Genomic DNA, 57,671 nt, shown 5'->3' with positions numbered 1-57,671 from the left:
ACGCACCTCGGCGCGGAACGCGTTTTCCTCAGGGGTGAAACGAAGATCCATGCTCAGCTCCCGATTTCGAAAAGACCGGCCGCTCCCATGCCGCCGGCGATACACATTGTGACGACCGCGAGCTTTGCCCCCCGGCGCTTGCCCTCGATCAGCGCGTGACCCGCAAGACGTGCGCCCGACATGCCGAAAGGATGGCCTATGGCGATGGCACCGCCGTTGACGTTCACCTTCTCCGGGTCCAGCCCCAGCGTGCGGATGCAGTAGAGCGATTGCGAGGCGAAAGCCTCGTTCAACTCCCACAGGTCGATGTCGTTCACGGTCAGACCGTGGCGTTCCAGCAGGCGGGGCACGGCAAAGACCGGGCCGATGCCCATTTCGTCCGGCTCACAGCCCGCCGTGGCATAACCCCGGAAGGTACCGAGCGGTTGCAGACCGCGAGCCTGCGCCTCCGTATCCGACATCAGGATCAGCGCCGAGGCGCCGTCGGAAAGCTGGCTCGCATTGCCGGCGGTGACGAATTCGTCCTCACCCCGAACGGGTTTCAGCTTTGCCAGCCCCTCATAGCTGGTATCGGGCCGATTGCCCTCATCCTTGGCGATCCGCCCCTTGCGGGTGGTGGTTTCGCCGGTGGCCTTGTCCGTCACCCGTAAAGTCACGTCCATGGGGACGATCTCGTCGTCGAACCGGCCTGCTTCCTGTGCGGCGGCGGTGCGGCGTTGGCTTTCCAGTGAAAAGCGGTCCTGCTCCTCCCGGCTGATCTGGTAGCGGCGGGCGACGTTGTCCGCCGTCTCGATCATGGAGATGTAGATGTCGGGCTTGTGCTCCATCAGCCAAGGGTTCTGCACCAGATCGCGCCGCGTCACCGGCTGCACGAGGCTGATGGATTCCACACCTCCCGCCACGGCGACCGGCGTGCCGTCCCGCGTGATCCGCGCGGCGGCCGCGGCCACCGCCTCCAGACCCGAGGCGCAGAACCGACTCACCGTCACACCGGAGGACTGGACGGGGATACCGGCCATGATCGCGGCATGGCGCGCGACGTTCCCGCCCGTCGCCGCTTCGGGATAGCCCGTGCCGAGCACGACTTCCTCGACCGCCTCCGGCTCCACCGCGGCTTTGCCAAGCGCGGCGCGGATGGCGTGGGAGGCCATGTCTGCCCCGTGCGTCAGGTTGAAACTCCCGCGATGCGCCTTGCCGACGGGTGTGCGCGCGGTGGAAACGATTACCGCTTCAGTCATGTATCTCTCCCCGAAAGGCGCTCAGGCGCCTTCCTTAAGCGATTGGAAACCCTTGCCCTCTTCAGCAAGGCGGCGGAGCAGCGGCGCGGGTTCCAGTTCCGGCGCGTCGAACCGCTTCGCCTGCGCCTCGAGCGAGGCCACGATCTTGTCGAGCCCGACGCCATCGGCCCAGAACATCGGGCCGCCCGTCCAGGAGGGCCAGCCGTAGCCGTTGATCCAGACAAGGTCGATGTCGGAGGGGCGGTAGGAAATCCCCTCCTCCAGAATGCGGGCGCCCTCGTTCACCATCGGGTAGAAGAGGCGCTCCACGATCTCCGCGCCGCTCAGCGACTCGGGAGAGACACCGCGCGCCTTCGCCTCGTCAGCGATGATCTGGGTCACTTCCGGATCAGGCACACCCTTCCGCGCACCTTCCGGATAAAGGTAGAAGCCGCGGCCCGTTTTCTGCCCGAACCGCCCCATCTCCGCCAGCCGGTCGCCGATCGGGGCAAAGCCGCCGAATGCCTTGCGCGTGCGCCAGCCGATGTCGATGCCCGCAAGGTCCAGCATGGCGAACTGTCCCATGCGGAAACCGAAGCCGGTGATCGCGTCATCGACCTCCGACGGGCTGACGCCGGACAGGAGCAGACGCTCCGCCGCGCGGGTCCGCTGGGCCAGCATCCGGTTGCCGATGAAGCCGAAGCAGACACCGGAGACCACGGGCAGCTTGCCGATCTTGCGCCCGATGGTCAGGCCGGTTTCCAGCACGTCCGGCGCGGTCCTGTCGCCGCGCACGACTTCCAGCAGCCGCATCACATTGGCGGGGGAGAAGAAGTGCAGCCCGATCACGTCCGCCTCGCGTCCCGGCGCGGCGGCAGCGATTTCGTTCACGTCGAGATAGGATGTATTGGTCGCGATCACCGCGCCCGGCTTGGCCACGCGGGCCAATTCCCCGAAGATCTCGCGCTTGACGCCCATATCCTCGAAAGCGGCCTCGATGATCATGTCGGCCTCACCGGCGGCGGAAAGGCCCACCTGCCCCTCGATCAGCGCCATGCGCTTCTGCAGGTCCGCCTCCGACAGCGAGCCGCGCTTGACGGAAGCCGCGTAGGTACCGCGGATCCGCTCCAGTCCCTTGGCGAGCAGCTCCTCCGATGTCTCGATCACGCGGACCGCAATACCCGCATTGGCAAAAGCCATAGAGATGCCGCCGCCCATCGTGCCCGCACCGATCACGGCGACCTTCTCCACCTTGCGGGGCTTCACGTCCTTGCCAATGCCCGGCACGCGAGCGGCGGCGCGCTCGGCGAAGAAGACGTGGCGCAACGCTTTCGACTGATCGGAAGCGACGAGGGTCTTGAACTCTTCCCGCTCCACGGCGAGGCCCTCGGCAAGCGGCTTGTCGAATGCGGCCTCCACCGAGCGGATCAGCGCGCCGGTATTCAGCAGGTCGCCGGACTTCTTTCGCGCCTCGGCCGCAGCCGCGTCGAAGGCCGCCCGAGCCTCCGGACTGCTCTCAACCCGGCGCTTGCCGGTGACAGGCCAATCGCCCTTTTCGGCGAAGGCCAGCGCGAGACGGCGCGCGGCGGGAAGCAGATCATCCGCCTCAACCACCTCGTCCAGCAGGCCGAGCGCCTTCGCCTTCGGCGCCTTCACCGGGTCGCCCTTCAGCATCATGGCGAAGGCATCGGCGGGCGCGAGGATGCGGGGCAGCCGTTGCGTGCCGCCCGCACCCGGAATGATGCCGAGCTTGATCTCCGGCAGACCGATCGCCGCAGCGGCGGAGCCCACGCGGCCGTGACAGGCCAACGTGAGCTCACATCCACCCCCGAGCGCCGCCCCATTGACAGCGGCGACGACGGGCTTGACGCTTTCCTCCACCCCGGAGAGCAAATCGGGCAGAGTGGGCGCGACCGGCGGTTTGCCGAATTCCGTGATATCCGCCCCGGCGCAGAAGATCCGGCCCGCGCCCGTGATCACCACGGCACGCACGTCCGGGTCGGCCTCCGCGCGGGCGAGACCGTCGAGGATACCCTGCCGCATCTTCGCCGAAAGCGCGTTCACCGGTGGAGACGTCATCGTGATCAGCGCGACACCCCCTTCGGTTGAATAGCTGGTGGCTTCGGCTGCGGGCATCGTCGAATCGTTCACGGCATTTCCTCCACGTTCCGCTGTGCAGAACAAAAATCTGCTTGTCGGAATTTCTGCCCTCAAAATCGGCCCATGTCAAACCCGAACTCGCCAGTTTATTGGGCGTACATTGTTCCACCTGACGGAATTGCGTTGACTCAACGTAGCGCTGCGGACAAATGGGAACTTCATCGCAAGGAGCAGCCAGTGGCAAGCCGATCCCAGAATTTTTCCACCGAGGAAGACGACAGGAGCTTCATCACTGCGCTGGCGCGCGGGCTGGATGTTCTGTCCAGCTTCAAGCGGGGAGAAGAGTTTCTGGGCAATACGGAGATTGCCGAACGCTGCGGGCTGCCCAAGTCCACTGTCTCGCGGTTGACGCATACGCTGACCCGCCGAGGCTATCTCACCTATTCGGAAGCGCATGGAAAATACCGGCACGGTCCCGCGCTTATGGGGCTTGCCTCCGTGGTGCTGGGCGGGCTGAACATCCGGGCACTGGCGCGGGAGCGCTTGCAGGATCTGGCCTATTTCGCCAACGCCTCGGCGGGATTGGGGGTGCGGGACAGGCTCTCCATGCGCTATGTCGAATGCTGCCACGGCAGGGCAACCATCCTTCTGAACGTGGAAATCGGCACCCGGATGTCACTCAGCCGCAGTGCCATGGGGCGGGCCTATCTCGCCGTCTGCGACAGCCGCGAACGGGATGACTTGATGGACGAGATTCGCGCCATCGACGAAAGCGCCTGGCCACGTTTGCGTGCGGGGATCGAGAAAGGCCTGCGGGATTACGAGCAATATGGCTGCGCCACCGCCTTTGGCGACTGGCAGGAAAAGGTGAGCGGCATCGCGGTAGGCTTTCATCCCGGTGGCGGGCTTCCGCCGATGGTGCTGAACTGCGGCGCGCCGACCGTGATGACCCCGCCGGACTTCCTGCTCTCCGAAGTGCGCCCGCGCCTGATCGATATCGCACGGAGCCTGACCGGCCGCGTCGGGGGCTGACAAACCACCTTCACACAGATTTCGCTGAGCGCAGCTTAGTTCTGCGATGCAGAATTAAGTCGTCCGACAAAACCGTTTCGCTCTGCGAAACTATGTTCCATTTTTCTTTGACATCGCCTCCGGCGCCATGCCATGCCCTCGCCTGAGGAGAAGGAGGACGGGATGATGCCGCGGGGGGCGGGACTCGAGCCTGAAGTGCGGCCCGGTGATCGGGACCGCATGTTCGTCACCGCGCTGGCCCGCGGTCTGGACGTTCTGCGCGCCTTTGGCGGCGCTGACCGGACGCTGGGCAATCAGGACATCGCGCGGAAGACGGGCCTGCCCAAGGCCACCGTTTGCCGCATGACCCATACCCTTACCGAGCTGGGCTACCTCCGCGCCGATGAGGCGACCGGCAAGTACCGGCTGGACATCGGCGTGCTGTCTCTGGGCTACAGCGCGCTTTCCTCGCTGGATTTCCGGGAGGTGGCGCGGCCCTTCATGCAGACGCTGGCGCTGGAGACGGACGCATCCGTTTCCATGGGCCGCAGGCACCGGGCCGCCATGGTCTATGTGGAAACCGCGCGTGGGCGCGGGCCGCTCAAGCTGAACCTGGAGGTCGGCTCGCGCATACCGCTCGGCACCACCTCCATGGGCAAGGCGTGGTTTGCCGTCGCACCGGAGGCGGACCGCACGGAGGCCATGGACCTGCTGAAGGCGCGCCACGGCGCGGACTGGCCCGCCGTGCGCAAGGAGATAGAGAACGGAATGCGCGACCACGCGACACTGGGCTTCACCCAGACGACCGGCGCCTGGCAAAGCACGATCCATTCCGTCGGACGCGCCATCCTGCTGTCTGGCGGGCGGGGCGTGCTGTCATTCAACTGCGGGGCGCCCGCGCTCGTCATGCCGGCGGACCGGCTGGCGGCGGATTTCGGCCCCCGCCTTGTCGAAACCGTCGGACGGATCGAGGCGAGCCTCGCCCGACGCTGATACCGGGCCAGCCGCCCGCTGGCCGACGTGATACCGGGCCAGTTCCGCTGGCCGGCGCTGATACTGGAGAGACGCGATGACATCGCATGGAGACATTGCCGAACCAAAGACCCCGGATGCGGCGGCGGAAGCCACCCGGGCCCGCGCCTTTGCCGCACTGAAGACGTTGCCGTCCCGGCTCGCCGACGTGGTCTTCGACTGGGCGGAACGCACCCCCGACGCCCCCGCCCTGGTCGAGGGGGACCGCCGTCTGACCTATGGCGAAACCGCCGCGGCGATCCGGGATACCGCCCGCTGGCTCACCGATCAGGGATTGCGGCCGGGGGACCGGCTCATGGTCGTGAACGAGAATGGCATCGCGCTCGCCCTGCTGCTGCTGGCGGCGGGCACGATCGACGTGTGGCTGGCGACGATCAACGCGCGGCTCTCGGAGGGGGAACTGGAGACGATCCGCGCGCACTCCGGCGCGCGTCGCGTGATCTACACCGTCGAAGTGTCCCCCGATGCGACGCAGCATGCCGCCCATGCCGGGATCGCGGAGATCGACGTGCCTCACCTGGGCCGCATCGCCATCGGACCGCTGAACGAGACGACACAGCCCGAGCCGGTGGACCCGACGGGCGAGCAGGTGGCGGCGCTCATCTACACATCAGGCACCACGGGCAAGCCGAAGGGTGTTATGCTGACGCACCGGAACCTGCTGTCCGTCGGAAGCCTCTCCGCCGCCACCCGCCAGATGCGCCCGCAGGACGTGGTCTATGCGGTGCTGCCGATGTCGCATGTCTATGGGCTTTCCTCGGTGTTCCTGTGCTCGCTGACCTCGGGCGCGAGCCTTGAGTTCATGCCGCGTTTCTCCGCCCGCAAGGTGCTGGAAGATCTGCAATCGGGGCGGATCACCTGCTTCCTCGGCGTGCCCGCGATGTATGCGCGCTTCATCGAGCTGCTGGGGACAGAGGCGCGCCTTTCCATCCCGGCGCTCCGCGTCCTGTCTTCGGGCGGCTCGCCGCTCGATCCGGTGGTGAAGGCGCGGACGGAGGCGCTCTTCGGGCTTCCTGTCCTGAACGGCTACGGGCTGACAGAAGCGTCTCCCACGCTGACCGGCATGGTGTGGGGCACACGGCGCGCGGATGTGTCCGTGGGGCCAGCACTTCCCGGGGTGGAGCTCCGCCTCGTGGGGCCGGACGGAAAGGACGCGCCGGAAGGCGGGATCGGTGAGCTCTGGGCGCGGGGCCCCGGCATCATGAAGGGCTATTATCACGCCCCTGACCTGACGGCGCAGGTGCTCTCTCCTGATGGCTGGCTGAACACGGGCGATTTCGCCCGGATCGAGCCTGATGGAGCGGTGTTCATCGTGGGCCGGTCGAAGGAACTCATCATCCGTTCCGGCTTCAACGTCTATCCGGTGGAGGTTGAGGCCGTTCTGAACGCCTTCCCCGGCATCACGCAATCTGCCGTCGTCGGGCGCCCGGCGGAGGCCGGGAACGAGGAGGTCGTGGCCTTTCTCGAACCCGCGCCGGAGGTGACGCTCGATCTCGACGCGCTGAAGGCCCATGTGGCGGCCAATCTCGCGCCCTACAAGCATCCCAGCGACTACGTGGTGATGCAGGCGCTGCCCGCAGGGGCGACGGGCAAGATCCTGAAGAACCGCCTCGCCGCGATGGCGCGGGGCGACACCTGAAATGACCCTTGGGGGAGGAGAAAGAATGCTGAGACTTCTGGCGGCCTCGGCGCTCGCGCTGACGGTCGGACTTGGCGGCGCGACAGGAGCGCGTGCGGCGGAATTCATCATCGGATCGGAACTGCCGCTCACCGGCCCGCTCGCCCGCGTGGGCCAAGGCATGAACGAGGGGATCCAGGTCGCCGCCGAGATCTTCAACCGCACCAACGGCCGCCACACGGTCAAGGTCATCACCGTGGACGACGAAACCCAGCCGGCCAAGGCCATCGCGGCAATCGAGAAGCTGAACTCCGAAGGGGCGATCGCCTTTACCGGCGGCTATGGCTCCAACATCATCGGACCGGCCTCCGACACGGCGGAGCGGTTGGGCAAGGTCTACATCACCTCGGGCGGGGTGGCCACGGAACTGAGCCACCGGGGTCTCAAGACCTTCTTCCGCATCAACAACGCGGCGGGCTATGCCAAGGCGCTGGCCGGATTCTACCGCGATCAGGGCATCCGTTCCGTCTCCGTGCTCTACTCCACGCGAGAGGCCACGCAGGAAGTGGCCCGCATGCTGGAGAAGGACTGGCAGGCAAGCGGCATCGCGGTGACCATGCACCCGTTCGACGCCTCCGTGACGGACTTCAAGCCGATCATGCACAAGATCAAGGTCATCGACCGGCCGGAGGCCATCGCGATGATCGGCTATGAAAACGACTATGTCGGGATCATCCGCGCTGCCCGCGTGTTCACTCCGGACGTCAAGGCCATCGGCGGGGTCTGGTCGCTCACCACCACCAAGATGTGGAAGGATTTCCCCGAGCTGATGAACAACGTCTACGGCACCTCCACCGTCTCCTATCCGCCGAAGTTCCTGACGGAACAGGAGCGTGTCTTTGCGGAGGTCTATGAGCAGATGTTCGGCAAGGATGTCGATTACCTCGGCATCTACGGCTATGTGCAGTCCACCCTGCTGTTCAACGCGGTGGCGGAGGCCCATGACGCGGGGGATCCTTCCACCGAGGGCATCATTCGCGCCCTCCACAGCAAGGAACATGAGACGCTGATCGGCACCGTCCGCTTCGACGAGGGCGGCGACAACGTGAATTTCTCCCACCGGATCGGCCAGCATCAGGCCGGCCAGATCCCCATCGTCTGGCCGCCCGAGGCCCAGACCGGCCCCGCCACCTTCCCCGGCGTCGCCTGGTAACGGCGCGTTCCACGGAAAGACCATGACAGAACTCATCATCCAGTCCCTGTATTCGGGGGTTCTGGTCGGCGCCTACTACGCGCTGATCGCCCTCGGCCTCGCGCTCGTCTTCGGGACGATGCGGATCATCAACCTCGCCCACGGGGAGCTTGTGCTCCTCGCGGGCTACATCGCCTATACGGCTGAGTCGCAATACGGACTCAACCCGATCTGGGCGCTGCCCTTCGCCGTGGTGATCGTGTCGATCACCAGCGTGCTCGTCTATCTGCTGCTCACCCGCATCAAGACCGACCGGGAGATAAACTCCCTGATCCTCACCTTCGGCATCGGCATCGCGCTGACCAATGCGATCCTGCTCATCTGGTCGGCGGACGTGCGCTCCACCAACGTCGCCTGGTATCACGAACCCTTCGTGATAGCCGATACCTTCTATGCCATGAAGTCAGAGGTGCTGGCGGCGCTGGCGGGCGCGGTCATGGTCGCCGCCGTCTGGTGGTGGCTGAACCGGAGCTGGTATGGCCGGGCGCTCCGCGCCGTGTCGTCCAACCGGGACGCGGCCAAGCTCATGGGCATCAACCCCCGCACAACGGAGGTTCTCTCCTTCGGCGTGGCCGGGCTGCTTGCCGCCATCGCGGGCGTGGCGCTCTATACCGGGCAGGTGATCCAGCCCTCCGTCGGCCATGCACTGACCATCAAGGCGTTCGTCATCACCGTTCTGGCGGGTCTCGGCTCGGTGCCGGGTGTGCTGGTGGGCGCTATCCTGATCGGCATCGCTGAAAGCCTGACGGCAACGCTCTGGTCCTCCGCGCTGCAGCCGATGGCTGGGATGGTCCTGTTCCTCGTCGTTCTTCTCGTCATGCCCTCCGGGCTCTTCGGCCGTGCGAGGAGGCGCGGATGAAACATATCGCACTCATCGTCTTTCTCGCCCTCGCCTATATCGCCGTCCCGCTGGTCTTTGCCGCGAATACCTATGTGATGGGCATCATCGTCGCGGCGCTCACCATCGCGGGCATCGCGGTTTCCTGGGCCATGCTCGGCAACCTGGGCGGCATGGTCAGCTTCGGTCAGGCCGCGTTCTTCGGCGTGGGCGCCTATGCCTCCGCCCTGCTGGTGATGAAGGCGGGCTGGCCGGTGTTCCTCGCCATGCCGGTGGCGGGGCTGATCGCCTCGGCCGCATCCATCGTGACCATGCCCGCGCTGCGGCTCCGGGGGCCGTATTTCGCCCTCGCCATGCTGGCCTTTGCCGAGATCTTCCGCATCCTCGCGACAGAAATGCGCTGGCTCACCAACGGCGCGGGCGGCATCCTGTCGATCCCCCGTCTGCCCAAGGTCGGAGGCATCGACTTCGGCACCCCGCTCGGCGGATATTTCGTGGTGCTGTCGCTCGTCCTGTTCAGCATGCTGGTCTATGCGCTGGTCCGTCGCAGCCCGGAGGGCCTCGCTCTCCGCGCCATGCACGACAGCGAGGATGCGACCCGCGTCGTCGGCGTCAACGCCACGATGCTGAAGGCGCTGATCCTTCTGCTCGCGGCATTTTTCGCGGGGATGATGGGCGCGTTCAACGCGCACTACATCAACTTCCTCGAACCGGAATATGCCTTCCACGGAAGCTGGACGACGCTCGCCATCGTCGCGGCGATCTTCGGCGGCTACCGGACGCTCTGGGGGCCCCTCGCCGGCGCGATGGCCGTCTATCTGGTCGATCAGTTCGTGTTCAAGCAGATCCTGCCTGCCGGCCATCAGCTCATCCTTGGTGCACTGCTTGCCGTGATCGTCATCTTTTCGCCGCAGGGCCTGCTGCCCTGGATCCGGGAACGTTTCACCAGGGGAGGCAGCCATGCTCGCGCTTGATGGAGTCACCGTCGCCTTTGGCGGGCTGGTCGCCGTTTCGGATGTCAGTTTCTCGCTGGCGGAGAAGGAGGTGATCGGCCTCGTCGGTCCGAACGGCGCGGGCAAGACCACGCTGTTCAACGCCGTCTCCGGCCTCGTGCGGCCGACGAAGGGCACGCTCTCCTTCGGGGGGCACAACCTGATCGGCATGCCGATCCACAAACGCGCGCGCATCGGCCTTGGCCGGGCGTTCCAGGTGCCGCAGCCAATGCACGAACTGACAGTGCGGGAGAACCTGATCGTCGCGCAGCGCTTCGGCACAGGTCGCGTCGATGCGGAGAAGATCGCCGAAATCCTCGACATCACCCGCCTCGGCCACAAGGCGAACATGGACGCCGCAACTTCTCTCGCCCTGACGGAGCAGAAGGCGCTGGAGGTGGGCAAGGCGCTCGCCACCAATCCGCGGCTGCTCATGCTGGACGAAGTGCTCGCCGGGTTGGAAACGGCGGGCAAGCGCGCCTTCATGCAGACGCTGGACGAGGCGCGCGCGCGGTTCGGGCTGGCCCTGCTGATGGTGGAACATGACATCGAGACCATCTCCAACACCTGTCCGCGCGTCATCGTGCTGAACTTCGGCCGCCTCATAGCCGACGGCACACCTGACGACGTGTTCCGCAACCCCGAAGTGATCAGGAGCTATACCGGTGGCGAAGCTGCTTGAAATCGACAAGGTCCGCGCCGGTTACGGGGCGATCAACGTGCTGTGGGACATCTCCCTCTCGGCGGAGGAGGGCAAGCTCACCTGCATTCTCGGCCCCAACGGCGGCGGCAAGACCACGCTCATGCGGGCGATCATGGGGCTGATCCCCGTCCGCTCGGGCGAGGTCCGCTTTGCCGGGCGGAATGTCGCCGGGACACCCACCTGGACGCTGGTCAAGGACGGTATCGCCATGATCCCGGAGGGCCGGATGATCTTCCGCGACATGACGGTGGAGGACAACCTGCTGATCGGCGGCTTCATCGAACGGTGCCGCCCGAACGTCCCGCGCAATCTGGAAATGGCCTATGACATGTTCCCCCGACTGAAGGAGCGCCGCCATCAGCTTGCCAGCTCCCTCTCCGGCGGAGAGGCGCAGATGCTCGCCATGGGGCGCGGGCTGATGGAGGAGCCGAAGGTGATCCTCGTGGATGAACCCTCACTCGGGCTTTCGCCCGTGATGACGGATGAGGTCATGGCGATCCTCGACCGGCTGAAGAAGGAGGGCCGGACCATCGTGCTGGTGGAGCAGAACACCAACAAGGCGCTGAAGATCGCGGACCATGTCTATCTGGTCCGCGGGGGCAAGGTGATCCTCTCCGAACCGGCGGAAGCGGTTGACCTTTCCCGTCTTCACGATCTCTACTTCGCGCGTGGTACCAGCGAAGAGCGAGTTCATGCCTGAAGACACCCCCGCCCCAGCCTTTCCCCTCACGCAAGAGAACACGCCGGAAGGTCTGCGCGGTGTGCTGGACTACCGGCTCGCCGAATGGTCGGAGGGCCGGGCGGTGGTGGAGATGCGGGTTGACGGCCGGCACCTCAACCGCTCGGGCGTGCTGCACGGCGGGGTGATCGCCACGCTGCTCGACGCCTCCTGCGGCTATGCCGCGACATGGAGCGGCGATCCGGCGAAACCGAAAGCCGCCGTCACCCTGTCCCTCACCGTGTCCTATACCGGGCAGGTGAAGGAAGGGGTCGTGCGTGCCACCGCGCTCATGAAGGCGGGGGGCGCAAGATCGTTTTCTGCACGGGCGAGGTACGCGACGCGGCAGGCAACCTCATCGGCATGGGCGAAGGGAGCTTCCGTTTCCGCTCCGGAAGCGAGCGGGACAGGCCCGTCGCCTCGGCCTGAGGACGGTCCGGGCCGGGCGGCTGGCCCGGACGCAGCAGCTTGGCGTGGGAGGAGTGGATTGGCCCCGGCCCGGTGGATCGGTCGGCTGGGACCAGTCGGGGTGGATCGGTCAAATCGGCGGGGGCATTGCTAAAACCGCTTCCTGATCCAACAGCCTGCCGAAAAGTTCCTGAATACCATGCCTTGAACATCGGGGCATCGGACCCCCGAATGTCTGGATTTCTTCAGGTCCTCAGGCGATCTCCCGCTCCCGCGCAGACCTAACAGGCTGCTGAAAAAGCATTCCACGATTCTCCTGAAGCTCCTTCCCGCACTGTTGAGATGTGTCCCGGAAACCGCCAGTTCTGGCACGTGATCGGACAGATTTTCTGGCTTTCGACGCAAGCCTGGGGGGACGCCCGACTTTTTCAGCAGCCTGCTGGAACATTTCCGGGGCGGCCTGTAAACCAGCGCAAGACCTGCGGGAGACACCGCTGCCGCGACCCGCCCTTATAGCAGGCCGCTGAAAAACTCCCAAAGTGGCGTGCCTATGGGCCGGACATCGGAAAATCATCCCGGAAGTGTAACAATTTCCGGCTGGATTTCGTCGGATTGCGAATGATTTTCGCTCCAACATAAGCACAAATGTTTCTTTCATGTTAGGGGTCGCGGATCCCGCCTATCCGCCGCGGAACAACAACCGAACCGGGCATCGCCCGTGACCCCCCGCCTTCCGGCCGGCGGCGAATGTGGCTCATGTCCGAGCTTCCCGGGCGGAGGCCGATCCGAAGGCGGCTTGCGCGCGCCCTTTGCGAGTCCCTCCGCCTGCCTTTGTCCGGCAGCCAACCTGCAGCCTGGCGCATTCAGGGCCGTTTCCGGCTCTGGCCACAAACTGTCTCTGGTCATTGACCGGAGGCCTGAAGTAAAACTCTCGGGAATTGGCCCTTGCCGCCGTCACGGAGGGTCGCGGGAGAGTGCCGTGCTGACCGAACTCTATCTCCTCAGACGACGATCCCTGCTCGCGCGGCTGGCCGGGCACGTCGGACACTGGCATACGGCAGAGGATCTCGCGCAGGATGCCTGGGTCCAGCTCACGCGTGCCGTCGCCACCCAGCCGGTGAACCGGCCCGAAGCCTTTCTGAACGAAACCGCCCGCAACATTGCAACGGACCATGCACGCCGCGCTCGCAGACGCGCGCGGGTGGAGACGGAAGTTTTTGACACCGCCGCGCTGGAGGGCGTGGCAACCGACGCACCGACCCCCGAAGCCTGCCTTATTGAACGACAGCGGATCACCGCGCTGCGGACGGCCCTCGCCTCCCTGCCCGAACGCGCGCGGGAGGTCTGGCGGCTTTCCTATGTCGAAGGTTGGAGCTATGCCCGGATTGCAGAGGATCTCGGCGTGTCGCGCAACACCGTCTATAACGACATGAAGCTGGTCATGGGCCATTGCCGAGACGTGATGCGCCGGATCGAGGGAGACTGATGCCCGCATCGACAAGCGGCGAGGTGGAGGAACAGGCTCTGGACTGGTTCCTGCGGCTCGGTGACGACAGGGCTGCGGCGGACCGGACGGCGTTCGAGCACTGGCTGGCTGCGGATGCGCGCCATCGCGCCGCTTACGACGACATCGTCGCCACATGGCAGGCGCCTGCCCTTCGCGCCGCTTCCGCCGCTCTGCGCCCTCCGGTCCACCGGCCTGACAGATCCCGTCAGCCATGGGCGATCGCAGCCCGGATTGCGGCGGTGCTGCTGGTCGCCTGCCTGATCTGGCAGGCTCCCCGGCTGCTCATCGCCTGGCAGGCCGACTATACGACCCGCGCGGGAGAGCAGGAGCGCATCGCGCTGGCCGATGGAACACAGGTGACGCTGAACACCGGCTCCGCCATCGCGGTGGAGATGACAGGCGGCGTCCGGCATGTGCGGCTGTTGGCGGGCGAGGCGTTCTTCGACGTGGCACATGACGCGCTCCACCCCTTCATCGTCACGGGCAGGCAGGGTGAAGTGCGCGTGACCGGCACCGAGTTCGCCGTCCGGCTCGACGAGGTGGGGGACCGTGTCATGCTCCGCGAGGGCCACGTGGCGGTGCGCGAGATTGGCGGTCCGGACGAGGCGATGCTAGAGCCGGGGGAGGCCATAACTGCCCTCGCCAGCGGCGGCCTGTCGCCGGTCACACGGGCCGATACGGACAGCGCGCTGGCATGGCTCGGTGGGCGGATGGAGATGCGCGACGCGCCGCTCGCCACGGCGGTGGCGGAGATCGGGCGCTATCGGGCGGCGCCTGTCATGCTGTTACGAGGAGCGGGGCGGAACGTCTCGGGCAGTTTCTCGCTGCGCGATCCGGATGCCGCGCTGGCAGCGCTGGCGGGGCTTTCGGACCTCACCATTCGTCGCCTGCCGGGCGGGGCGGTGGTGCTCTACTGAGGCTCGAACCGGACGAATGCCGGGGGCATGAAGGTCCGGCGCGACACGGCGAAAAAGAAAAAGTAAAAAAGTCGGGAAAAATTTGTGACGCGGGCAGGGCCTGAACGTCACTGTTTCCGAAGGGGCGACATATGCGCCCGACATGAGAGGGACAGATGAACGGCCATAAAACGGAACCTCGAAAGGCGCGGAGCCGGGGGATCGCGCGGCTGCTCCTGAGCGTGGCACTGGCGGGACCGCTGCTCGGGGCGGCAACAACGCTCCCCGCGGAGGCGCAGAGCCAGAGCATCACCATCGCGGCACAACCACTTTCCAGCGCGATGAGCGCCTTCGGTCGGGCGACAGGCTGGCAGGTCGCCTATCCGCCGGCGCTCGCCGGCGTGACGACACGCGCCGTCGCCGGCAGCCTCGCGCCCGAAGCGGCGCTGCGGCAGATGCTGGAGGGCACGGGCATCGCGCTCCAGCGCACGGGGGCAAGCAGCGCGGCCCTTCTTGCGCCCGCCGCCGCAACCGGCGCGGCATCGGGCACCGTTCTGTCTCCCGTCATGCTGACGGCGCAGAACAGCGGCACCGGCCCCGCCGGGATCGTCCCCCGCGTCTCCACCTCCGCCACCCGCACCGATACGCCGCTGATCGAGACGCCGCAGACCGTGAACGTCATCGGGCGGGAACAGATGGAGGAACAGGGCGCGACCACCGTCAGCCAGGCGCTCCGCTATACGCCGGGCATCGTCACCGGCACCGCCGGGGCGCAATCGGACAGGTTCGACAGCTATTTCGTGCGTGGCTCGGGCGGGTTCTCCGCCGATGCGAGCTATGCCAGCACGCTGGACGGGCTGCGCTGGCGCTTCCCGGACCGGACGGCGGTGCAGTTCGACCCGTGGATGCTGGAGCGTGTGGAAGTGGTGAAGGGCCCCGCCTCCACGCTCTTCGGTTCCGGCTCCCCCGGCGGGATCGTCAACCTTGTCTCCAAGCAACCGGAATTCACCCGCGCGCGGGACGCTTATCTGGCCTTCGGCAGCCATGGTCGCAAGGAAGCGGGCATCGACCTGACCGGCCCGCTCAACGAGGATTTCGCCTATCGTTTCATCGCGCTCGGCCGTGCGGGCAAGACGGGGATCGACTACCAGCATGACGAACGTGTGCTGGTGGCCCCCTCGCTCACCTGGGCGCCGACGGACGACACTCGGCTCACCCTGCAGGCGATGTATCAGCACGACCCGAAGGCGCCGGACGGGCAGTTCCTGCCGCCGCTCGGCTCCGTTCTGCCGATCCCGGGCTATGGCACCGTGTCTCCCACCTTCTGGCAGGGCGATCCCAACTGGCAGGAATACAGCCGGACGCAGAAATCCATCGGCTTCCAGTTCGACCACCAGTTCAACCCTGTCTGGAGCGTTCACAGCCGCTTCCGCTACGGTGAGCTCGACAGCACCACCAAGTCGCTCGACTTCTCGTGGATGTCGGACGAGGTGACGATGAACCGGCTGATCTACCTTGCCGACCATCAGTCCTATTCCACCGCCTTCGACACTTATGCACAGGCGAAATTCTCCACCGGCTCCGTCGATCACACGCTGCTCGCGGGCGTGGATTACCAGAAGCTCTCGGGCGGGTTCCGCGACGGCTGGGACAGGGCCAACTATCCGGCGATCAACATCTTCAATCCCGTCTACGGGCTGGACATCGACCGGGTGACGCCATTCCGCGCCTTCCGCCAGCCGTTCGAGCAAACGGGCTTCTATCTTCAGGAGCAGGCGTCCTTCGGGCAGTGGCGCTTCATGGCGGGGCTCCGTCATGACGACATCCGCTCCGGCTCCAGCGTGACGAACGGGCTGAACGGGGCAGTGACGTCCTCCTCCGCCAAGGACTCAAAGGTGTCCTGGCAGCTCGGCACCGTCTACCTGATGGACAACGGCTTCGCGCCCTTCGTGAACTACTCGACCTCGTTCGAGCCGGAGCTGGGCGTGACCGCATCGGGCGACGTGCTGCACCCCTCTACCGGCAAGATGCTGGAGGGCGGTCTGCGCTACCTCGCCCCTGCGGGCGACCGGTCTTTCGGCATCACCCTGTTCTCCGGCAGCAAGGACGGCCAGCCGGTGGCGGATTCGGTCAACGTGGCGGAATGCGCGGCCAATGTGGGCGCCTACTCCACCTGCTACACGCAGGACAACAAGTCCGAGGCCAAGGGTGTGGAGCTTGAAGCCCGCGCGTCGCTGGCGCAGGGGCTGGACCTGATCGGCAGCTATACCTACCAGAAGGTGCGGCTGACGGAATCCTCCGACGCGTCGATCAACCCGGACATCCTGAACGGCGACCGCTCGGTGGACAAGCATCTGACCGGCGTTCCCGATCAGATCGCCTCGCTTTGGCTCAACTACCGCCTGCCCGCCTCATCCCCTGTTCCCGGGCTGTCGGTGGGCGGCGGCGTGCGCTACGTCGGCTCCACCTATGCCACCGGCAACAATGTCTGGGGCGCGGCCGAAGGGCCGTATGAGGGCCGGGCCGCGAAGGTGGACAGCTTCACGCTGGTCGATCTCGCCATCGGTTACGACTTCGGGGCGCAGGATCCATCGTTGGCAGGGCTCCGCGCCAACCTGAACGTGACGAACCTCTTCGACAAGGACTATGTCGCGGCTTGCAACGGCTACGGCACCTGTTCCTTCGGGGCGGAACGGCGCGTGCTGCTCACCCTCGCCTACTCATGGTGAAGCGGCTGGCCCGCCTCCCGCAGCCGGAAGCGGGCAGCCCTGCGACCTGCTGGCCCGCCCCCGCACGCGGGGCGGCCCAGCAGGCACATCCCCAGCAGGCACATCCCCAGCAGGCACATCCCCAGCAGGCACATCCCCAGCAGGCGGGACGCCGGTCATGGGTGGCGCGGGGGATGGCGGCGGGGTTGGCGGCGGCGGTGACGGCCATGACAACCGCCCGTGCCGGGATATGGGCGGCGGTCTGCCTGATGGCTCTGCTGCCATGGCCTGCCGGTGCAGAGGTGGCCATCACCGACGACGCGGGACGGCAGGTGACGCTGGCCCAACCGGCACAAAGGATCGTGCTGACCGACGGGATGGGGTTCATCGCGCTCGCGTTGATCGATCCCGATCCGGCCGCGCGTCTGGCGGGCTGGAACGCGGCGCGGCTCGATGCGGGCGCGCGGGCGGAGATGGAAGCGGCGCTCCCCGCCCTTGCGGCCGTGCCGGATATCGGCGATCCGGCGGCGGGCGGTTCGGTGGAGGGGCTGATCGCGCTTTCCCCCGATCTGGTGGTGCTGGACCCGTTCTACAACCGCTCTCCTACGACGATCCGGGTGCTGGAGTCCGCAGGCATTTCCGTGGCCGTGCTGGCGCTCACACCCACCATCCGGGCGGAGGAGCCGCATGCCGGCCTCCTCCGGCTGGGCCAACTCATCGGGCGGGAGGAGCAGGCACGCGCCTATGCCGCCTTTGCCGACGCGCGGATCGCGGGGATCAGCGCGCGGTTGGCCGACCTGCCCGAAAATGCCCGCCCCCCCGTGCTGTTGGAGGCCCATGCCGGGCGCGGAACCTGCTGCCTGTCCCCCGGCAAGGGCGAGGGCATAGGGGACTTCGTCGAGTTCGCGGGCGGGGAGAATATCGGGGCCGAGGTCATCCCGGGCATGGCAGGGCCTCTGTCCGCGGAATATGTCATCGCCCGCGCGCCGCAAGTCTATATCGCGACGGGCGGCAGCTATCTGGCGGCAGCGGGGGGACTGGTCGTCGGGCCCGGGGCGGATGCGGAGACGGCCCGGCAGGGACTGCGCGCCGCCGCTTCCCGCACCGGGATCGCGGAGACGCCCGCCTTTGCCACGCAGCGGCTGCACGGCATCTGGCACGGGTTGACCATCTCCGCCATCAACATGGTCGCCATCGAGGCGCTGGCCCGCTGGATTCACCCCGAGTTGTTCCCCGACCTTGACCCCGCCGCCACTCTGGCCGAGATCAATGCGCGCTTCCTTGCCGCCCCGCTCACCGGGGCGCTGTGGATCGACGCAGCGGAGTGAGAACGGAACGGGCAGACCCATGACGGCGACGACAGATATCCGGCTTTCCCGCCACCGCGCGGCAGAACGGCGGCGCACCGGATTTCTGGCGGTGATGGCGCTGGCGGTAGTGGGTGCCTTCGTGCTGGACCTCTGCACCGGCCCTGCGGGGTTGAGCATCAGTGACCTGTGGCGTGCACTCAGCGGGGATACCACGCTTTCCCCCGCGACCATGACCATCGTGTGGAAGCTCCGCCTTCCCGTCGCCGTGCTGGCATTGCTCGTGGGCGCGGGGCTCGCGCTGGCGGGGGCGGAAATGCAGACTGTGCTGGACAATCCGCTCGCCAGCCCCTTCACGCTGGGTGTGTCGGCGGCCGCCGGCTTCGGCGCGGCACTGGCGATCGTGTTCGGGCTGGCCCTGCCGGGGCTGCCGCCGGACCTTGCCGTGGCGGGCAATGCCTTCGTCGCCGCCGCGCTGTCGATCGCGCTGCTGCAACTGCTGGTGCGGGGGAGAGAGGGGAACGCGGCGCTGCTGGTGCTGTTCGGCATCGCGCTGGTCTTCACCTTCAACGCGCTTCTGGCGCTGGTGCAGTTCGTGGCCCCGGCAGAGGCGCTGAAGCAGTTCGCGCTCTGGGGCATGGGCGATCTCGCGCAGGCCGATGGCCGCCGGGTGGCGCTGATGGCGGGGGCGCTGGTCATCGCCGTGCCGTTCTCCCTTGCCGCGTCCTCCCGGCTCACCGTGCTGCGTCTCGGGGCGGAGCGGGCGGCGAGCCTCGGTGTCGATCCCGGGCGGCTGCGGTTCATGGCGCTCCTCCGCATCAGTCTTCTGGCGGCGGCGGCGGTGGCCACGGCGGGCACCATCGGCTTCGTGGGTCTCGTCGCTCCGCATCTCGCGCGGCTGACGGTGGGCGAGGATCACCGCCATTTCCTGCCCGCGAGCCTGCTGATCGGGGCGCTGCTCGTCTCTCTCGCCTCCGCCGCCGCCAAGACGGTGATCCCCGGCGTGCTGTTGCCGGTGGGGATCGTCACCTCGCTGATCGGCCTGCCGGTGTTCTTCGTCCTGATCGCCCGGGTCGCGCGATGAGCTTTGCCGTCCACCATCTGATGTCGGGCTATCCCGGTCGCCCGGTACTGCACGATCTGTCGCTGTCCCAGACGGCGGGCGGCGGCATCACCGCATTGCTGGGGCCGAACGGGGCGGGGAAATCCACCGCGCTCCGCGCCATCGCCGGGCTTCTGCCCGCGCGGGGAGAGGTCCGGCTCGACAGCGTGGACCTGCTGGCCCTTTCGCCGCGCGACCGGGCGCGCAAGGTGGCTTTCGTGCCGCAGATGCTGCCCTCCGGCGTGGGGCTGACCGTGCTGGAAGCCTCCGTCGCCGCGATCCGCGCGGCCCGTCCGGGCCTGTCGCGTGAAAGCGCGGCGGAAGCGGCGCTCACCGCGCTTGATCGGCTGGGGGCGGGGGGGCTGGCGCTCGACCGGCTGGACAGGCTCTCGGGCGGGCAGCGGCAGATGGCGGGCCTTGCCCCCGCGCTGGCCGGCGACGCACCGCTCCTTTTGCTGGACGAGCCGACGAGCATGCTCGACATCGCCCATCAGCACCGCGTCATGCAGCTTCTGGCCGAGATCGCGCGGGACGGGCGGCGGATCGTCGTCGTGCTGCATGACATCCCGCTTGCCGCCGCATGGGCGGAGCGTGTGGCCGTGCTGGAAAGCGGACGACTGGCCGCCGAGGGCGCGACGGAGACCGTCCTGACGCCCGACATCTTCGCCCGCGTCTGGGGCGTGGAGGCGGAACTGGACCGGGGCGCCCTGCGCATCCGGCGACTGATTGGAGAGCATGACCATGCCTGAGATGACCACCACCGCCCGCGTCACTACCCCGGAGGCACCCGCGCTCGCCCGGCTGATCGCAGAGCATCTGGGCGGCCATGGCGCACGGGTGGAGACGGCGGAAGGGGTCTGGCGCATCGACTTCGGCCTCCGTCGCGCCACCGTCACCGTGGCTGCGGATGTGCTGGAGATGGAGGCATGGGGCGCTGATGCCTCCCTCGCCCATGAGATGCGCCTCGACCTTGGCGAACATCTGGCAGAGTTCGGCGGCCCGAAGGTTGACTGGGGCCTCCCCGAGACGACTGTCCCTCCCAACTTCCGCCAGATGGAGATCGTGGGGATTGAGGACATCACCCCCGCCATGCGCCGCCTCCGGCTGTCCGGCCCGGAGCTGCTGCGCTTCGCCGACCTGTCGGCGCTGCACTGCAAGCTGCTGCTGCCGCCGGCGGATGAAGCCCCCGTCTGGCCCCATTTCGATGCCGAGGGGCGGTTCACCTTCGGCAACGGGGTCGTGCGCAAATATACCATCCGCCGCATCGACCCGGCGGCAGGTTGGATGGAAATCGACTTCGTTCTGCATGACGACGCCGGTCCCGGTTCGGCCTTTGCCGCCACGGCGCGGGTGGGGGAGCGGCTGGCGCTGGTCGGCCCCGGCGGCGGTGGCATCCCGCGGGAAGGCCACGTGCTGCTTGCGGGAGATGAGACTGCCCTGCCCGCCATCGCCCGCGCACTGGAGGACGCGGCCCCGGACATGCAGGGCCACGCCTTCATTGAGGTTTCGGATGCGGCGGAGCGGCAGGCGCTCCCTCACCCCGGCGGCGTGGAGCTGCACTGGTTCCTTCGCGACGGCCCGCCCGGCGCAGCTCTGGTGGCAGCGCTGAAAACGCTGTCCGTCCCGCCGGAAACCTATGTCTGGGCCGGGCTGGAATTCGCCGCCTTCCGCGAACTTCGCAGCCATCTCCGCACCGTCCTGAACCATCCGCGCGAGACACATTTCGTCACCGCCTACTGGCGGAAGGGCGCGGCGGGAGCGTCTTGATCCCGGGAAGCGGGTCCGGGCGCGGGCGGGATTGGCCGCTTCCGCCGCGACGCTTCGGGCTCTGCCCCACGGCGGATTGACGGCGCGAGCAAGAGCCAAAGCGTTGCCATGCCGCAGCGGTCGCCTTGGTCGCACCCCAGCCTCGTTTGCACCCCAGCCTCGTTTGCACCGCAGCCTTCAGTCCCGTCGCTCCGCTCATCAACAGGCTGCAAAAAAAGCACTCCGAGGGCACCGGGGAGGCTTTTCCACATCCTGAACCGCGCCCCGGAAACCGCAGTTTCGGCGCATGCCCGAACCGGTTTTCCGGCATCCGACGCAGGGGCAGGTCAATGTCCGGCTTTTCAGCAGCCCGGGCCCTCGTTCGCTTTCGTCAGCCTGCGCCTCATGGCCTGTGGTGCAGGGGACACGCCCGCCCTGAGCTACCGGCGCTCCGGTTGGAGATGCCTCCCCATGGTATGATGACGGACCGGATCGATGGCCATGGGGAGCAGGCTTTCGCCCAAACCCTTGCAAGCGGAAGGGCATCGCGGCTTCGGGATGGCGCAGGAACCGCGCATCGGCCGAAATGGCAAGGGTCAGCCGCTCCCTCCCAATGGAACGCCACGAGTCGCGTACATAGCCATCGCGGTTCAGACGATCACCGGAGCAACACGTCCTTGCTACAGGCAGATGCGTTGATGTCGGGAGCTTTCCTCCATCCGCTGTCGGGCGGGAACATGTCCGCCGAAGGATAGCGGCCTGCCCTCCTCCGACGTAGATCGGGCGTGGATCGGGCGGGTCACACCGGCCGCGCGAAGCAGGGTCGGGCCGTGTGGTCTGACCGCGCAACAGGCCGTGGCCAGCACCGCCGCATGACGATGATGTCGATCAGGTCGATGCGGGCGGGAGCCTCCCGCCTATAAGGATACGTTGCGGAAATGTTGCCGCGCGATACCCATGCCTCGCGGCTGGAGACGGCTGAAGGCGTCCGGCCCTTCGAGCCAGCTCGCTTGCCCGCGCCGCTGCACCCCGTTTCCCAAGGTTATTCCCGTCAACGGCCACGGCGTTTCTCTTGACGTCAGGGGGCGCGAAACAGGATCATCGGTTATGGCAGATGCCGAGAGGAGGAACGAATGAAACTCAGTGCGCGCAATGTTCTCAGGGGCAAGGTGGTTGATATTGTCACGGGCACGGTGACCAGCCATGTGCGGATCGACATCGGAGGCGGCACCGTGATCACCGCTTCCATCACCAACGAAGCGGTTGCGGACCTCGGCCTGACGGTGGGGAGCACCGCTGCCGCCGTCGTCAAGGCGTCCGATGTGATGGTCGGGGTTGAAGACTGACCCCTCTCCCAACGGTATGAACTCGGAGCCGGTGTAGATCATCCCCGCGGTTCTCCGGGGGTTGACACATGCTGCCTTCCCCGGCAGATTTCTGAACACAGTTCAATATAATGAACATCCGGGGAAGCACGCCATGAAACTCAACAATTCCGCCCTGCTGAAATCCGCCGCTTATATCGATGGCGCGTGGGTGGAGGGGCGGTCGGGCGAATGGCTCGACGTCACCAACCCGGCGACCGGCGATGTGGTCGGCCGGGTTCCGCGTCTGGGCGAGGCAGAGACGGAGGAGGCCATCGCAGCCGCCGACCGCGCCTTCGGCCCGTGGGCGAAACGCGCCGCCAAGGAGCGCAGCCAGATCCTCCGCAAATGGTTCGACCTCATCATCGCGAATGCGGATGATCTCGCGCTCATCCTGACATCGGAACAGGGCAAGCCGCTGGCGGAGGCCAAGGGCGAAATCGTCTATGCCGCCTCCTTCATCGAGTGGTTCGCGGAGGAGGCCAAGCGCGTCTATGGCGACACGATCCCCGCCCCGCAGGCCGACAAGCGCATCACCGTCATCCGTCAGCCCATCGGCGTTACCGCTGCCATCACGCCGTGGAACTTTCCGGCTGCGATGATCACCCGCAAGGTCGGCCCCGCGCTCGCCGCCGGTTGCACGATGATCGTGCGACCTGCCGACCTCACCCCGCTCACCGCGCTTGCGCTCGCCGTTCTGGCGGAGGAAGCGGGCATCCCGAAGGGCGTGCTTCAGGTCATCACCGGCAAGAGCAGTGTGATCGGCAAGGTGCTCACAGGATCGGAGACGGTGCGGAAGCTGTCCTTCACCGGATCGACCGAAGTGGGGCGCACGCTGATGGCGCAATGTGCGCCGACGATCAAGAAACTGTCGCTGGAGCTTGGCGGCAACGCGCCGCTCATCGTCTTTGACGATGCCGATCTCGATCAGGCGGTGGAGGGGACGATCGCCTCCAAATACCGCAATGCCGGACAGACCTGCGTCTGCGCCAACCGCATCCTCGTCCAGCGCGGCGTGTATGAGGAGTTCACCCGGCGGCTGGTGGCGAAGGTGGAGAAGATGAAGGTCGGCCCCGGCACGGAGGAGGGCGTCGTCCTCGGTCCGCTGATCGAACCCGCCGCCATCGAAAAGGTGGAGGAACATCTCGCCGATGCGCGGGCGAAGGGCGGCAAGGTCGTCACCGGGGGCGAACGTCTGGGCGGGCTGTTCATCTCTCCCGCCGTGGTCACCGGCGTGACGCCGGAGATGGTCGTCGCGCGGGAGGAGACGTTCGGCCCCGTCGCGCCGCTTTTCCCGTTCGACACGGAGGAGGAGGCGATCCGCATGGCCAATGACACGATCTTCGGCCTCGCCTCCTATTTCTTCACGAAGGACTTCGCCCGCTCGATCCGGGTGGCGGAGGCGCTGGACTACGGCATCGTCGGACACAACACCGGCCTCATCTCCAACGAGGTCGCGCCCTTCGGCGGGGTGAAGCAGTCCGGTCTCGGCCGGGAAGGATCGAAGTTCGGCATCGAGGAATATGTCGAGATGAAATACATCTGCTCGGCCGTCTGAGCGCCGGGGAGCGGGCGGGCCGTGGCCCGCCTCAGGATTGCGGAGGGGACAATGACACCATTCACGTTCAACACACCCGGTTCGATGCTGGTCGAATGGGGCGCCGCCGCCCGGCTGGGGGAGATCCTCGCGGGCTGGTTCCCGGCGCGGAGCGCCTTCATCGTGACCGACAAGGGTCTCAATCAGGCGGGCGTGCTTGCCCCCGCGCTCGCCTCGCTTGAGGCTGCGGGCTTCACCGTCACCGTCTTTGACGACGTGGTGGCCGATCCGCCGGAGTCGGTGCTGCTGACCTGCGTGGAAAAGGCCCGCGCGGCGGGAAGCGACGTGGTGATCGGTCTGGGCGGCGGCTCGTCCATGGATATCGCCAAGCTTGCCGCCGTGCTCGTCATGTCCGACCAGCCGCTGAAGGAACTTTACGGCATCGGCAAGGTGACAGGCGGGCGTCTGCCGCTCGTCCAGATCCCGACGACCGCCGGTACCGGCTCGGAGGTGACGAACATCACCATCCTGACCACCGGTGAAACGACGAAGATGGGCGTCGTGGCCGATCAGCTCTACGCCGACAAGGTGATCCTCGACGCGGAACTGACCGTCGGTCTGCCGCCGCTCCACACCGCGGCGACCGGGATCGACGCGATGGTCCACGCGATTGAAGCCTATACCAGCCGCCACAAGAAGAATCCCGTATCGGACGTGCTGGCGCGGGCAGCGCTGAAGCTGCTGTCGGACAACCTCGTCGCCGCCTGTCAGGACGGCACCAACCGTGAGGCGCGGGAGGCGATGCTGCTCGGCGCGAACCTTGCCGGGCAGGCATTCGCCAATGCGCCCGTAGCTGCGGTCCATGCGCTGGCCTATCCGCTGGGCGGGCATTACCACATTCCCCACGGGCTTTCGAACGCGCTGATGCTGGGGCCGGTGCTGCGCTTCAACGCCACCGCAGCCGCGCCGCTCTATGCGGAACTCGCCGATGCGCTGCTGCCCCCTTCTGAGGAGGGGACACAGGCCCGCGCCACGGCTTTCGTCGATCACATGTTGACGCTGATGGACCGCTCCGGCGCGCCCCGGCAACTGCGCGCCGTGAAGGTGACGGAGGAAAGCCTGCCCATGCTCGCCTCCGACGCGATGTTGCAGCAGCGCCTGCTCATCAATAATCCGGTGGAGGTGACTGAGGCCGATGCGCTCCGCCTGTATCAGGAGGCGTTCTGATGCCGGGGGCCACGCATGTCCGCACCCTGATCCTCGGCGCGGGCTTCGGCGGGCTCGGCATGGGCGCGCAGCTGGTCCGCGCGGGAGATGAGGATTTCGTCATCCTCGAACGCGCGGGGGACATCGGCGGCGTATGGCGCGAAAATGCCTATCCGGGTGCCGCCTGCGATACGGAGGCCCATCTCTACTGCTACTCCTTCTTTCCGCATCTCCGCGTGAGCCGGATGTATGCCGGACGGGAGGAGCTGCTGGGCTACATGGGGCGGCTGGCGGAGGAATACGGCCTGCGCGACCATATCCGCTTCGACAGCGAGATCCTCAGTGCCGAATGGGATGGCGCGGCGCGGCTATGGCGCTTTGCCGTGCGGGGCGGCGCGCGCTACACGGCGCAAGTATTCGTCACCGCCTGGGGCCAGCTCAACAAACCCGCGATTCCAGCGTTCGAGGGGCTGGAGAGCTTTCGGGGCGAGATGTTCCATTCCGCGGAGTGGGACGGGAGCGTGCCGCTCGCGGGCAAGCGCGTGGCCTCCGTCGGCAATGCCGCCTCGGCTGTGCAATACGTGCCGGAGATCGCGCCGGAAGTCGGCCATCTGACGGTTTTCCAACGCACTGCCAACTGGATCATGCCACGCAACCAGATTGTGTTCGACCCCGCGCAGCTTGACGCCTACGAGGCCGATCCGGCGCTGTTCGACGCCTCGCGCGCGCATCTCCATGCCTTCCGCGAGAACGGCTTCTCGCGTACGCAGGTGGGATCGGAAGCGCAGGCGGAGGGCATCCGCCTCGCGCAGGAGCATCTGGAGAAGCAGGTGCCGGACCCGGATCTGCGCGCGAAACTGACGCCGGATTACGAGTTCGGCTGCAAGCGGATCCTGCGGTCGGACGACTTCTTCCCCGCGCTCTGCCGGGAGAACGTGGCGCTGGAAACCCGCCGTATCGCCCGCTTCACCGAAGACGGCATCGAGACGGCGGACGGGACGGTTCTTCCTTTCGACGTGGTCATCTTCGGCACGGGTTTCGCCAGTCAGGCGTTTCATGGTGACCTGATCGTCACGGGGGAGGATGGCGCAAGCCTGTCCGACGTCTGGGCGGACGGGGCGGAGGCCTATCTCGGCATGACGGTGCCGGGTTTTCCGAACATGTTCATGATCTATGGGCCGAACACCAACCTGAACCACAATTCGATCATCACCATGCTGGAAATCCAGCAGGATTACGTGCTCCGCGCCATCAGGGAGACGGAGGCCCGCGGGGCCGCGGCTGCCGTCCATGCGGAGGTGTTCGACAGGTTCAACGAAAGGATGCAGGCCGATATGGCAAGCTCGGCCTTCTCCTCCGGCTGTTCGAGCTGGTACAAGAACGCTGCCGGAAAGGTCATCAACAACTGGTCCGGCACGGTGGACCAATATCGTCGCGCCGCGGAGTGGAACGCGGAGGACTACGCGTGGAGATGACGATGGATGCCTCCGAAGCGCTGCTGCCGCTGGCCGATGTGGCGGAGGATCAGCGCCCTCTGATCCGGGCCTTCCGCGAGGCGGGGGAGATTTCCTTCCAGACCGTCCCGCTGGCGGAAGCGCGCGCGAATTACGACCTGACCAGCGCGGCGAACGGCCTGCAGACGGAGCCGCTGGCAACGGTGCGCGACCATACCATCGAAGTGCCGGGCGGGCGCATCGCGATCCGCGAGTATCGCCCTTCGGCCGACCGCTTGCCCGCCACGCTGTTCCTTCACGGCGGCGGCTGGGTCATCGGCGGGCTGGCCTCTCACGATCCGCTCTGCCGGTTTCTGGCGCAAGTGTCCGGGGCGGCCGTGTTCGCCGTCGATTACCGCCTTGCGCCCGAACACCCTTTTCCCAGGCCGCTTGAGGATGCGGAGGCCGGCCTCCGCTGGCTCCGCGATCAGGCGGAGACACTGAATATCGACGCGGGGCGCATCGCGCTCGCGGGGGACAGCGCGGGCGGCAACCTTGCCGCGGTGCTGGCGAATACCTCCGCGACGGAGCCTGCCGCGGTCGTGCTGCTGTACCCCGTGACGGACCTGCGCGGCGCCACCTGGGGAAGCCTGACGCGCGGGGTGCCGCTCTCCGTCCGGTCGATGGAATGGTTCCGCGGCCACTACGTCGGAGAGGCGGATCTGTCCGACCCCCGCCTGTCGCCACTGCTGGCGGCCGATCCCTCCCGCGCGCCGCATTTCATCGTGACCTGCGGACATGATCCGCTGGCGGAGGAGGGCGTGGCCTATGCCGGACGGCTGGCGCTCAACGGCGCGGAGGTGGAACATCACCACCTGCCCCGTCATGCGCACGGCCTGTTCACCGCCGCCGGCAAGGTTACGACCGGGCGGCGGCTGGTGGAGGCGGCGGGCGTTTTCCTTGCCGACCGGCTTGGCGGACGGACGGGATGACGGCAGCGGAACCGCGGCTCGTCCCTGCGGTGGAGCGGGCGCGGGCCATTCTGGACTATATCTCCGAAGCCCACGAACCGCCCGCGCAGGCGGAAATCGGCCGCGCCCTCGCCCTGCCGAAAAGCTCCCTTCACGGCCTGCTCGTCACGCTCACGGCGCTCGGTCTGCTCAACGAGGAGCGGGGGCGCTACACGGTCGGGGCGCATGTGCTGAAATGGGCGGGTGCGGCGCTGGATCAGAGCGACATGGCGCAGGAGTTCAACCGGCTGATCGGCGCGATTCCCACCCTTGAGCGGCATACGATCACCTTGAGCAGCCTGATCGGGGCGGAGGTGGTCTATACCTCCTGCCGGAACTCCACCGCGCCGCTCGGCGTCACCTTCCGCATGGGTATGCGGCTGCCTGCGGTCTTTACCGCCACCGGCAAGGCGATGCTGGCATATCTTCCACCCGAGAACCGCGCCACGCTGACCGCTGAATTTCCTCCTCCCCTCACGCCGGCCAGTGTGCGGGATCGCGCCGGGCTGGAGGCGGAGATCACCCGCGTGCGGCAGGACGGCTTTTCCGTGGACAACGGTCAGGTGCGTGCCGGCATGACTTGCATCGGCGCCGCTGTGCTGAACCGCGCGGGCCTGCCAGTTGCCGGTGTGGCCCTGTCGATGACCACGGAGGAGGCCAGCCCCTCCGCAATCGCGGAGGCCGGGGAAGCGATCGCTGATCTTGCGACGCGCCTTTCGCGCTTCACAGCACTGGCCTAACAGGCTCCCGGAAACGGCCACTGGGCGCCGGCTGAAAGGCCATCCGGGGTTGCGCCAAGACGGAGTTCTTCCCTCGGCATCGGAGAACATCCGCAAGCGCGCAAGTTTTGGCTCGTGGCCGGACCGATTTCCCGTCTTTCAACGTAAGCCCGGCTGTCGGGCCTGCATTGGAGAGAAATCGACCCTACCTGAGACGATGCACCCGTGGATCGACCTGTCGCGGGTCATTCCGTGGCCCACGTGCCAAGCCCCACAGCATCGGCACGACGTTCGGAGCTTTCACAGGATGCTGAAAAAACCCGAAATATCATGTCTATGTGCCGGAAATCGGAAAATCGGCCCGGAGATGCCCGAAGCATATAGATTTTCGGCTGGGTCTCGTCAGAGTGCGAACGATTTCCGCGCAACACAGGGCAAAAAGCCCAGCAGCTTGTTCAGAATTCTGCTGGGAAGCGGCTCCCCCCCCTTGCCCGCACAGCCTGATTTCAGTGCGGCATTGCGGTGTCTACAGTCCGGGGCTTACTGCGTCTGGTGGATATGACGGCAACCCGGTAAGGAAGCGGTGCAGGCTCTCCCGGCCCGAACGGCCATGCAGGGTCATCCCTGATCCGCAAGCGCCCAGACACGGAAACGGGCATGCCCCGTCACCTCGCGCACAAGTCCCCGCTGTGCGAAGATGTCGATGTTGCGTTGCGCCGCTGCGCGGGAGGACCCCGTTTCCCGCTCCGCCAAGGGGACGGAAACCATGGGATGGCGCAGAAAAGTGTCGAGCAGACGCGGGGGAGTGCGACCCGACAGATCGTGGATCACTCCGATGGCCCGCTCCTTCCAGGCGATCAGCCGGTCAAGCGTGAGAAGCCCTACAAGCACCGACTGATGCGCGGCCTCCACCCAGCGGGCGAGCCTCCGCTCCACCGAGCCGTTTGCCACCAGTGCCGACGGGCCCGCCAGGGCGAGCGGCAGGAAGGCCAGCGAGGTGCCCTGGCCCTCCGCCGCGATCCGGGCACCGATCACCGCCGCCTCCGCACGCCGCAGCGGCCACGGGCGTTCGTCCAGCCCCTGCCACAGATGATAGGCCGCACATCCCCTGACCACCGGATGGAGGGCGGCGATGCCCGCAAGCTCCGCCTCCACCTCCTCCGGCAGCGTATCGAGGCGCGGGTCCGGGCCGAGATGCTCCGTCAACCCCCGCGCGGGTGGGGCTGAGAGACGCCGCGCCGCCCATGCGGTGCGGGCCAGAGCCTCTGCCGTATCGCCCGGCGCACCGATGCGGAACGCGCGCCAAAGCGCCAGCCGGTCCGCCCCCACCCTGTCGCCGGTGCCCCAGCCGAGCGCCAGCGCCTCCGCAGCAGCAAGCCGTTCCCGCGCACCGTCCCCCATGTGGCGTGCGCGTTCGTCCAGCCGCCCCCGGTCATAGGCCAGTGTCGCGAGGTCGTAGGAAAGCGCAGCCTGCGCAGCCTCCCACAGAGCAGGCTCCACCGCGCTCCGTGCCGGTCTGCGCTGCCACGGGGGGAGAGCGGGATCCTCCTCCTCCGGGTCGGGGGGGAGAAACCACAGATCATCCTCCCGCGGCGGCCCGTCATAAGGGCCGGCGGGGGGATCCTCCTCCTCATCAGGCGTGTATCGGCGGTTGGCACTCATGGTGCCACTCTTGGCCGTTTTGGCGTCGGGCTCAAGGAGAACCGACGGGACCGGCTGCGGACAGGACGGGGAAAGGCCAGTGTATCAGCCGGTATGTCAGCCCGCGAGCGGCAGGAACCGGTGAACCCTTCTCTCTCCCGGCAGTGCGAAATCATGCTCCGCGATGACCGGCAGCGACAGCCCGCGACCGGCCAGCGCCTGCCGCGCCCGAACCAGCGTGGCCTGCTCCCGCGCGGGCAGGATCAGGGCATCCAGACCGGCAAGCAGCGTCGAGGGCAGTGCCGCGGCAGGAGGCTCCACCGCACGCGGGGCGGCGGGCAACAGACCCATCAGCGGGATGCCCGCCTCCCGCAGCGGAGCGACCTCTGTCGGCGCGGCGTCGGCCCGCACGGCGGCAAAGACGGGAATATCCCAGAGCGTCTGAATGGCGCGCAGGGTATCCAATGTCTGGGCCGTATCGGCAGCGGCGACGGCGATGAATTCCGGCTCCTCCGCCAGAATCCCCCTGATCGCCCGCCAGAGGCGGTAGCTGCGCCCCAGATCCGCGACCGGCATCACGCGATAGGACACCCTCGTTCCGGCGGTGAGGCTCATATCCAGCGGCATGGCGGGTCTCCTTTTCTGCCTATCCCTCCATAGCCGGGTGGAAACATGAGCGGAAATGGTATAATTTCACGCATTCATGAACGGAGATCATGTATGCTCGACCGCCAACACCTGATGATCCTGCGCGAGGTCGATCGTCTCGGTAGCCTCACGGCAGCGGCGGATCGGCTGAATGTCACCCAGTCCGCGCTTTCCCATGCCATTCGGAGGTTCGAGGAACGCTATGGTGTCGCGGTGTGGCTGCGCGAGGGGCGGACCCTGCGGCTGACGCAGGCGGGGGAATATCTGCTGGCCCTGGCGCAGCGGGTGCTGCCACAGCTCGACCATGCCGAAGCGGTGCTCGCCGACTACGCCTCGGGCCAGCGCGGCGCGCTCCGCGTGGGGATGGAGTGCCATCCCTGTCAGCAATGGCTCATGCGGGTGGTCTCACCGTATCTGGCGGCATGGCCGGATGTGGATCTGGAGATCCGCACCGCGTTCCGCTTCGGCGGTCTGGGCGCCCTCTTGGGTCATGAGATCGACCTCATCATCACCCCCGATCCCATGGAGCGGCCGGAGATCGCCTATGCGCCGGTCTTTGATTACGAGCTGGTGCTGGCGGTGCCCGTGGATCACCCCATCGGCGCCGTTGCCGTGCCCAGCGATTTGGCGGGCGAGATGCTCATCACCTATCCCGTGCCGCCCGAGCGGCTTGACGTGTTCACCCGGTTTCTCGCCCCCGCCCATGTCAGCCCCGCCCGTCACCGAACGGTAGAGACGACGGACATGATGCTGCAACTCGTCGCCGCAGGCCGGGGAGTGAGCGCGGTCCCGGACTGGCTGCTGAGGGAGGAGGGTCGCGGCCTGCCGATCCGCGCGGCGCGGATCGGGGCGCAGGGATTGCCCAAGTCCATCCATCTGGGCATGCGCGTGGGAGAGGAGGCAACCGACTACATCGCCGGTTTCGTCAATATCGCACGCGCCACGTCCTTGAGCGCTCCAGCGGGGTCCGAAGGTCTGTCTCCCGACTCGACCTGATCCGAAAACCGCACCTCGGCAGGGATCGAGCGGCCAAGCACCAGCCGCGCATTGGTCATGTCGTTGCCAAGCGCTCTGCCCCGCGCCGCCTGTTCGGACAGGCCGTGTTCCAACCAGCGGCGGATCAACCTTCGCTCCAGCTCCTGCTCCGGCACGTCGAGAAACACTGTCAGGTCGAGAAGCGGCGCGACGCCGCCCCAGGCGCCATCGGGAAGAAGCAGGTAATTGCCCTCCACCACCAGCAGCCGGTGTCGTCTGTCCACGATATCGGCACCGGCACGGGCAAGGTCGGCGGCACGATCAAACACGGGGATGGCCGCCTCCTCGCCCGCACGAAGCCGCGTCAGAAGCGCCACGAAACCGCCCGCGTCGAAGGTCTCCGGCGCGCCCTTGCGATGCATCAGGCCCCGGTCCGCCAGCACGGCATTGTCGTAATGAAACCCGTCCATCGGGATGAGCCGTGCCTCCGGCCCCAATTCGGCGACCAGCCGGGCGGCGAGGGTGGATTTCCCCGCGCCCGGTGGTCCGGCGATCCCCGTAAGGAAGCGCGCGCCGTCGGTCGCGCGCTCGCGGATCAGCGCGGCGAGATCCGCGATCTCTCTCATGCCGCCTGCGCCGCTCCCTCGGGCATCTTGGCGCCGGTCATGAAGGCCACGGCATCCGACATGGAATGATCGCCCGGTCGGATCACGCAGAGCCTGCGCCCCAGACGGTGGATATGGATGCGGTCCGCCACCTCGAACACATGCGGCATGTTGTGGCTGATGAGGATCACCGGAAGACCCCGCGCCCGCACGTCGCTGATGAGATCGAGCACGCGGCGGCTCTCCTTCACGCCAAGCGCCGCCGTCGGCTCGTCGAGGATCACCACCTTTGAGCCGAAGGCCGCTGCCCGCGCCACTGCCACGCCCTGCCGTTGCCCGCCAGAAAGGGTCTCCACCGGCTGCGTGATGTTCTGAATGGTCATGAGGCCCAGCTCGCTCAGCTTCTCACGGGCGAAGGCTTCCATCCGGGGGCGGTCCAGCTGCCGGAACAGCTTGCCGGCAAGACCGGGTTTCCGCCACTCCCGTCCCATGAACATATTGTCTGCGATGGAAAGCGCGGGGCTCATGGCGAGGGTCTGATAGACCGTCTCAATCCCAGCCGCCCGGGCTTCGATCGGAGAGCGGAAGGAGACGGCGCGGCCCTCCAGCGTGATCTCTCCCTCCTCGGGGCGGATCGCGCCGGAGAGCGCCTTGATGAGGGAGGATTTCCCAGCCCCGTTGTCCCCGATCACCGCAAGGATCTCCCCCGGCATCAGGTCGAAGTCGCAATTGTCGAGCGCCGTGACACGACCGTAGCGTTTCACCAGCCCACGCGCCTTGAGTAGAGGTTCGGTCATACGGAAACCTTTCTGATCCACTGGTCCACCGCCACGGCGCAGATGATGAGCACGCCGATCAGGAAGAAGGTCCATTGCGGGTCGGTGCCGACAAGGCGCAGGCCCATCTCGAAGACGCCGACGATCATCGCTCCGAAGAACATGCCGATGATGGAGCCGCGCCCGCCGAAGAGCGAAATGCCCCCGATGACCACGGCCGTGATCGACTGGATATTGCCAAGCTGCCCCGTGGACGCGGTGGGAGAGACGGAACCGAAGCGCCCGATCATCACCCAGCCCGCCACCGCGCAGAAGAAGCCGGCCAGCGCATAGACCTGCATCAGCCGCCGCTTCGTGGGTACGCCCGCCAGCTCCGCCGCCACAGGGTCGTCACCCGTCGCATAGACATGCCGCCCCCAGGCCGTGTGACGGAGCACCCAGGCCATCACCGCAACCAAAGCCACCATGAGGAATACCGCGTAGAGCACCTTGACGCCCCCCGGCTGGATCGAATTTCCCCAGAACTGGAGCATTGGCGCCTGTTCAGCGATCTCGGAGGATCGGATCGTCTCGTTCTTGGAGAAGATGAAGTTGGAGGCCAGCAGGATCTGCCATGTGCCCAATGTCGCGATGAAGGGCGGCAGGCGCAGCCGTGCCACCAGCCAGCCGTTCAGCAGACCCATCGCCGTGCCGAGCATGAGACCAAGCGCAATAGCCGCGGGTGCGGGTATGCCGTAGCGAAAGGTGAACTGCCCCATCAGCACGGAGGAGAACACCGCGATCGCACCGACCGAAAGGTCGATCCCCGCCGTCAGCACGATCAGCGCCTGTGCGATGCCCAGAATCCCCACGATGGAAATCTGCTGCAGGATGGTGGACAGCGTTGTCGCTGTGAGGAAATTCGGCGAGAGCAGACCAAAGACGATGATGGAGGCGACCAGAACGATCAGCGGCACTGCCGATGGCGTATGGTGCAACCATTGCTGAAGTTTTTTCAGCGGCGTCCGGTCGTCATGGAATTCGGCGACACTGACGGAGGCGCCCTTCAGACCCTCCTCGAAGCCACCGGCGATCTTGGCATGCGCCATTGGGTTTCTCCCTCAAACATGGGGGCGGAGGGCGGCCATGGCCGCCCACTCCTTCTTGCGCCTAGCCCCAGCAGAGGCTGGCGGCCTTGGTGCTGTCTATCGAGTCGAGACCGGAAACCGGGTGGTCGGTGACCAGAGCCACGCCGGTGTCGAAGAATTCCTTGCCGGGCGTGGGCGCGGGCTTCGTGCCGTCGGCGGCGAATTTCGCGATCGCCTCCACACCAAGCGCGGCCATCATCAGCGGATATTGCTGCGATGTCGCGCCGATCACCCCGGCCTTGACGTTGGCGACCCCCGGACAGCCACCGTCCACGGAGACGATGATCACATCCTTGTCCCGGCCTGCGGCCTTCAGCGCCTCATAGGCGCCGGCAGCGGCGGGTTCATTGATCGCATAGACCATGTTGATCTGCGGATCCTTGGTCAGCAGGGCCTCCATCGCGTTCAGACCGCCTTCTTCGTTGCCGCTCGTCACCTCGTTGCCGACGATGCGGGGATCGGTCTCATCCCCCCAGCGGTTCGGATCCGCGAGGTCGATGCCGAAGCCAGACAGGAACCCCTGATCGCGCAGCACGTCCACCGACGGCTGGGAGATGCCGAGGTCGAGCATCGCGATCTTCGCCGTGGCGGCCTTGTCGCCCATCGTGGCTTTTGCCCATTGGCCGATCAGCTCACCCGCCTTGAAGTTGTCGGTCGCGAACGTCGCATCCGCCCCTTCCGGCGGGTCCAGCGGGGTATCGAGCGCGATCACGAGGATCCCCGCCTGCCGGGCCTGGTCGAGCACATCCACGATGGCCTTGGTGTCCGAGGCGGTGATCATGATCCCCTTGGCGCCGCCCGCGATACAGGCCTCCACCGCGGCGACCTGACCTTCGTGATCCCCGTCGATCTTGCCGGCATAGGTCTTGAGGTTGACGCCCAGCTCCTTTGCCTTGGCAACGGCCCCGTCCTTCATCTTCACGAAAAACGGGTTGGTGTCCGTCTTGGTGACAAGACAGGCGGTCGGCGGATCTGCCGCCAGCGCCGGCGTGGCCGCGATCATTATGGCCGATGCTGCCCAAAGAGCGCGCCGTACCGTCGTCTTGCGTCGTGCAATTGTGCCGTTCATGGGTTCCTCCCGCATTCCCGCGTCCTGCCGCGAGCCCCCTCCGGTTCAGGGAGAAAAATCCGAATCGCCCCCTTGCGTCAAGATAAATAAATCACTCTGATTTAATATTGCCTCCCACCCTCTTCGGTGGCAGATTGTGTCCACCGGATCAGGGCGCTCCATCCGGCCAAGCGGGAGGACAGGGTGGCAAAGGCGGAGATCTTGCCTGAAAGGGCACCCCCCGAAGGGGTCGGGCTGCGCGGCTCCAACCAATCCGCGATGCGGGCACATAATGAACGGCTGGTGCTGTCGCTGCTGCGCCGTAACAGCGGCGCCGCGAAATCAGATATCGCGCGGGCGACCGGTCTGTCGGCGCAGACCGTCTCTGTCATCATGCGCGCACTGGAGGAAGAAGGTCTGATCCAGCGCGGCACGCCGCAGCGCGGGCGCATCGGCCAACCCTCCGTGCCCATGTTGCTGGCGGCGGATGGGGCGTTCTTCCTCGGGCTGAAGATCGGGCGACGTTCGGCGGACCTGCTGCTCACCGATTTCCTCGGCCGCATTCGGGGCAAGCGGCGGCAGGTCTATGCCTACCCCACCCCCGCCGCGGTTCTTGCCTTTGTGGAACGGGAGCAGGAGGGGTTGTTGGCGGAGCTTCCCGCACCGCTTCGCAGCCGCGTCGGCGGCCTTGGGCTGGCCATGCCCTTTCAGCTCTGGGAATGGAGCCGCCACATCGACGCGCCGCCGGAGATGATGGAGCCATGGCGAAACACTGACATGCAGGCGGCACTGGCCGCTCTCACCGGCCTGCCGGTGCATCTCCAGAACGACGCGACTGCCGCCTGTGGGGCAGAACTCGTGTTCGGGACGGGAGAGAAGCCTCGCGACTTTCTCTACTTCTACTTCGGTTACTTCATCGGCGGCGGACTGGTCCTGAACGGACGTCTTTTCACCGGGCGGGGCGGCAATGCGGCCGGGGTGGCGACCATGCCGGTTCCCGGACCGGACGGGCGGATGGTGCGGCTGCTGGAAGTCGCCTCCACCTCCAGCCTCGCCCGAGCGATGGAGGCGGCGGGCCAGTCGTCGGATCAGCTCTGGACAAGCCCCGACCACTGGGACGTGGATCCGGCGGTTCTTTCGCGCTGGATCGGCGGTGCGGCTGCGGGACTGGCTTCTGCCACCCTCTCCGCCTGCGCCCTGCTGGAGCTGGAGGCAGTGCTGGTGGATGGCTGGATGCCCGCGCGGATACGTACGGAGGTGGTGGCGCGTACGGAGGCTGCGCTCCGCGGCATGGACCTTTCCGGGATCACGCCACCGCAGGTACATGAGGGCACGGTCGGCCCGGACGCGCGGGCCTTGGGTGCCGCCGCCGCGCCCCTGGCGCAGCGGTATCTCGTCGATCCGGCGGCGACGCTGGGTGACGCGGCCTAGACGTCAGCAGTGCTCCGCGCTGGCAGCGGCGCCCGCCGTCTCCCGCTCGACCGAGGTTTCGGACCGCATCCCGTTGAAGAACAGGTTCAGCACGACGGAGATGATCGCCGCAAGCAGGATGCCGGATTCCAGCAGCGGATGCAGATCGTGCGGAAGCGACTGGAAAAATCCCGGTGCGACGATGGGGATCATCCCGAAGCCCACCGAAACGGCGACGATGAAAAGGTCGTTCGGGCGCGTGCGGAAATCCACGGTGGACAGGATGCGCACCCCGGTTACCGCCACCATGCCAAACATCACGATCCCTGCGCCGCCCAGCACCACCTGCGGCACCGATTCCACCAGCGCCGCCATCTTGGGCAGCAGCCCCAGACAGATCATGATGGCACCGCCCGCCACCGTCACCCAGCGGGAGCGGATGCCGGTCACCCCGACAAGCCCCACGTTCTGCGAAAACGACGTGTAGGGGAAGGTGTTGAACACGCCGCCGATCAGCGTGCCCAGTCCATCTGCCCGCAGCCCCCGTGTCAGCGCGCTCTTGCTCACTCTCCGCTCCGTCATCTCGCCAAGCGCGAGGAACATGCCGAGCGATTCGATCAACGTCACGATCATGACGATGCACATCGTCAGGATGGGGATGAGGTGAAAGGTCGGCATCCCGAAGTGGAAGGGCAGCACGATATCCACCCAATGCGCCTGGGCCACCTTGTCGAAATGCATCAGGCCAAGTACCGAGGCCATCACGCAGCCGGCCACGATGCCCAGCAGAACCGCGATGTTGCGCAGGAAGCCCGTCGTCCAGCGCAGCAGCGCCAGAATGACCAGCAGGACGAACCCCGCGATCATCAGCCCCTGCGGCTGCGCATAGGCGGGGTTGGGAAACTGACCCGGCACGCCGTCGACGACCCTGGTCAGCGTCGGCACCCCGCCGCCCGCCCAGTTGATCCCAACCCGCATGAGCGAGATGCCGATGACAAGGATGATCGTCCCCGTCACCACCGGTGGAAACAGCGGCAGCAGCCGCGAGATGAACGGCGCGATGGCGATGCCGAACAACCCCGCCGCTATGACCGAACCGAAGATTCCCGTTAGCCCGACATCGGTCGTGCCCGCGATGGACAGGATCGGCCCGACGGAAGCAAAGGTCACGCCCATCATCACCGGCATCTTGATGCCGAAACCGGGGATCCCCCAGGACTGGATGATCGTGGCGATGCCACAGGCGAACAGGTCGGCGCTGATAAGGAAGGCGACCTCCTGCGGCGACAGGTTCAGCGCGCGCCCGACGATCAGCGGTACGGCGACGGCGCCTGCATACATCACAAGCACATGCTGCAAGGCGAGCGGCATGAGCTGCCTGCTTGGCGGACATGCGTCGATGGGATCGATCTTGTTCATCGTTTCTGGAACTCCCCCTGTTCCCGGTCGGACGCCGGGCGTCCTGCGATTATGACGGTTGCGGGGACAGGGGATATGTATTTATTTCACGAAGGTGCTTCTTGGCGACGCGAAATTTCGACAGGCCAGACATAGGCACGTGGTTTGCCGTACGTCGTCCTCCGACCTGAACGATGCCTGCTTCACCGCCGTTCCGCAAGTGGCCAATGACGTCGCGTCACACCAAAGAACGGCGGGCCGCCGCAACGATGCTCCGGGTGAGCGGGGCAAGCCTTTCTGACGCCAGCCGGTTGACTTGCCAGTAGAGCGGCACGTCCAGCACCGCGCCGGGGATCAGCTCCACCAGCCGCCCGTCATCCAAGGATTGCGCCACCAGCGCCGCCGGATTCAGCGCCCACCCCATTCCCGCCAGCGTTGCATCGACGAAGCCCTGCGTGGAGGGCATCCAATGGGTCGGCGAGACGGCCCCCTGCCCCAGCTGGGTCTCCAGCCAGCGGTGCTGAAGCCGGTCCTTCTGGTCATAGGTCAGTGCAGGCGCGTCGGCCATCGCCGCAGCCGTCACGCCATGGGGGAAGTGGCGCGCGATGAACACCGGGCTGGCCGTGGCGTGGTAGCGCAGGCTTCCCAGCCGCTGGATGCGGCAGCCTTGGACCGGTGTTTCCAGACCCGTCACCGCAGCAAGCACCCGCCCGCTGCGCAGCCAGTCCGCCGTGTGGTCCTGATCGTCGATCCCGATGTTGAGCAGGTAGCCCGTTTCCGCGATGAAGGGCGCGACGGCAGGCAGAAACCAGGTGCCAAGACTGTCGGCATTGGTAGCGATGTTCAGCGTTACCCGCTGGCCCGCCACCTCTGCCAGTCCCGGAAGATGGCGGAGCAGATCCTGCTCCAGCAACCCGACCTGTTCCACGTGCCGGCAAAGCCACGCGCCCTTTTCCGTCGCGCGGCAAGGCACGCCGCGTTCGATCAGCACCGCGCCGAGCCGCTCCTCCAACTGCCGGACACGTTGTGACACGGCCGAGGGCGTGATGCTCAGAACCCGCGCGGCCCTCTCGAAGCTCCCCGTCTCCACCACCAGCGCGACGGCGCGGGCCGAAGGATAGTCGATCATGAATTTTCCTGAACCGGCATGAGCTGCATTAATTTGATTAACGTCTCCGCACGGCCTACCGCAAGGACGCACATTCAACGGAGCGTCCCATGACCGTCGCCTTCCTCTCCGGTTTGACCATGTCACTCGGGCTCATCGTCGCGATCGGGGCGCAGAATGCCTTTGTTCTGCGTCAGGGACTGCGGAACGAGCATGTGTTCGCCGTCTGCCTGACCTGCGCGCTGTCGGATGCTGTGCTGGTGACGCTGGGCGTCGCGGGCTTCGGGCGGATCACCGCGCTGTTTCCGTGGCTGGAACCGGTGATGCGCTATGGCGGCGCGGCCTTCCTGCTATGGTATGCCGCCCGCAGCCTCCGCTCAGCGCTTCGGTCGGAGGCGGCCCTGACCGTCACCGGCGCTCCCCCCGCGACTCTCCGTCAGGTGGTGCTGGCCTGTCTGGCGATCACCTGGCTCAATCCGCATGTCTATCTGGATACCGTCGTGCTGCTTGGCTCCGTCTCCACCCAGTTCGCAGGCGAGCGGCCCGCCTTTGCAGCCGGGGCGGTCCTGGGGTCGGTGATGTTCTTCTTCACGCTGGGATATGGCGCGAGGCTGCTCCGGCCTGTTTTCGCACGCCCCGGAACATGGCGGCTGGTGGATGGATTTATCGCTCTGGTGATGGTCGTCATCGCCGTGGGGTTGCTGCGGGGGACATGACCGTCTCGACGATCTTTCTTGACTTTTTGCGAATGATTATCATTTTCATGGTATGAGCGAAAAGCCAGGCAGGACAGGAGCGGAAATGACTCGGATCGGGAAACGCATACTCGGCGCAACGGCGGCACTTGCGCTGCTAACCGGCACCGCGGGCGCGGAGGAGCGGATGAAGGTGGTGACCACCTTCACTGTGATCGCCGACATGGCGCAACAGGTGGCTGGCGACGCGGCGGAAGTCGTTTCCCTCACCCGTCCCGGCGCAGAGATCCATGGCTATGAACCGACCCCCCGCGATCTGGTCCGGGCGCATGGGGCCGACCTGATCCTGTGGAATGGCATGAACCTCGAGGTTTGGTTCGAGAAATTCCTGCGCACCGTCGGGGACGTGCCCTCCGTCACGGTGAGCGATGGAATCACGCCCATTGCGATCACCGCCGGTTCCTATGAGGGCAAACCGAACCCCCACGCCTGGATGGGGCTGACGGAGGCGCTGACCTATGTGGACAATATCACCGACGCCCTCAAGGAGCACGACCCTGCCAATGCGGACGTCTACGCCGGAAATGCGGCTGCATATAAGGATCGTCTCCGGGCCGCCATCGAACCGCTGAAGGCGGAGATCGCAGCGCTGCCCGAGAACCGTCGCTGGCTGGTGACCTGCGAGGGCGCGTTCAGCTACCTCGCCCGCGATCTCGGGCTTCGGGAACTGTATCTCTGGCCCATCAACGCCGACCAGATGGGCACGCCCCAACAGGTGCGCGCGGTCATCGACGGGGTACGTGCGAACGACATTCCGGCGGTGTTCTGCGAAAGCACCGTGAGCCAATCCCCCGCGCAACAGGTCGCGCGGGAGACGGGCGCGCGGTATGGCGGCATGCTCTATGTGGATAGCCTGTCGGAGCCGGATGGGCCGGTGCCTACCTTCCTCGACCTGCTGGAGACCACCACCCGCACCATAACGGACGGTCTGGCGGGGGGAAGCCAGTGACAGACGAAGCGGGAGTGCTCGCGCGGGACGTGACTGTCACCTATCGCAACGGTCACACCGCCCTCCGCCGCGCCGGGTTCAGCGTGCCGGAGGGGTCCATTACCGCCCTGATCGGGCCGAATGGTGCGGGAAAATCCACGCTGTTCAAGGCCCTGATGGGGCTTGTCCCCGTTTCGGGGGAGGTCCGCCTGCTGGGGTTGCCCGTGGCGGAGGCGCTTGCCCGGAGCCTCGTCGCCTATGTGCCGCAGGCCGAGGAGGTCGACTGGACCTTCCCCGTGCTGGTGGAGGATGTGGTGATGATGGGTCGCTATGGCCGCATGGGCTTTCTGCGCCGGCCCCGCGCCGCCGATCGGGAGGCGGTGAACACCGCCCTCGCCCGTGTCGGCATGAGCGACTACCGCCATCGCCAGATCGGCGAGCTGTCGGGCGGGCAGCGCAAGCGCGTGTTCCTTGCCCGTGCACTGGCGCAGGACGGGCGGCTCATCCTGCTCGACGAACCCTTTACAGGCGTCGATGCCGGGACGGAGGACCGGATCATCGACCTGCTGGGTGAATTGCGGGACGAAGGGCGGGTGATACTCGTCTCCACCCACGACCTTGCCCGTGTGCCGGAGTTCTGCGACCGCGTCGTCGTGGTGCGCGGAACGGTCCTAGCCTCGGGTCCGACGGAGGAAACCTTCACACCCGAGACCCTCGCCCTCGCCTTTGGCGAGCCGCGGGCACATCGAGATCGCACGGGCGGTTCTTCTGGTGACCGCTCGGCTGACCGGCAATCCGATGTTCCCGAAGGGGCGATGCGGGAAGCGCCGCCGGGAAGCGAGGAGGCTTCACTGGGGCATGCGGTCCATGCCGCGAGCGGCTCCGGTACACCGGAAGCGGGCGCCGGGCGGCCGGAAACCCACAGGGCCGCCACACTGGGAACAGAAAGCGCGGAGGCGCCTGACGCGGGAACCCAGGCGAGCGGCCCGAACGATAACGGGCGATCCCCGCGAAGCGGGGCGGGACAGCCGGCCGCAGGTCTGCAGTTCACGTCGCAGCACGCCCCTTCCGACCCGCTCGTCCACCCCTCCGGCACGCAGGCAACGCGCGAACGGGCGGCGGGCAATCCGTTCGCAGGATCCACGCTGGCGGGAAGCGGGTCAGGACAATGAGCATCCTGTGGGAACCATTTCTTTACGGCTACATGACCAATGCGATGTGGGTCTCGGCGCTGGTGGGCGGCGTCTGCGCCTTCCTCTCCTGCTACCTGATGCTGAAGGGCTGGTCGCTGATCGGCGACGCCCTGTCCCATTCTGTCGTTCCAGGTGTGGTGGGGGCCTACATGCTGGGCCTTCCCTTCGCGCTCGGCGCTTTCCTGTCGGGCGGGCTGGCGGCGGGCGCGATGCTGCTGCTCTCGGACCGGTCCGGGCTTCGGGTCGATGTGGTGATAGGGCTGATTTTCACGGCCTTTTTCGGCCTTGGCCTGTTCATGGCCTCGATGAACCCGATGTCCGTCTCCATCCAGACGATCACCATGGGCAATATCCTTGCCATCACGCCGGAGGACACACTGCAGCTCGCGCTGATCGGCCTCGTGTCGCTGGTGATCCTGCTGGCGAAGTGGAAAGACCTGATGGTCGTGTTCTTCGATGAGGTCCACGCCCGCACCATCGGCCTCCGTCCCGGGTTGCTGAAAGGAGTGTTCTTCATGCTGCTCTCCGCCTCGGTGGTGGCGGCGATGCAGACGGTGGGCGCATTCCTGGTGATCGCCATGGTGGTGACACCGGGCGCCACGGCCTATCTCCTCACGGACCGTTTCCCCCGGCTGATCGTGCTCTCCGTGGCCATCGGCGCGGGGACGAGCTTTCTTGGCGCCTATCTCAGCTACTTCCTGAACGGGGCGACGGGCGGGATCATCGTCTGCCTTCAGACGGCAGTGTTCCTGCTGGCGTTCCTTCTCGCCCCCCGGCACGGACGGCTGGCCGCCCGCCGCCGGACGAAGGAGGCCGCCTGATGGAAACCCTGCTCCTCCCGTTCCACTTCCCCTTTATGCAGAACGCCTTTCTCATCGCGGCGATCGTGGCGGTTCCGGCCGCGCTCCTGTCGTGCTTTCTTGTGCTGAAGGGCTGGGCGCTGATGGGAGACGCGGTGAGCCATGCCGTGTTGCCCGGCATCGTCATAGCCTATGTCCTGCAGATCCCGCTGATCCTCGGCGCCTTCGGGGCGGGAATGACAGCGGCGCTTGCCACCGGCTATCTCTCCGACAACAGCCGGGTGAAGCGCGACACGGTCATGGGCATCGTGTTCTCCGGCATGTTCGGCCTGGGGATCGTCCTTTACACCTCCATCCCGTCCGACGCGCATCTGGATCATATCCTGTTCGGTAACATGCTGGGCGTCGGGCCACATGATCTGTGGACGGCGGGGGCGATTTCCCTGCTGGTCGGGGGGACGCTGCTGCTCAAGTGGCGCGACCTGCTGCTCCACGCCTTCGACCCTGTACAGGCGCGGGCGATGGGGCTGCCCACGGGGGTGCTTCACTACGGGTTGCTGGTGCTGCTGTCGCTGATGATCGTGGCGCTGCTGTCGGCAACGGGGCTGATCCTTGCCGTCGGGCTGCTCATCGCGCCGGGTGCCATCGGATTTCTGGCGTCGCGGCGGTTTCCGGTGATGATGGCCGTCGCCGCGCTTTCCTGTCTCCTGGCGATGCTGGGCGGGGTCTATCTCAGCTTCTTCCTCGACAGCGCGCCGGCACCCACGGTGGTGCTTCTGCTGACGGGCATGTTTCTCGTCGCGCTCGGGCTTCGGCGGTTCCGCCTCGGCTGATGCCCGGGAAACAGGCGCTCCGCCCGCTTCCCGGGCAGACCCCGCGTCCCTTGCCCCGGCATAGAGTGCAACGGATTGCCCTGCGACCGGACGTCGCATAGAGCAGGCCGACAGCAAAATCCGGGAGCAAGGCGATGGTCGAAGAACGGACCGGGGCGGCGTGGGACGACCGCCCGGTGGATGCGAGGGCGCGCAAGGCGCTCTGGGGATCGGCCATCGGCTATGCGATGGACGGGTTCGACCTGCTGATCCTTGGCTTCATGCTGAAGCCCATCTCGCAGGATCTGGGCCTCAGCCCGGCGCAGGCGGCCTCCCTCGTCACTGCGACGCTGGTGGGCGCCGTGGTAGGCGGCATCCTGTTCGGGATGCTCTCCGACCGGCTGGGCCGCGTCAAGGTGCTGACCTGGACCATTGTGGTCTTTGCCGTGTTCACCGGGCTGAGCGCCTTGGCGCAGGGCTACTGGGACCTGCTGATCTACCGCACCATCGCAGGGCTGGGCCTGGGCGGAGAGTTCGGCATCGGCATGGCGCTGGTCGCGGAAGCATGGCCTGCATCGAAACGCGCGCGCGCCTCCTCCTACGTCGGGCTGGGCTGGCAGGCGGGCGTGCTCGCGGCCGCGCTCATCACGCCGCTCCTGCTGCCGGTCATCGGCTGGCGGGGCATGTTCGTGATCGGCCTGTTTCCGGCGCTGGCGGCATGGGTGATCCGCCGCACGCTGCATGAGCCGGAGGTGTTCGTGGAGAAGTCGCGCCAGCGGCCCGCCCGCTCCCCCCTTGGCCTGCTTGTCGCCGACAGGGAGACGCGGAAGATCAGCCTCGGCATGGTGATCCTTTGCTCGGTGCAGAACTTCGGCTACTACGGCGTGATGATCTGGCTGCCGAACTACCTCTCCACCCGGTTCGGCTTTGCGCTTACGCAATCCGCGCTGTGGACGGCGGTGACGATCCTTGGCATGGCGGCAGGTATCTTCTGCTTCGGCCATATCGCGGACCGGGTCGGGCGGCGGCCGGCATTCTTTGGCTATATGCTTGGGGCAGCGGTGATGGTGCTGGCCTATTCCCGCCTGACGGACCCGACGGCGCTGCTGATCGGCGGCGCGGTCATGGGCTTTTTCGTCAACGGAATGCTCGGCGGCTACGGCGCGCTGATGAGCGAGCTTTACCCGACGGCGGCACGGGCCACGGCGCAGAATGTGCTGTTCAACGTGGGCCGCGCGGTGGGCGGCTTCGGCCCGGTGGTGGTGGGCGCGATCGCGGCTACGCATGGGTTCCAGACCGCCATCGCCCTGCTGGCCGCGCTCTATGTCCTCGACATCATAGCGATGTTCTTCCTGATCCCAGAGCGGAAGGGCGAGCAGCTTTCCTGACCGTCAGGGGTGCAGGATCCGGGCGGACGGGCGCAAGAAACTCGGCCGCCCACGCTTGAACCCGGCAAGGGGTTGGGCGATGCAGCCAAACGCCTCGACCGGATCGGTGGCATCCAGCACGACGATATCCGCCCGGTCGCCCACCGCCAGCCCGTAACCCTCCAATCTCATCAACCGTGCCGCCCCCTTCGTGATGAGGGCCATGCAAAGCGGAAACGCCTCCGGGCCGAGCTGCATCACGTTGGCATAGAGGTTGGCCATGCGCAGCAGCGAAGCATCGCCATAGGGGGTGAAAGGGTTCATCACGTTGTTGGTGGCGACGGAGGCATTGCCCCCCCGCGCGGCAAGCAGATGCACCGGCGCCACGCCGCGCGCCGCGCGGAACCCCTCCGATCGCCCGTTCAGATAGAGGTCGGTGGACGGCAGAGCCGTCACCCCCACCCCTGCCGACAGGAGCAGGTCCGCATACCGCGCAAAGGACCCCTCCCCCATCGCCGCAAGTTTCGTCGCGTGACCGATGGTGACCCGGCCCTGCCAGCCCGCACGGGCCGTCGCCTCACAGACGGCATCCATATGCGTCCAGCCGGGATCGAGGTCGAAGTCCAGATGGAAGTCGATATCCACGTCATGCTCGACCGCCATGGCGAAGATGCGGCGGATCTGCTCCTCCGGGTCGGTGTCGGTATAGGGGCAGCCGCCGATCAGGTCCGCACCTTCCGCCAGCGCTTGCCGGAGCAGCGCCTCCGCACCGGGATCATTGGTCAGCCCCTCCTGCGGAAACGGGCAGAGCGTGAGGTCGAGCGCAAAGGCATAGTCCGCCTGCAGGCGTTTCATCGCCGCGAAACTCCGCAGGCCCACGCGGGGGTCCACCTCGACATGGGCGCGCATGTGCATCGTGCCCTGCCGGATCGCCGCCTCCACCACCCGCGCACCCCGGGCATGGACATCGGCCTCGCTGAAGTCCCGCTTCAGACGGGAGACGGCGGCGACGGCCTCGGCAAGGCTCCCGGCGCCCTGTCCGCAGCGGCAGATCAGGCCCGCCTTGTCGAGATGGATGTGGCTTTCCACCAGTCCGGGCACGGCGATCCGACCGCCGAAATCCTCCCCCTGCCCCACCAATGTCCCTATCTCCGCGATCCGGCCATCGCGGATGCCGATGTCCGTTGCCTGCGCGTCGGGGAACGGCCGCAGGTTGCGCAGGATGAGGTCGAACGTCACGGCTTGTCTCCTGCTGCCGGTTCAGTATCCTGTATGTGTATGCAGTTTAGCCCGAGGTTGGCAATGAGCGACAGGACCGAGCGGGACGTGGCGGCGGTGAGGGCCTACCTTGAGGCTTCAATGCGCCCGGACCCCGTCGCCGCCGCAGCTTGTGTCGCACCGCAATTCCTGTGCCGCTTCACCGGCAACCGGGAATTCACGGCCCCTGACGGGCCGACGCGTGTCAATACGGCCCGCTATGCGTGGGTGAAGAAGCGGATCGACCGGTACGATGCGATGCCGGACGGCGCACGCACGGTAGTTTACTGCACCGGTCATCTCTACGGCGCCTGGCCGGACGGGACGCCCTTCGATCACAACCGCTTCGTGGATCGTTTCGTGGTGGAGGACGGATTGATATGGGAGACGGACGTCTGGAACGACAGCGCCGAATGGCTGCTGGACCCTGCCCTTTCCAGACGGTAGCCATCGGGGTCTCCGCCATTTGCTGCGGGCCTCAACCCACGTCAGCTCAGGTACGGGGCAAGTATATCGGCAAGCTCCCGGGTCCTCACCCCTTTGCTCGACAACAGCGCGCGAGAGGCGACCGCCTCAAGGTGCCTGTCCATGAGCTCCATCGCCGCTTCCCGGGGTCCGGTACGGATGGTTTCGATCAGGTCGAGATGCTCGCTCACCGCGCAATCCGAAGAATGGGGGCGCGCGAGGGTGGAAAGTGACAGCCCCGCCCGGTAGCAGATTTCCGTAACATAGCGGATGAGGATCGGCTTCTCCGTCATTTCGGCAAGGCGGACATGGAACTCCGTCGCCAAACGGATTGCGTGGCCATCCGGCCCATGACGCGCGTCGTCCTCCGCCTTCACCAGCGCGCGGAGTTCGGCCGCCTGTTTCTCTGTGAGCACGCCGGCCAGATGGCCCACCACCTGCCGTTCAAGCGCGATTCGGATGTCGAAGATATCGCGCGCTTCCTCCGGTGTGGGGGCTGCGACCGTGGCGATCCGGTTACGGCGGAGATCGACCAGCCCCTCGGCCGCCAGCTGGCCAAGCGCATGGCGGGCAAGCGTGCGGCTCACCCCGAAGGAGTCGCCCACACCGTCTTCCGGCAGCCGGTCACCGGGCATCAGCGCGCCTTCGATGATAGCCCGGCGGATGGCACGGCAGATGGCTTCGGTCCTGTCACCCTTCAACTGGGCCATGCATTTCTCCTGCGTCTCGCGCGCATCCTGCCGATCCGGCGCGCGAGCGCAAGCGGTGAGGTGGCCTACAGGGGATACTGGCTTACAGGGGATACTGGCCGGGCCGTGTTTCCATGGTGATCCAACGCAGATCGGTGAATTCGGCAATCCCCGCTTTCCCGCCGAAGCGGCCGTAACCCGATGCCTTCACCCCGCCGAAGGGCATCTGTGCCTCGTCATGCACCGTCGGCCCGTTGATATGGCATATGCCGGAGCGGATCTGGCGCGCGACGTCCAGCCCGCGGGCCGTATCGCGGGTGAAGACCGCGGCGGACAGGCCGTATTCGGTATCGTTGGCGATACGGATCGCATCCGCCTCGTCCGCAGCGCGGAAGAGCGCCACGACCGGGCCGAAGCTTTCCTCATAGGCGATGCGCATGTCAGAGGTGACTCGGTCCACCACCTGCGCGGGCATGAGCACACCTTCGGTCGTACCGGCCGCATGCACTTCCGCACCCTTCTCGCGCGCATCCTCAATCAGCCCGACAACCTTCTCCACCGTGCGCAGATCGACCACCGCGCCAAGCGGCGCCTGTCCGTCAGCCGGGTTGCCTGCGGTCAGAACCTTTGCGCGCGCGATGAACTTCGCCGCGAAATCCTCCGCGATCTCGGGGGCGAGGATGATCCGTTCGGTGGACATGCAGATCTGGCCCTGGTTGAAGAAGGCGCCAAAGATCGCGGCCTTCACCGCTTCGTCCACATCGGCATCCTTGAGGACGAGGAACGGAGCCTTGCCTCCCAGCTCCAGAAGCACGGGTTTCAGGTTTCTTGCCGCGCGTTCCGCGATGATCCTGCCCACCTTGGTCGAGCCGGTGAAGTTGATCCTCCGCACTGCGGGATGGTCGATGAGCGCACCGACGATATCGGCCGCATCGTCGGGCGCATTCGTGACGAGACTGACAAGGCCCTTGGGCAGCCCGCCCTCCTCCAGCGCCTCGACGATGAGCGCGTGGGTCAGCGGGCAGATCTCGGAGGCCTTGAACACCACCGCGTTGCCGCAGGCCAATGGGGTGGCAAGCGCCCGTGTGCCGAGGATGACTGGCGCATTCCACGGCGCGATGCCCAGTACCACGCCGGCGGGTTCCCGGATGGACATAGACAGACAGCCCGGTTTGTCGGAAGGGATCACCTCTCCCGCCACCTGCGTGGTGAGCGCAGCAGCCTCACGCAGGATGGAAGCCGCGAGCGAGACGTTGAACCGCGCCCAAGGCTCGGTCGCGCCGATCTCGGCAGCCATCGCCGCAACGAAACGGTCGCCCTTCGCTGCCATAGCATCCGCAGCCTTGAGAAGCGCTGCCCGCCGCGCGTTCGGGCCAAGCGCCGCCCAGTCGGGGAACGCAGCGGCAGCGGCATCCACCGCTGCGACCGCGTCCTCGACCGTGGCGGCCGGCGCCTCGCTCGCAACGGCACCGGTCACCGGGTTCCGACGCTGATAGGTTCTGCCACCGCCCGATGCCTGCTCCGCGCCGCCGATCTTCATCTTCACCATCGTCATTTCCATCCTCCGGGCGTCTGCTTATTGTCGGCGATATTATGCGCTATTGGCCACCGCTCGACAGGGATGAAACGCCGCAGGAGCTCCTGATGGTTGCAGAAGACGTTTGCGGCACCTGATTCTCCAGGCACCCCCTGCGAGCCGGTCCAGCCCCGCAAATCCGGTCGCAGAGCCGGTTAAAGATGGCTAAAGCGGCCGGAAACTCTCCTGCTGTGCGATATTCTCGCCCGCGAGGTCGTCAAAGACGACGGATCCGGTGCGGAAAGCCGCTGAAAGCCCTTGTTCGAATCCCATGTTTCAGGCAGTTATTTACGCCAACAACAGAATAAAACGACCAGAAGCGTAACTAACGATCTGGCGCGAGGCAGTAGATGACAAAACAGGAACGCATTGACGTTCTCGTGGGAGAACATGCCGCGCGGCTTTCGGAGCGGCTTCAGGCGCATCGTGCCCAGCTTTTCCCTCCTGACGCCCGCAAGGAGTTGCGGAAGTTCACCTCCGGTGAGGTGGCCGAGCTTCTGGGCGTAAAAGATGCCTATCTGCGAAAACTGCATCTCGAGGGACGTGGGCCGAGTCCGGAGACGCGGGCGGGCGGGCGGCGTTACTACTCCCTCGCCGATGTGCAGGCTCTGCGCGAAATGCTTGAAAAGGGGGCGAAATCTCCCGGCACCTATCTGCCTGGCCGACGGGAGAACGACCATCTTCAGGTGATCGCCGTCATCAATTTCAAGGGTGGTTCCGGCAAGACGACGACTGCCGCGCATCTTGCCCAGAAGCTCGCGCTGGACGGCTACCGCGTGCTGGCGGTCGATCTGGATCCGCAGGCAAGCCTCAGCGCGCTCCATGGGTTTCAGCCGGAATTCGATCTGATCGACGGCGGCACGCTTTACGATGCGATTCGTTACGATGTGCCGGTCCCGCTGGCCGATGTGATCCAGCCCACCTATTTCCCCAACCTCGACATCATACCGGGAAATCTCGATCTCATGGAGTTCGAGCATGACACCCCGCGGATGCTCGCTTCGCGCACGGGACAGTTCTTCTTCACCCGCGTCGGCGACAAGCTGGCGGAGGTGGAGGCGAATTATGACGTGGTGGTGATCGACTGCCCGCCGCAATTGGGCTTTCTGACGATGTCGGCGCTCTCTGCCGCCACTGCGGTATTGGTGACGGTTCATCCGCAGATGCTTGATGTGATGTCGATGTGTCAGTTTCTGCTGATGACCTCCAACCTGCTCGGGGTGGTATCCGAGGCAGGCGGCAACATGTCCTATGACTGGCTGCGATATGTCGTGACACGCTATGAACCGGGCGATGGGCCGCAGAACCAGATGGTGAGCTTCATGCGCTCCATGTTCGGGGAACATGTGCTCAACCATCCAGTGCTGAAGTCCACGGCGATTTCCGACGCGGGGATCACCAAGCAGACCCTCTATGAGATCGAACGGACGCAATTCGTACGCGCCACCTATGAACGCGCCATGGAAAGCCTGAATGCGGTAAATGGCGAGATCGAGGCCCTGATCCAGCAGGCATGGGGCCGGAAGGGAGGCGCCTGATGGCACGGAAAGACCTTCTCAAAGGGCTTATGGACGCGGGAGACCCCCCCTCCCCCGCCAGCGTTTCGACCAGTCAGCCGATTCCCCGGCCCGGTCGCGGTGCCATTGGTGCCGTCAGCCAGTCAATCGCCGATCTGCGTAGCCGGTCGGTGATCGACGTTCCGCCTGACATGATCGACAATGCCGGAATTCGCGACCGGCTGGATGACGATCCGGAAGGTATCGCGGCGCTCGCCGAAAGCATTCGCGATTACGGCCAGCAGGTGCCCGTCCTTCTCCGCCATTCGCCCAATTACGAGGGTCGGTATGAGGTGGTCTATGGCCGGCGTCGCGTCTCGGCGCTGAAATTGCTTGGACAACCCGTCAAGGCGATGATCCGCAACCTGAATGATCGCGAGTTGGTGATTGCGCAGGGACAGGAGAACACCGCCCGCAAGGACCTTAGCTTTATCGAGAAGGTGAATTTTGCCCGCGCGATGCGGGACGAAGGATTTGACCGGAAGATCATCTGTGACGCGCTTCAGATCGACAAGACGTTGATTTCGCGCATGCTTTCCGTTGCGGATTCTGTGCCTCTGCCCCTGATGCGTGCCATTGGCACGGCTCCGGCGATCGGCCGGGATCGCTGGACGACGCTCGCCTCCAGGCTAAAGGGCCGACGTATAGAGGATGTGATCGCGCTTGCGGAGGGCATTACCTCGGATGCGAGATTCGAAGCGGTTCTGGCCGGTCTTGCCCAACGGACGCCCTCCCCTGCGCCGGAGAAGGCGCCACTGACCGGCAGCGGCGGCGAACGGTTGGGCGCGGTTTCGCGCAACAGCCGCGCCACCGTGCTTACAATAGACAGCAGCCAACATGCGAAATTCGCGGAATGGCTGATTGAGAATTTCGACGAAATTCATCGCGGCTGGCTCACCAGCGGCGAGGAATAATCTTGGTAACAACAAGGGAGCACGAAGCAGGACAAAGAAAAGCCCCTCAGGACATGACATCCCGAAGGGCCGTTCCGTCGATCTAGCACTTCGAACGTAGCGGCTTTTGTTGACAGCTGTCAACTCCCGTCTTTCTGCGGCGGCCGATATTTTGCGTCCTCGTGACATGATATGAAGCATATTTCCATAGCGCCTTTTGGGCGGCCGGTTACGGCTGACCTGATGGCGGCGCGCGCTCTGGCGCGAGGCTCGGCCGAAGCGAAAACGGTTCCGAAATGGGAGCCCTTGCGCGATCTGACCGTCGCACGAAAAGGGTTTTCGCTTTCCGATCGCGATCTGTCGGTCCTGCATGCGTTGATCTCGTTTGTTCCAGGCGACGTCATATCGCCCGCCGGGTGCATTGTGTTTCCCTCCAATGCAACGCTCTCGCATCGTGCGCACGGGATGCCGGAGAGCACGCTACGGCGCCACATCGCGGCGTTGGTTAAAGCGGGCGTGATTCTTCGCCACGACAGCCCCAATGGCAAGCGCTACGCAACCCGGGGAAGCGAGTCGCGCCCTGCCCACGCATTTGGCTTTGACCTTGGGCCACTCGCACGGAGAGCTGTTGAGTTTCGGTGCATGGCAGATGAATGCCGCCGCGCCGACGACCAGCTTAGACAGTTGCGTGAGTTTGTCACCCTCAGACTTCGGGATGCAATTCAGCTTGGAGGAATGGACGTCCTTGCGTTGACGGAGATGAAGAAAGCCCTTCGACGCAAGCTTTCACACGTTGAACTCGAACAAATCGCTGAACGACTCAATCAGTTTCTTACACTCGACGAGCCGGAAGAAGTGAGCGGCAATGACAATCAAAATGAGCGGCACATACAAGAAGACAACAAAGTAACAATTAAGAAAAACGTCCGAGCGCCCGTCATCCCCGACTTTTCCCGGGTGCTGGAATCCTGCACGGAATTCGCAAGTTTCTATCCTGTGAAAAGTTGGAGAGACTTCATTCACGCCGCCGAACAGTTACGACCAATGATCGGCATAGATGCTCACTCTTGGCAACAAGCCTGCGAAGCCATGGCGCCAGAATGCGCGGCGGCAACGATTGCCTGCATTCTGCAAAGGTTAAAATCCATCCATCGCCCATCCTCCTACCTCCGGATGCTAGCTGAGAAGGCCCTAAACGGTACCTTCTCTCTTGAGAGAATGGTTCGAGGATTATCCCGAAGCGCAATCATGGAAGGTTGACAGCTGTCAACATCGTTGTGTTGACAGCTGTCAACTGAACCCGCTTGCAAATCCTGCGCACTGTAAGGAACATCCGGCATGGTCGATAACTTCCCCACTATAGCCCTTGCCACCGGACTCAGCAGTGATCTTGCCGAGCTCTACCGCCGTGGAACGCCCGAAAACACGCTTCGCGCTTGGGAACGGGATCTGGCATATATCTCCGCTTGGCGCATGCTTCGCTTCGGCACAGCCCCGATCTGGCCGGAACGGGAAGACGTCGCCCTGGCTTTCCTCCTGGATCACGCCCGCGATCTGGAAGAAGCCGCTGAACAGGACCCGGCCCGTCAGGCTGCAGAGCGCCTGATCGCTGCTGGCCTCCGCCGCCAACTCGCCTGCCCAGCAGCCTCCACGCTTGACCGTCGAATTGCAAGTTGGCGCGCCTTCCATCGCATCCAGAATTTAACCTCGCCTTTCGAGCTTCCCCTTATCCGTCAGGCTAGACAGAAGGCTCGGCGCGCTGCTGATCGGCCGCCGTCGCCTAAATCGGCGAATCCGGTGACCCGAGAGACCCTGCTGCAACTGGTGGCCGCCACAGGGCCGGACATGCGCGGACTGCGCGATCGGGCTATTCTGTTGCTCGCCTGGGGATCGGGCGGACGGCGACGGTCTGAGGTTGTGTCCCTGAACGTCGAAGATCTGGACCTGCGCGAATTCGACCGTCACGGACATGTCTGGATTCGGCTGCCGGGAACAAAGACCACCCGAAAGGGCGCGACCCCGAAGCTCGTTCTGAAGGGGAGGGGCGCTCGTAGTCTCGTGGCATGGCTGGACGCTGCGGGAATACAAAACGGTCCGGTCTTTCGGCCAATCAGTAAGACAGATCGAGTGCTTAAACGCCGGCTAACTCCCGAGGGCGTGGCGTCAGTGGTGCGCCGTCTAATCCGCGAGGCTGGATTGCCGGATGGGTTCGCCTCTCCGCACGGATTGCGCTCGGGTTTTCTTACGCAGGCTGCACTAGACGGCGCGCCCTTGCAGGCGGCGATGCAGCTTTCGCTTCACCGATCGGCGGCGCAAGCCCAGAAATACTACGCCGACGTTGATATCGCGGAGAATCCCGCAACCAATCTGTTGGGTGATTAGACGTTATTACATTACGTTTTAGGCAACGGTTTTCAGCCACGGCGTCCCGTGGCACAACTCACTGGAACGGAGGAACCCCATGTCGGATATTATCAACCACAGTCTTGTCCTTGCCTCGCGACCCGAAGGACGTCCCAACGCCGCCAACTTTCGAATGGAGGAGACGCCAGTGCCCCCGCCGCGGGAGGGGGAGGTTCTTCTCCGCACGCGCTATCTGTCGCTTGACCCCTACATGCGTGGTCGGATGAGCGCGGCACGCTCCTACGCGGCGCCGGTGGAGATCGGCGCCGTGATGGAAGGTGGCACCGTGGCGGAAGTCATTGTCTCGCGCAATCCGGATTACCGGGAGGGCGATGTGGTACTCTCCCATTCCGGCTGGCAGGAATACGCGCTTTCGGACGGCGCAGATCTGCGGAAGCTCAATCCCGAAGAAGCCCCGATGACGACAGCGCTCGGCGTGCTGGGAATGCCGGGGTTCACGGCCTATTCGGGGTTGCTTACCATCGGCCAGCCCAAACCAGGGGAGACGGTCGTGGTTGCGGCGGCGAGTGGGGCGGTCGGCTCCGTCGTCGGGCAGATTGCGCGTATCAAGGGCGCGCGGGCTGTAGGTATCGCGGGCGGGGCTGACAAATGCGCCTTCGTGCGGGAAGAGTTGGGTTTCGACGCGGCCATTGACCACCGCGCGCCCGACTTCGCCAAGCGTCTTGCCGAAGCCTGCCCCAACGGGGTCGATGTCTATTTCGAGAATGTCGGCGGCAAGGTCTGGGACGCGGTCTTTCCGTTGCTGAACACCTTCGCGCGGATCCCGGTCTGCGGCCTCATCGCGCAATACAATGCCGTCGGTGTGCCGGAAGGGCCAGACCGGCTCCCCGGACTGATGCGACAGGTGCTCTCCAAAAGCCTGCTGATCCGCGGATTCATCCAGCGGGAGTTCGTGGATCAGCGCCCCGCCTTCTATAGCGACATGGCCGGGTGGATCCGGGAGGGGCGCGTCCGCTACCGCGAGGATATCGTGGAAGGCGGGCTTGCCGCCGTCCCGGAGGCGTTCATCGGGCTGCTGGAAGGGAGGAACTTCGGCAAACTCGTGGTGAAGATTTCCTGACAAACGTCAGGTTTTTGCTGTGAACATCCGTCCGATGGTGTTGAGCAGGATCTGCGCGGCAAGGATCGATGTCGTCCCCGTCCGGTCATAATCGGGGGCGACCTCCACGAGGTCCACGCCGACGATCCGGCCGCGCTCGCACAGCCCAGCGATCAGCTCCAGCACCTCATAGTAGAGAAACCCGCCGTGGCTGGGCGTCCCGGTGCCCGGCGCGATCGAGGGGTCGAACCCGTCGATGTCCAGCGTCAGGTAATAGCGCGCACCGGCCGGGATCCTGTCCAGCACGCGCTCTACCCCCAGCTTGCGGAACTGGCGGACGGAGAGGATGTCGGACCCCTGCGCGCGGGCATAGTCATACCCTTCCTTGGCGGTGGAGGAGACGTTGCGGATGCCAAGCTGGCTCATCCCCGTCACCCACGGCTTTTCCGAGGCACGGCGCATCGGATTGCCATGGCCGAAGCGGACACCGTGACGTTCGTCCACGAAATCCAGATGCGCGTCGATCTGGACGATGTGGATCGGCTCCTGTTCTTCGAACGCGTTGATGCAGGGAATGTTGACGGAGTGGTCACCCCCCAGCACCACCGGCACGGCACCGGCCGCGAGAATCTTGCGCACCCCGTATTCGATGGCGGCGTGGCTGCCCATCGTATCGGTATGCACAATATCCGCATCCCCCAGATCGACGATCCGCACCCCCTCCAGATACGTCGTGTCATCCTCATGGTCATAGGCACCCGCGTGACCGAAGGAGAAGAGCGTGGAGGCCTCCCGGATGCCCCGCGGTCCGAAGCGGGCGCCGGAGCGCCATTGCGTGCCAAAGTCGAAAGGCGCCCCCAGGATTGCCACGTCGGCAGCGATGCTGTCCCAATCCTCGACGTAGCGGCTTTTGGCGAAAGTCGGAATGCCGACGAACGGCAGGTTGAGGCGACCGGATTCGTAGCCGTGGGAAGACATGGGCGAGCTCCTGTTTCTGTCGCGTGGATAGTGCAGGGGCGCACGGTCGCTGCAAGGGAATTCCACCGCTTGACGGGGCAGGGCGGGGCTGCCTTCCTTGCGCCGCGCGGCGGCCGCCGCCGACACGTGAATCGACGGGCAAGGGGAAGAGATCATGGATATCGAAGCCGCGCTGGATGATTTGCCAAACCTCTATCCCGGGCCTGGAGGCGTCGCGGGGATCGTGCGGGAGGGCAGGGTCGTGGCCGCGCGAAGCTGGGGGTTCGCCGACCTTGCGGCCCGCCGCCCGATGACCGAGGCGCTGCGCCTGCCGATCTGCTCCATCTCGAAGCAGTTCACCTGCGCGGCGCTGCTGGCGGAGATCGGCGATCCTGCACGGCTTGACGACCGCCTGGCCGGCTATCTGCCCGGGTTCCGCGACCGGCTTCCCACCGTGCGGCAGCTTTGCGACAATCAGTCGGGTCTGCGAGACTATTGGGCGTTGACGGTGCTGCAGGGCGCGCAGGCGGAGCAGACCTTCCGGAGGGAGGACGCCCTTCCCCTGCTTGCGCGCATGAAGACCGGTCATTTCGCACCCGGCTCCCGCTATTCCTACTCGAACGGCAATTTTCGCCTGCTGGCCGAGTTGCTGGAGGCCGCGACGGGAGAGGATCTAGGAACGCTTTACACGCGCCATATCTTCGGCCCCGCGGGGATGGAAACAGCGGCGCTGGTGCCCGATACCCGCCATCCACCGGATGGGGTCACCGGGTATGAGGGCACGCTGGACACGGGCTTTTTCCCCGCCGACAACGGTATCTGGTGGAAGGGGGATGCCGGGATCTCGGCCTCGCTCACCGATATGCTGGCCTATGAGGCGTGGATCGATGCGACGCGCGACGATCCGGGCGCGCTCTATTCACGCATTTCGTCACCGGCAAGTTTCGCGGACGGCAGCCCCGCGCCCTATGGCTACGGGCTGTCGCGCGGGCAGGAAGGCGGTTTTGCGGTGACCGGCCACGGCGGGGCGCTGCGGGGGTTCCGAGCCTACAGGATACATGCGCGGGACGCGCGTCTCTCCGTCGTGATCATGTTCAACCATCAGGCGGATGCCCAGTCGGCAGCGCGGACCTTGTTCCGGCATGTGCTGGGTCTTCCAGGACCGGCCATGGTCCCGCCCCCCGAGATCTGGGACGGACATTGGCTCTGCCGGGAGACGGGGCTGTCGGTCAGGATCGACGGCGGCACAGTCCCCCGCCTGCGCTATGCCACATCGCCGGAACCCCTGACCTTCCGGGACGGTGGTCTGGAAGCGACCGGCATACGGCTGGAGAGAGGGGAGGGGGGTATCATGATGACGCGGTCCGCAGACAGGTTGTCCGCGCAACTGGAGCCCCTGCCGCCGCCGGACAGAGAGATACCCGACGGCCATTTCCGGTCCGATGAGCTCGAAGCCGAGATGGTGCTGATGCCCGGGGCAGGGGGGCTCTACGTCGGGTTCAATGGAATGCTGGGGCAGGGGCCCATGGAACTGGCCCGCCCTCTCGCCCCTGATATCTGGCTCGTCGCGACCCGCCGCTCCATGGATGCTCCCGCGCCGGGAGACTGGACGCTCCAACTTCGCAGGGACGGAGCGGGCCGGATCACGGGCGCCGAACTCGGCTGCTGGCTGGCCCGGGGGATCGCCTATCGCAAGCTGGGGTAGCTTGCGCACAGCAGGTGATCTTTTGCCTATTAATTAGGCAGTTCCAAAAAAAATGCATCGGCATGTCATTTTCTGCTTGCGGGAATGTTTGTGAT

The 57,671-nt window shown here is 65.9% G+C and carries 51 protein-coding genes and 1 pseudogene (1 of these 52 running past the window's edge); 37 read left to right on the top strand and 15 right to left on the bottom strand.

What is annotated here, in order from left to right; genetic code table 11:
* The 3 genes in view from CG51_RS11915 to CG51_RS11905 are tightly spaced (at most 21 nt apart) and all read right to left on the bottom strand, a layout consistent with a single transcriptional unit that may run on beyond the window.
* On the bottom strand, positions 1–51 hold the 5' end (the start) of the coding sequence (locus CG51_RS11915) for an acyl-CoA dehydrogenase family protein (RefSeq protein ID WP_035745305.1). It extends 1,143 nt beyond the left edge of the window; the window shows 51 of its 1,194 coding nt (coding positions 1–51); it begins with the start codon at positions 49–51; its stop codon lies beyond the left edge, outside the window.
* 2 nt (positions 52–53) lie between these two features.
* On the bottom strand, positions 54–1,238 hold the full coding sequence (locus tag CG51_RS11910) for an acetyl-CoA C-acyltransferase (RefSeq protein ID WP_035745303.1): 1,185 nt from the start codon (positions 1,236–1,238) through the stop codon (positions 54–56).
* 21 nt (positions 1,239–1,259) lie between these two features.
* Positions 1,260–3,368, bottom strand: coding sequence for a 3-hydroxyacyl-CoA dehydrogenase NAD-binding domain-containing protein (locus tag CG51_RS11905; RefSeq protein WP_211254204.1), 2,109 nt, complete (start codon positions 3,366–3,368; stop codon positions 1,260–1,262).
* A gap of 186 nt (positions 3,369–3,554) precedes the next feature.
* On the opposite strand from CG51_RS11905, the gene CG51_RS11900 reads away from it, so the two are divergent.
* From CG51_RS11900 to CG51_RS11795, 22 genes are all read left to right on the top strand, one after another.
* Complete coding sequence (locus CG51_RS11900) at positions 3,555–4,349, top strand: IclR family transcriptional regulator (RefSeq protein WP_035745301.1); 795 nt, start codon at positions 3,555–3,557, stop codon at positions 4,347–4,349.
* A 132-nt stretch (positions 4,350–4,481) separates the two neighbouring features.
* On the top strand, positions 4,482–5,321 hold the full coding sequence (locus CG51_RS11895; RefSeq protein ID WP_198947741.1) for an IclR family transcriptional regulator: 840 nt from the start codon (positions 4,482–4,484) through the stop codon (positions 5,319–5,321).
* Between the two features lie 76 nt (positions 5,322–5,397).
* Complete coding sequence (locus tag CG51_RS11890; protein ID WP_084695157.1) at positions 5,398–6,999, top strand: class I adenylate-forming enzyme family protein; 1,602 nt, start codon at positions 5,398–5,400, stop codon at positions 6,997–6,999.
* Between the two features lie 25 nt (positions 7,000–7,024).
* Positions 7,025–8,191 carry an ABC transporter substrate-binding protein gene (locus CG51_RS11885; RefSeq protein WP_198947742.1) on the top strand — a complete coding sequence of 389 codons (1,167 nt, stop codon included), beginning with the start codon at positions 7,025–7,027 and terminating at the stop codon, positions 8,189–8,191.
* A gap of 22 nt (positions 8,192–8,213) precedes the next feature.
* Positions 8,214–9,089: a branched-chain amino acid ABC transporter permease gene (locus tag CG51_RS11880; protein WP_035745296.1), complete on the top strand. Its 876-nt coding sequence runs from the start codon at positions 8,214–8,216 to the stop codon at positions 9,087–9,089.
* The gene (locus CG51_RS11875; protein WP_035745293.1) at positions 9,086–10,042 is read left to right on the top strand and encodes a branched-chain amino acid ABC transporter permease; all 957 of its coding nucleotides are present in this window, start codon (positions 9,086–9,088) and stop codon (positions 10,040–10,042) included. Before CG51_RS11880 ends, CG51_RS11875 begins: the two co-directional genes overlap by 4 nt.
* A complete protein-coding gene (locus CG51_RS11870) occupies positions 10,029–10,742 on the top strand; it encodes an ABC transporter ATP-binding protein (protein WP_035745292.1) in 714 nt (237 codons plus the stop codon). The genes CG51_RS11875 and CG51_RS11870 overlap by 14 nt, the downstream gene beginning before the upstream one ends.
* Entirely contained in the window at positions 10,726–11,463 is a 738-nt protein-coding gene (locus CG51_RS11865) for an ABC transporter ATP-binding protein (RefSeq protein ID WP_198947743.1), read from the top strand. The genes CG51_RS11870 and CG51_RS11865 overlap by 17 nt, the downstream gene beginning before the upstream one ends.
* Positions 11,456–12,043 carry a PaaI family thioesterase gene (locus CG51_RS11860; protein WP_198947744.1) on the top strand — a complete coding sequence of 196 codons (588 nt, stop codon included), beginning with the start codon at positions 11,456–11,458 and terminating at the stop codon, positions 12,041–12,043. Before CG51_RS11865 ends, CG51_RS11860 begins: the two co-directional genes overlap by 8 nt.
* An 825-nt stretch (positions 12,044–12,868) precedes the next feature.
* Positions 12,869–13,375: an RNA polymerase sigma factor gene (locus CG51_RS11855; RefSeq protein ID WP_035745291.1), complete on the top strand. Its 507-nt coding sequence runs from the start codon at positions 12,869–12,871 to the stop codon at positions 13,373–13,375.
* Positions 13,375–14,313 (top strand): FecR family protein, encoded by a 939-nt coding sequence (locus CG51_RS11850; RefSeq protein ID WP_035745289.1) that lies wholly within the window; start codon positions 13,375–13,377, stop codon positions 14,311–14,313. Before CG51_RS11855 ends, CG51_RS11850 begins: the two co-directional genes overlap by 1 nt.
* 155 nt (positions 14,314–14,468) lie before the next feature.
* Positions 14,469–17,021: a TonB-dependent siderophore receptor gene (locus tag CG51_RS11845; protein ID WP_035745287.1), complete on the top strand. Its 2,553-nt coding sequence runs from the start codon at positions 14,469–14,471 to the stop codon at positions 17,019–17,021.
* Positions 17,018–18,328, top strand: coding sequence for an ABC transporter substrate-binding protein (locus tag CG51_RS11840; protein WP_169742249.1), 1,311 nt, complete (start codon positions 17,018–17,020; stop codon positions 18,326–18,328). Before CG51_RS11845 ends, CG51_RS11840 begins: the two co-directional genes overlap by 4 nt.
* Before the next feature lie 19 nt (positions 18,329–18,347).
* Entirely contained in the window at positions 18,348–19,391 is a 1,044-nt protein-coding gene (locus CG51_RS11835) for a FecCD family ABC transporter permease (RefSeq protein WP_035745283.1), read from the top strand.
* Complete coding sequence (locus CG51_RS11830) at positions 19,388–20,158, top strand: ABC transporter ATP-binding protein (RefSeq protein ID WP_035745281.1); 771 nt, start codon at positions 19,388–19,390, stop codon at positions 20,156–20,158. Before CG51_RS11835 ends, CG51_RS11830 begins: the two co-directional genes overlap by 4 nt.
* Positions 20,151–21,176 carry a siderophore-interacting protein gene (locus CG51_RS11825; protein ID WP_051930493.1) on the top strand — a complete coding sequence of 342 codons (1,026 nt, stop codon included), beginning with the start codon at positions 20,151–20,153 and terminating at the stop codon, positions 21,174–21,176. Before CG51_RS11830 ends, CG51_RS11825 begins: the two co-directional genes overlap by 8 nt.
* 1,112 nt (positions 21,177–22,288) lie before the next feature.
* Entirely contained in the window at positions 22,289–22,501 is a 213-nt protein-coding gene (locus CG51_RS11820; RefSeq protein ID WP_035745278.1) for a TOBE domain-containing protein, read from the top strand.
* A 133-nt stretch (positions 22,502–22,634) separates the two neighbouring features.
* Positions 22,635–24,077, top strand: coding sequence for an NAD-dependent succinate-semialdehyde dehydrogenase (locus CG51_RS11815; protein ID WP_035745274.1), 1,443 nt, complete (start codon positions 22,635–22,637; stop codon positions 24,075–24,077).
* 51 nt (positions 24,078–24,128) lie between these two features.
* Positions 24,129–25,283: an iron-containing alcohol dehydrogenase gene (locus tag CG51_RS11810; RefSeq protein WP_035745271.1), complete on the top strand. Its 1,155-nt coding sequence runs from the start codon at positions 24,129–24,131 to the stop codon at positions 25,281–25,283.
* A complete protein-coding gene (locus CG51_RS11805; protein ID WP_035745269.1) occupies positions 25,283–26,737 on the top strand; it encodes a flavin-containing monooxygenase in 1,455 nt (484 codons plus the stop codon). The genes CG51_RS11810 and CG51_RS11805 overlap by 1 nt, the downstream gene beginning before the upstream one ends.
* 2 nt (positions 26,738–26,739) lie before the next feature.
* Positions 26,740–27,687 carry an alpha/beta hydrolase gene (locus tag CG51_RS11800; protein WP_035745267.1) on the top strand — a complete coding sequence of 316 codons (948 nt, stop codon included), beginning with the start codon at positions 26,740–26,742 and terminating at the stop codon, positions 27,685–27,687.
* Entirely contained in the window at positions 27,684–28,445 is a 762-nt protein-coding gene (locus tag CG51_RS11795) for an IclR family transcriptional regulator (protein ID WP_035745266.1), read from the top strand. Before CG51_RS11800 ends, CG51_RS11795 begins: the two co-directional genes overlap by 4 nt.
* A gap of 597 nt (positions 28,446–29,042) precedes the next feature.
* Here the strand turns inward: CG51_RS11795 and CG51_RS11790 are convergent.
* A complete protein-coding gene (locus CG51_RS11790) occupies positions 29,043–30,086 on the bottom strand; it encodes a helix-turn-helix domain-containing protein (protein ID WP_035745265.1) in 1,044 nt (347 codons plus the stop codon).
* A gap of 96 nt (positions 30,087–30,182) precedes the next feature.
* Complete coding sequence (locus tag CG51_RS11785) at positions 30,183–30,692, bottom strand: hypothetical protein (protein ID WP_035745264.1); 510 nt, start codon at positions 30,690–30,692, stop codon at positions 30,183–30,185.
* Positions 30,693–30,785: 93 nt separating this feature from the next.
* Between CG51_RS11785 and CG51_RS11780 the strand changes: the two genes are divergently transcribed.
* Positions 30,786–31,709: a LysR family transcriptional regulator gene (locus tag CG51_RS11780; protein ID WP_051930492.1), complete on the top strand. Its 924-nt coding sequence runs from the start codon at positions 30,786–30,788 to the stop codon at positions 31,707–31,709.
* Here the strand turns inward: CG51_RS11780 and CG51_RS11775 are convergent.
* From CG51_RS11775 to CG51_RS11760, 4 genes are all read right to left on the bottom strand, one after another.
* Complete coding sequence (locus tag CG51_RS11775; protein ID WP_084695155.1) at positions 31,622–32,314, bottom strand: nucleoside/nucleotide kinase family protein; 693 nt, start codon at positions 32,312–32,314, stop codon at positions 31,622–31,624. The two genes, CG51_RS11780 and CG51_RS11775, sit on opposite strands and share 88 nt — an antisense overlap.
* Positions 32,311–33,090: an ATP-binding cassette domain-containing protein gene (locus CG51_RS11770; protein WP_035745262.1), complete on the bottom strand. Its 780-nt coding sequence runs from the start codon at positions 33,088–33,090 to the stop codon at positions 32,311–32,313. The genes CG51_RS11775 and CG51_RS11770 overlap by 4 nt, the downstream gene beginning before the upstream one ends.
* On the bottom strand, positions 33,087–34,157 hold the full coding sequence (locus CG51_RS11765) for an ABC transporter permease (protein ID WP_035745261.1): 1,071 nt from the start codon (positions 34,155–34,157) through the stop codon (positions 33,087–33,089). Before CG51_RS11765 ends, CG51_RS11770 begins: the two co-directional genes overlap by 4 nt.
* A gap of 61 nt (positions 34,158–34,218) precedes the next feature.
* Positions 34,219–35,199 carry a sugar ABC transporter substrate-binding protein gene (locus tag CG51_RS11760; protein ID WP_233141283.1) on the bottom strand — a complete coding sequence of 327 codons (981 nt, stop codon included), beginning with the start codon at positions 35,197–35,199 and terminating at the stop codon, positions 34,219–34,221.
* A gap of 249 nt (positions 35,200–35,448) precedes the next feature.
* Between CG51_RS11760 and CG51_RS11755 the strand changes: the two genes are divergently transcribed.
* Positions 35,449–36,675, top strand: coding sequence for an ROK family transcriptional regulator (locus tag CG51_RS11755; protein ID WP_051930490.1), 1,227 nt, complete (start codon positions 35,449–35,451; stop codon positions 36,673–36,675).
* 3 nt (positions 36,676–36,678) lie between these two features.
* Here CG51_RS11755 and CG51_RS11750 read toward each other — a convergent pair whose 3' ends face one another.
* Positions 36,679–38,073 (bottom strand): nucleobase:cation symporter-2 family protein, encoded by a 1,395-nt coding sequence (locus CG51_RS11750; protein ID WP_035745259.1) that lies wholly within the window; start codon positions 38,071–38,073, stop codon positions 36,679–36,681.
* Positions 38,074–38,290: 217 nt separating this feature from the next.
* On the bottom strand, positions 38,291–39,181 hold the full coding sequence (locus CG51_RS11745) for a LysR family transcriptional regulator ArgP (protein ID WP_035745258.1): 891 nt from the start codon (positions 39,179–39,181) through the stop codon (positions 38,291–38,293).
* Positions 39,182–39,270: 89 nt separating this feature from the next.
* Between CG51_RS11745 and CG51_RS11740 the strand changes: the two genes are divergently transcribed.
* The 6 genes and pseudogenes from CG51_RS11740 (at position 39,271) to CG51_RS11715 (ending at position 45,036) form a co-directional block, all read left to right on the top strand.
* Positions 39,271–39,876 carry a LysE/ArgO family amino acid transporter gene (locus tag CG51_RS11740; protein ID WP_035745257.1) on the top strand — a complete coding sequence of 202 codons (606 nt, stop codon included), beginning with the start codon at positions 39,271–39,273 and terminating at the stop codon, positions 39,874–39,876.
* 85 nt (positions 39,877–39,961) lie between these two features.
* Positions 39,962–40,864, top strand: coding sequence for a metal ABC transporter substrate-binding protein (locus tag CG51_RS11735; protein WP_035745256.1), 903 nt, complete (start codon positions 39,962–39,964; stop codon positions 40,862–40,864).
* Positions 40,861–41,574 (top strand): annotated as a pseudogene (locus CG51_RS20745) (ATP-binding cassette domain-containing protein); the annotation flags it as partial. The gene CG51_RS11735 and the pseudogene CG51_RS20745, both read left to right, overlap by 4 nt.
* Before the next feature lie 437 nt (positions 41,575–42,011).
* A complete protein-coding gene (locus CG51_RS11725; protein ID WP_035745254.1) occupies positions 42,012–42,857 on the top strand; it encodes a metal ABC transporter permease in 846 nt (281 codons plus the stop codon).
* A complete protein-coding gene (locus tag CG51_RS11720; protein ID WP_269845375.1) occupies positions 42,854–43,669 on the top strand; it encodes a metal ABC transporter permease in 816 nt (271 codons plus the stop codon). Before CG51_RS11725 ends, CG51_RS11720 begins: the two co-directional genes overlap by 4 nt.
* 134 nt (positions 43,670–43,803) lie before the next feature.
* Positions 43,804–45,036, top strand: coding sequence for an MFS transporter (locus CG51_RS11715; protein WP_051930487.1), 1,233 nt, complete (start codon positions 43,804–43,806; stop codon positions 45,034–45,036).
* A gap of 3 nt (positions 45,037–45,039) precedes the next feature.
* Here CG51_RS11715 and CG51_RS11710 read toward each other — a convergent pair whose 3' ends face one another.
* Positions 45,040–46,254 carry an amidohydrolase family protein gene (locus CG51_RS11710; RefSeq protein WP_035745250.1) on the bottom strand — a complete coding sequence of 405 codons (1,215 nt, stop codon included), beginning with the start codon at positions 46,252–46,254 and terminating at the stop codon, positions 45,040–45,042.
* A 63-nt stretch (positions 46,255–46,317) separates the two neighbouring features.
* On the opposite strand from CG51_RS11710, the gene CG51_RS11705 reads away from it, so the two are divergent.
* Entirely contained in the window at positions 46,318–46,719 is a 402-nt protein-coding gene (locus CG51_RS11705; RefSeq protein ID WP_035745248.1) for a membrane protein, read from the top strand.
* Between the two features lie 41 nt (positions 46,720–46,760).
* Here CG51_RS11705 and CG51_RS11700 read toward each other — a convergent pair whose 3' ends face one another.
* Together CG51_RS11700 and CG51_RS11695 are read right to left on the bottom strand one after the other, a co-directional pair.
* Positions 46,761–47,447 carry a GntR family transcriptional regulator gene (locus tag CG51_RS11700; protein WP_035745244.1) on the bottom strand — a complete coding sequence of 229 codons (687 nt, stop codon included), beginning with the start codon at positions 47,445–47,447 and terminating at the stop codon, positions 46,761–46,763.
* 82 nt (positions 47,448–47,529) lie between these two features.
* Complete coding sequence (locus CG51_RS11695) at positions 47,530–48,981, bottom strand: aldehyde dehydrogenase (protein ID WP_088233695.1); 1,452 nt, start codon at positions 48,979–48,981, stop codon at positions 47,530–47,532.
* Between the two features lie 371 nt (positions 48,982–49,352).
* Here CG51_RS11695 and repA point away from each other — a divergent pair, with 371 nt between their 5' ends.
* From repA to CG51_RS11670, 5 genes are all read left to right on the top strand, one after another.
* On the top strand, positions 49,353–50,540 hold the full coding sequence (gene repA / locus CG51_RS11690) for a plasmid partitioning protein RepA (protein WP_035745240.1): 1,188 nt from the start codon (positions 49,353–49,355) through the stop codon (positions 50,538–50,540).
* Entirely contained in the window at positions 50,540–51,472 is a 933-nt protein-coding gene (gene repB, locus CG51_RS11685; RefSeq protein ID WP_035745238.1) for a plasmid partitioning protein RepB, read from the top strand. The genes repA and repB overlap by 1 nt, the downstream gene beginning before the upstream one ends.
* 171 nt (positions 51,473–51,643) lie before the next feature.
* Entirely contained in the window at positions 51,644–52,711 is a 1,068-nt protein-coding gene (gene repC / locus CG51_RS11680; protein ID WP_051930486.1) for a plasmid replication protein RepC, read from the top strand.
* A 78-nt stretch (positions 52,712–52,789) separates the two neighbouring features.
* Positions 52,790–53,833, top strand: a complete 1,044-nt coding sequence (locus CG51_RS11675; RefSeq protein ID WP_035745236.1) for a tyrosine-type recombinase/integrase — start codon at positions 52,790–52,792, stop codon at positions 53,831–53,833.
* A gap of 79 nt (positions 53,834–53,912) precedes the next feature.
* Positions 53,913–54,935, top strand: a complete 1,023-nt coding sequence (locus CG51_RS11670; protein ID WP_035745233.1) for an NADP-dependent oxidoreductase — start codon at positions 53,913–53,915, stop codon at positions 54,933–54,935.
* 6 nt (positions 54,936–54,941) lie between these two features.
* Here the strand turns inward: CG51_RS11670 and speB are convergent, their stop codons facing one another.
* Complete coding sequence (gene speB / locus CG51_RS11665; protein ID WP_035745231.1) at positions 54,942–55,892, bottom strand: agmatinase; 951 nt, start codon at positions 55,890–55,892, stop codon at positions 54,942–54,944.
* 154 nt (positions 55,893–56,046) lie between these two features.
* Between speB and CG51_RS11660 the strand changes: the two genes are divergently transcribed.
* Positions 56,047–57,576, top strand: a complete 1,530-nt coding sequence (locus CG51_RS11660; RefSeq protein WP_035745228.1) for a D-aminopeptidase — start codon at positions 56,047–56,049, stop codon at positions 57,574–57,576.
* The last annotated feature ends 95 nt before the right edge of the window (positions 57,577–57,671 follow it).

Origin of the sequence: Haematobacter missouriensis (assembly GCF_000740775.1) — a bacterium.
Lineage (GTDB): Bacteria > Pseudomonadota > Alphaproteobacteria > Rhodobacterales > Rhodobacteraceae > Haematobacter > Haematobacter missouriensis.
The sequence above is the reverse complement of the archived record's forward strand: the minus strand, read 5'-3'. Positions and strand labels throughout refer to the sequence as shown.

Bases quoted from the DNA above. Each gene is read 5' to 3' on its own strand.
- CG51_RS11800 (WP_035745267.1), top strand. From the start codon at position 26,740: ATGGATGCCTCCGAAGCGCTGCTGCCGCTGGCCGATGTGGCGGAGGAT.
- CG51_RS11785 (WP_035745264.1), bottom strand. From the start codon at position 30,692: ATGCCGCTGGATATGAGCCTCACCGCCGGAACGAGGGTGTCCTATCGC.
- CG51_RS11805 (WP_035745269.1), top strand. From the start codon at position 25,283: ATGCCGGGGGCCACGCATGTCCGCACCCTGATCCTCGGCGCGGGCTTC.
- CG51_RS11850 (WP_035745289.1), top strand. From the start codon at position 13,375: ATGCCCGCATCGACAAGCGGCGAGGTGGAGGAACAGGCTCTGGACTGG.
- CG51_RS11875 (WP_035745293.1), top strand. From the start codon at position 9,086: ATGAAACATATCGCACTCATCGTCTTTCTCGCCCTCGCCTATATCGCC.
- CG51_RS11765 (WP_035745261.1), bottom strand. From the start codon at position 34,157: ATGGCGCATGCCAAGATCGCCGGTGGCTTCGAGGAGGGTCTGAAGGGC.
- CG51_RS11860 (WP_198947744.1), top strand. From the start codon at position 11,456: ATGCCTGAAGACACCCCCGCCCCAGCCTTTCCCCTCACGCAAGAGAAC.
- CG51_RS11885 (WP_198947742.1), top strand. From the start codon at position 7,025: ATGCTGAGACTTCTGGCGGCCTCGGCGCTCGCGCTGACGGTCGGACTT.
- repB (WP_035745238.1), top strand. From the start codon at position 50,540: ATGGCACGGAAAGACCTTCTCAAAGGGCTTATGGACGCGGGAGACCCC.
- CG51_RS11815 (WP_035745274.1), top strand. From the start codon at position 22,635: ATGAAACTCAACAATTCCGCCCTGCTGAAATCCGCCGCTTATATCGAT.
- CG51_RS11700 (WP_035745244.1), bottom strand. From the start codon at position 47,447: ATGGCCCAGTTGAAGGGTGACAGGACCGAAGCCATCTGCCGTGCCATC.
- CG51_RS11790 (WP_035745265.1), bottom strand. From the start codon at position 30,086: ATGAGTGCCAACCGCCGATACACGCCTGATGAGGAGGAGGATCCCCCC.
- speB (WP_035745231.1), bottom strand. From the start codon at position 55,892: ATGTCTTCCCACGGCTACGAATCCGGTCGCCTCAACCTGCCGTTCGTC.
- CG51_RS11660 (WP_035745228.1), top strand. From the start codon at position 56,047: ATGGATATCGAAGCCGCGCTGGATGATTTGCCAAACCTCTATCCCGGG.
- CG51_RS11795 (WP_035745266.1), top strand. From the start codon at position 27,684: ATGACGGCAGCGGAACCGCGGCTCGTCCCTGCGGTGGAGCGGGCGCGG.
- CG51_RS11715 (WP_051930487.1), top strand. From the start codon at position 43,804: ATGGTCGAAGAACGGACCGGGGCGGCGTGGGACGACCGCCCGGTGGAT.
- CG51_RS11760 (WP_233141283.1), bottom strand. From the start codon at position 35,199: ATGATCGCGGCCACGCCGGCGCTGGCGGCAGATCCGCCGACCGCCTGT.
- CG51_RS11740 (WP_035745257.1), top strand. From the start codon at position 39,271: ATGACCGTCGCCTTCCTCTCCGGTTTGACCATGTCACTCGGGCTCATC.
- CG51_RS11675 (WP_035745236.1), top strand. From the start codon at position 52,790: ATGGTCGATAACTTCCCCACTATAGCCCTTGCCACCGGACTCAGCAGT.
- CG51_RS11670 (WP_035745233.1), top strand. From the start codon at position 53,913: ATGTCGGATATTATCAACCACAGTCTTGTCCTTGCCTCGCGACCCGAA.
- CG51_RS11695 (WP_088233695.1), bottom strand. From the start codon at position 48,981: ATGACGATGGTGAAGATGAAGATCGGCGGCGCGGAGCAGGCATCGGGC.
- CG51_RS11775 (WP_084695155.1), bottom strand. From the start codon at position 32,314: ATGAGAGAGATCGCGGATCTCGCCGCGCTGATCCGCGAGCGCGCGACC.
- CG51_RS11705 (WP_035745248.1), top strand. From the start codon at position 46,318: ATGAGCGACAGGACCGAGCGGGACGTGGCGGCGGTGAGGGCCTACCTT.
- CG51_RS11890 (WP_084695157.1), top strand. From the start codon at position 5,398: ATGACATCGCATGGAGACATTGCCGAACCAAAGACCCCGGATGCGGCG.
- CG51_RS11725 (WP_035745254.1), top strand. From the start codon at position 42,012: ATGAGCATCCTGTGGGAACCATTTCTTTACGGCTACATGACCAATGCG.
- CG51_RS11780 (WP_051930492.1), top strand. From the start codon at position 30,786: ATGCTCGACCGCCAACACCTGATGATCCTGCGCGAGGTCGATCGTCTC.
- CG51_RS11825 (WP_051930493.1), top strand. From the start codon at position 20,151: ATGCCTGAGATGACCACCACCGCCCGCGTCACTACCCCGGAGGCACCC.
- CG51_RS11770 (WP_035745262.1), bottom strand. From the start codon at position 33,090: ATGACCGAACCTCTACTCAAGGCGCGTGGGCTGGTGAAACGCTACGGT.
- CG51_RS11895 (WP_198947741.1), top strand. From the start codon at position 4,482: ATGCCCTCGCCTGAGGAGAAGGAGGACGGGATGATGCCGCGGGGGGCG.
- CG51_RS11870 (WP_035745292.1), top strand. From the start codon at position 10,029: ATGCTCGCGCTTGATGGAGTCACCGTCGCCTTTGGCGGGCTGGTCGCC.
- CG51_RS11750 (WP_035745259.1), bottom strand. From the start codon at position 38,073: ATGAACAAGATCGATCCCATCGACGCATGTCCGCCAAGCAGGCAGCTC.
- CG51_RS11845 (WP_035745287.1), top strand. From the start codon at position 14,469: ATGAACGGCCATAAAACGGAACCTCGAAAGGCGCGGAGCCGGGGGATC.
- CG51_RS11820 (WP_035745278.1), top strand. From the start codon at position 22,289: ATGAAACTCAGTGCGCGCAATGTTCTCAGGGGCAAGGTGGTTGATATT.
- CG51_RS11830 (WP_035745281.1), top strand. From the start codon at position 19,388: ATGAGCTTTGCCGTCCACCATCTGATGTCGGGCTATCCCGGTCGCCCG.
- CG51_RS11735 (WP_035745256.1), top strand. From the start codon at position 39,962: ATGACTCGGATCGGGAAACGCATACTCGGCGCAACGGCGGCACTTGCG.
- CG51_RS11745 (WP_035745258.1), bottom strand. From the start codon at position 39,181: ATGATCGACTATCCTTCGGCCCGCGCCGTCGCGCTGGTGGTGGAGACG.
- CG51_RS11880 (WP_035745296.1), top strand. From the start codon at position 8,214: ATGACAGAACTCATCATCCAGTCCCTGTATTCGGGGGTTCTGGTCGGC.
- repA (WP_035745240.1), top strand. From the start codon at position 49,353: ATGACAAAACAGGAACGCATTGACGTTCTCGTGGGAGAACATGCCGCG.
- repC (WP_051930486.1), top strand. From the start codon at position 51,644: ATGAAGCATATTTCCATAGCGCCTTTTGGGCGGCCGGTTACGGCTGAC.
- CG51_RS11810 (WP_035745271.1), top strand. From the start codon at position 24,129: ATGACACCATTCACGTTCAACACACCCGGTTCGATGCTGGTCGAATGG.
- CG51_RS11835 (WP_035745283.1), top strand. From the start codon at position 18,348: ATGACGGCGACGACAGATATCCGGCTTTCCCGCCACCGCGCGGCAGAA.
- CG51_RS11910 (WP_035745303.1), bottom strand. From the start codon at position 1,238: ATGACTGAAGCGGTAATCGTTTCCACCGCGCGCACACCCGTCGGCAAG.